The sequence below is a fragment of the Pseudomonas sp. BSw22131 genome, assembly GCF_026810445.1.
In the GTDB taxonomy this organism is placed as follows: domain Bacteria; phylum Pseudomonadota; class Gammaproteobacteria; order Pseudomonadales; family Pseudomonadaceae; genus Aquipseudomonas; species Aquipseudomonas huanghezhanensis.
This window is the reverse complement of record NZ_CP113949.1, coordinates 5627501-5685171: the sequence shown is the minus strand read 5'-3', so window position 1 is coordinate 5685171 and position 57671 is coordinate 5627501. Positions and strand designations below refer to the sequence as shown.

Sequence of the window (57671 nt, the reverse complement as noted above, 5' to 3'; positions counted from 1 at the left end):
ACATCGAGAGCAGTGAGATTCGCGCATACGACGCCGAAAAAGACTGTTTCCTGCCGCTTGATGGCGACCATCCGACGCCGATGGCGACGCCAAGGTCTCGTTTCTAGAGACATCCCCACGAATATCGTGTTGCCGGGCGTGTGAATCTGATACACCACTGACGGTTCGATCCTCATTCAAGCTCGCTGCGGTGGCGTTATAAACGCGCCGCCGGGCGTTGTCACGTCTGAAGAAATTGCCGGAGAGTCGTCATGGCTACTACAAATCTGAAGTCCCTTTTCCCTCAAGGACTACCACGAGAGCTGATGGCTTCCGTCGTAGTCTTTCTGGTCGCTCTGCCGTTGTGTATGGGTATTGCCATTGCATCGGGCATGCCCCCTGCCAAAGGCTTGATCACCGGCATCATTGGTGGCTTGGTCGTGGGTTGGCTGGCGGGTTCGCCGTTGCAGGTCAGTGGCCCGGCCGCAGGCCTTGCCGTGCTGGTGTTTGAGCTGGTTCGCGAGCACGGTATGGCGATGCTGGGGCCGATCTTGCTGTTGGCCGGGCTGCTGCAACTGTTGGCCGGGCGCTTCAAGCTGGGTTGCTGGTTCCGTGTCACGGCGCCTGCGGTGGTCTACGGGATGCTGGCCGGGATTGGCGTGTTGATTGTGTTGTCGCAAGTTCATGTGATGTTCGACAGCGGACCCAAGCCGTCCGGGCTCGACAACCTGATCGGTTTCCCGGAAACCTTGCTTAACGCCATTGGCCCCGGTACGGGTATGCAGGCCGGACTGCTGGGTCTGGGTACGATTGCCGTGATGTGGCTGTGGGAAAAACGTCGTCCTCATGCACTGCGCTTTGTCCCCGGTGCCTTGTTGGGCGTCGGGATTGCTACTGCGGTCAGCTTGTTCATGAGCTTGCAGGTCAAGCGAGTTGAAGTGCCAAACAACCTCGCTGAAGCGATCGACTGGCTTCGGCCCGCCGACCTGCTGAATCTGGCAGACCCTGCCATCCTGATCGCTGCGATTGCGGTGGCATTCATTGCCAGCGCTGAGACCTTACTGTCGGCAGCAGCAGTTGACCGCATGCACGATGGTCAGCGCTCAGACTTCGACAAGGAGCTGAGCGCGCAAGGTGTCGGCAACATGCTCTGCGGCCTGCTCGGTGCGCTGCCCATGACCGGTGTAATCGTGCGCAGTTCGGCCAACGTTCAGGCCGGTGCCAAGACCCGCATGTCAGCGATTTTCCATGGTGTGTGGCTGCTCGCGTTCGTATTGCTCTTGTCCAGCGTGCTGCAGAGCATTCCAGTGGCAAGTCTGGCGGGCGTTCTGGTCTACACCGGATTGAAACTGGTTGATCTCAAGGCGCTGCGCGGATTGGGTCGATATGGTCGGATGCCGATGTTCATTTATGGCGCGACGGCCAGCGCAATCATCCTGACTGACTTGTTGACAGGCGTGCTGGTGGGCTTCGCGTTGACGCTTGTGAAACTGGCACTCAACGCATCGCGTCTGAAAATCAGCCTGGTGGATTTGTCTGTAGAGGGTGAGATGGAACTGCGCCTCAACGGCTCGGCGACTTTTCTCAAAGTGCCTGCGCTGACTCAGGCATTGGCGAGCGTGCCGCCCGGCACAACGCTGCATGTGCCACTGGGCAACCTGAGCTACATCGACCACTCCTGCCTTGAGTTGCTCGAAGAATGGGGCCGCGCCAACGCAACGCAGGGCTCGCGTTTGATCGTCGAGCAGAGGTTGTTGAAGCGTCGTGTAGAAGGGCGTTTACGCACTACAGTCGGAGGGGCCGCGTTGCATTGATCGGCCGGAACATGGCGCATGAACTGCGCCAGCGGCAGCAGTGGTTCGACCCAGCTGCCGCCCCGGCTGTCGGCGCGAATTCATTTGCGAGACGTGAGAATGGATAAGATCCCTTAGCAGCCTCGCCAACAGGTTGGCCCTACAGGCCGATGTTGTTTTCCATTTCAAGGCCTACGCCTAGCTGCCGTGAAAGACTTGGCCAGCGCTTCCAGGCCGCTTCTGTGTCCGGGCTGCTGAGTCGCTCGCGGTAGGCCTCCACCGATTCCAGTGAAAAGCTTTCCTCGTTGAGCAACTCGTCTACAGCGTGATGCACTGCTTCATCAAGCTGGTTGGCGAACACCTCGCCAATCAGGTTGTGCGCGATCACGCTCGCAACGGTGGTGTCGGACTGAATCAGCGGCCGGCCTAGGTGCATGATGTACAGGTCATTAACTTCTTCGACCAGGCGATGCGCCAGGTACGCTTCGTCAAGCAGACTTTCGAGACCGTGGTGCCCCGCCATGATCGCAGGCGGCGCAAGGAAAAACTGCTCGGCAATCTTCAGCACCGGCTTGATCTGATCCTCGATCCCCGCTTCTTGTGCCACGTTATATGCGGCGTCCAACAGGTCGGGCACCTGATCGATGTATGCGCTGACAAAACGCGTCAAAACGCCTCTTCCGTCGACATCAGGAAGGTGGATGGTCGGATGCAAATGGGGCAGTTGTGACTCGAGCTGACGCAACAGTTGACCTGTGGCAGCCTCGTGTTCCTGTGCTCGTTTGATCTGCTCGCGCAATGCGGCGGTGTTCATGAGCGCTCCTGAAGGCAATGAATCAGGCCGTGATTATAGGGGAAGTCATACGTTAGCCTGTTCACCGATTCGCCTAAGACGCAATTGTCATAACAACTTCACGGTTATGTGCGCCGGCTATTAAAAACCGCAAAAATGCGATTTCCAGATGAGCTGCGTGCTTTATCTGCTCTGTTCAATGGCGCTGCGGGCAAGGTTTCTGCATCGGGCCGTCGTGCTGTACCGTAATGCCCTGCCGCATGCGGTGATCAACGGACTCAGATTTTCGATTGATGACGTGTTCTGTGGTTTATCGCTTTGCTCGTAGATCACTAATTAATGTTGAGTGTTTATGACTCGAACCCAGAAAACCGTTTTGATCTTTGTGGCCATCTTCGCGCTGATCCTGGGCCTGGCGGTCAATCTTGTGCTGTCGGGTAACGGCCAAGGGGATCAGACTGCGTTGATCGACGCCGGTGTGATTCTGCTGCCACAAAGCCGCGAGATGCCGGACATCAAAATGATTGACCAGGATGGTCAGCCGGTGGCAATGAATGAGCTGAACGACAAGTGGACGCTACTGTTCTTTGGATACACCTTCTGCCCGGACATCTGCCCGACCACCCTCGCCCAGTTGCGTCAAATCAAAAGCGAGCTGTCGAAAGAGACCGTTGACGCGTTACGCATTGTCTTGGTCAGCGTTGACCCGAATCGCGACACGCCGCAGCAGCTGAAAACCTATCTGGGTTACTTCGATCCGTCTTTCATCGGACTGACAGCTTCTTCGGCAGCCGATCTTCAGAAAATCGCCAATGCCGTGAGCATTCCGTACATCCCGGCAGACATCAGCAAACCCAACTACACCGTCGATCACAGCGGCAACCTCGCCCTTCTTGGCCCGGATGGCACGCAGCGCGGCTTTATCCGCTCGCCATTCAAGAGCCAAAAGCTGGTCGTTCAGCTACCAGAACTGGTCAAGAGAAATTGAGAAGCGTGCAGCGGACTTTACGGGACAGGATTTTGACCCTGCCCCGAGGTTTGCGGCGTTCTTGGTTTTTGCTTCTGCCTAAGGCCTTGCATCAAAACGCGGGGACGACTGCGCCTTTGTACTTGTCGATGATGAACTGCCGGGTTTCCGGACTGTGCAGTGCGGCAACCAGTTTCTGGATCCCAGGGGCATCCTTGTTGTCTTCGCGGGTGACGAGGATGTTCGCGTAAGGCGATTCAGCGCCTTCGATGATCAGTGCATCCTTGGTCGGATCAAGCTTGGCTGACAGCGCATAGTTGGTATTGATGAGTGCCAGATCCACCTGTGTCAGCACGCGAGGCAGGGTCGCGGCCTCCAGTTCGCGGAACTTCAGGTTTTTCGGATTCTGATCAACATCACGCGGCGTTGACAGAATGTTGCCTGGATCCTTGAGTGTTATCAGCCCGGCCTTTGCCAGCAGCAGGAAGGCCCGGCCTTCATTGGTCGCATCGTTAGGCATCGCGACGGTGGCGCCGTCTGGCAGCTCGGCGAGGCTTTTTAGCTTGTCGGAATAGGCGCCAAAGGGTTCTACGTGAATCTTCGCCACGCTGACCAGCGTCGTCCCCTTGCCCTTGTTGAACTCATCAAGATAAGGCTGGTGCTGGAAAAAGTTGGCGTCCATGCGCTTTTGATCGACTTGCACATTCGGCTGAATGTAGTCGTTGAAGACTTTGACGTTCAGCGTCACGCCTTCCTTGGCCAGCATCGGTTTGACGAACTCAAGAATCTCGGCCTGCGGGACAGCGGTCGCCGCGACGGTCAGTGTTTCATCGGCGTGGGCCGACAGGGCAACAACGGCGGCGAAGGCAGCCAAAAGCTTTTTCATGCGTTTACTCCTGGAATGCACGCTGCAGAAATACAACGTGCATTTGCCGATCAGCAATCGGCCAATTCTGTTAACGGTGTGAGAAGTGGGCGACAAGCTTGTCGCCGACGGTTTGCAGGATCTGCACCAGCACCAGCAGCAATACGACCGTCACGAACATCACATCGTTCTGGAATCGCTGATAACCGTAGCGAATGGCCAGATCCCCCAGACCGCCAGCGCCGACCGCACCGGCCATCGCGGTAAACGACACCAGCGCAATCGCGGTGACAGTGATCGCCGCCAGAATGCCTGGACGCGCCTCCGGAAGCAGCGCCTTGACGATGATCTGCCGCGTGGTCGCACCCATGGCCTGAATGGCTTCGATGATGCCTCGATCCACTTCACGCAGTGCGGTTTCGACCAGTCGGGCAAAAAACGGTGTGGCGCCAGCGATCAGGGGCGGCAACGTACCGAGGATACCCAGCGAAGTGCCGGTGATGACTTCGGTCAGGGGCATCATCACGATCAGCAGGATAATGAACGGCAACGCCCTCAGCATGTTGACGATCAGGCCAACCGTGGCATACAGCGGTTTGTTCTCGAGCAATTGGCGCGGCGATGTCAGGAACATCAGCACGCCCAGCGGCAGGCCCAGCAATACGGTGAACGCAAGGGACACGCCCAGCATGATCAGCGTGTCGCCCGTCGCGAGCCAGATCTCGTACCAGTCCACGTTGGAAAACAGATTGATGAGAGCCTCCATCAGCGCAGCACCTCCATGTGAACATCGGCGGCCGTGAAGCGCGCGAACGCTGCGTCCATGTCGCCTCCGGTGATGGCCAGCGTCAGTTGTCCGTAGGGCGTGTCTTTGATGCGATCGATACGCCCGGCGAGGATGCTGTAGTCCACGCCTGTTTCACGCGCTACGGTGCCGAGGAGCGGCGCGTAGGTCGCCTCACCCTGGAACGTCAGACGCACGATGCGACCTTGAACGTGAGCGAAGTCGTTGCGCTGTTCGTTTTCGTCGAGCTGCTCGTCTTCCTGCACGAAGCGTCTGGTGGTCGGGTGCTTGGGATGCAGAAACACATCGGCCACAGCGCCTTGTTCCACAATCACGCCAGCGTCCATGACCGCCACCTGATCGCAGACACGCCGGATCACGTCCATTTCGTGGGTGATCAACACAATGGTCAGCTTCAGTTCGCGATTGATCTCGGCGAGTAACAGCAATACGGATGCCGTGGTTTGCGGGTCGAGCGCACTGGTCGCCTCGTCACACAACAGAATTTTTGGCTTGGTTGCCAGGGCCCGTGCGATGCCAACGCGCTGCTTCTGGCCACCAGATAACTGCGAGGGGTACTTTTTGGCGTGGTCGGACAGGCCGACACGTTCCAGCAACTCTGCCACTCGCTGATTGATCTGGTCGGTGGACATATCACCGGCCAGGGTCAGCGGCATGGCGACGTTGTCGGCCACGGTTTTCGAAGACAGCAGGTTGAAGTGCTGAAAGATCATTCCGACCTGACGACGGAAGCGACGCAGGCCGTCAGCGTCGAGCGCTGTGACGTCTTCGTTGTCGACAAGGATCTTGCCGCCGCTGGGCGCTTCCAGACGATTTATCAGCCGCAGCAGTGTGCTTTTTCCAGCACCGGAATGACCGATCAGGCCAAACACCTGGCCGTTCTCGACGCGCAGGCTGGTGGGATGCAAGGCTGGGATTTCCCTGCCGGCGACCCGATAGGTTTTATGGACGTTATGAAACTCGATCACGTGGCGAACCTTGTGGGGGCGCGGTAAAAAATCAATCAGCGGACCGTATTCACACTGACTGCTGGAGCGAAGCCACTTTAGGACACTGTCGCCTCGGCTGGATAAACCGGGCGCGCATTTTAGCCTGTCCCGCCGGGGTTGGGCTCGGCGTTCTTAGCATTTATTTCATGCGTCCTCTTCCAAACGGTAATAAGGATGTGGGCGGTAAGCATTTTTTGAAAGGTAGACCGAAGGTAGGAAAAAACACGGAACGCAGGTTTTTCTCCCCAGTCATTACATACGTACTGTGATTTCCCTGTGCGCTGTTCGGGAGATTTTTGCTTACAGAGCCCACTCTTGTTTCACACATGTGGGCCGTCCGAACCGAGGAGTTTTGTCTGATGGCTACCAAGAAACCTGTTAACACCCCTGACGGTCAAACCAGTGAAATGGCAGGCGCTGACACACTGGACCGTGGCAACACCAACACCAAGCTCGACAGCCTCGAGCAGTTTCGCTCTGATGCAACTGGCCAGGCGCTGCGCACCAACCAAGGTGTGAAAGTCTCTGATAACCAGAACACTTTGAAGGTCGGCGCGCGCGGTCCGTCGTTGCTCGAAGACTTCATCATGCGTGAGAAAATCACGCACTTTGACCATGAGCGTATCCCGGAGCGCATCGTCCATGCGCGCGGTGTGGGCGCCCACGGCTACTTTCAGACTTACGAAAACCACAGTGCGTTGAGCAAAGCCGAGTTTCTGCGCGATCCGGGCAAGAAGACCCCGGTGTTTGTGCGTTTCTCAACCGTTCAGGGTTCACGTGGATCGGGCGACACCGTGCGTGACGTGCGTGGATTCGCCGTCAAGTTTTACACCGACGAAGGTAACTACGATTTTGTCGGCAACAACATGCCGGTCTTTTTCATCCAGGATGCGATCAAGTTTCCGGATTTTGTGCACGCTGTAAAACCTGAGCCGCATAACGAGATTCCAACCGGTGGTTCGGCTCACGACACGTTCTGGGACTTTGTCTCCCTAGTGCCGGAATCGGCGCACATGGTGCTCTGGACCATGTCTGACCGTGCGATTCCAAAAAACCTGCGCAGCATGCAGGGCTTTGGTATCCACACCTTCCGCCTGATCAGTGCCGAGGGGAAATCCACGTTCGCTAAATTCCACTGGAAGCCCAAGTTCGGCACCTGCTCACTGGTGTGGGACGAAGCGCAGAAGCTTGCCGGTAAAGACACGGATTTCCACCGCCGCGATCTTTGGGAATCCATTGAGATGGGTGACTACCCAGAATGGGAGCTGGGCGTGCAGCTGGTTGCTGAGGAAGACGAGCATAATTTTGACTTCGACTTGCTCGACCCGACCAAAATCATCCCGGAAGAGCTGGTGCCGGTAACGCCGCTGGGCAAGATGGTGCTCAACCGTAATCCGGACAACTACTTTGCCGAGACTGAGCAAGTAGCGTTCTGCCCTGGTCACGTTGTACCCGGCATCGATTTCTCGAATGACCCTCTGCTGCAAGGACGTCTGTTCTCGTATACCGATACACAGATCAGCCGTCTGGGCGGGCCTAACTTCCACGAGATCCCGATCAACCGTCCGGTCTCCCCGAACCACAGCGGTCAGCGTGACGCGCAACACCGCATGACTATCGACAAAGGCCGTGCTTCCTACGAGCCGAATTCGATCGACGGCGGCTGGCCGAAAGAAACGCCATCAGCTCCGGTCGATGGTGGTTTTGAAACCTACCCTGAGCGGGTTGAAGCACACAAAGTACGTGAGCGCAGCGAGTCGTTCGGTGACCATTTCTCGCAAGCCACGCTGTTTTTCAACAGCATGAGCCACCACGAGAAAGAGCACATCATCGCCGCTTACAGCTTTGAGCTTGGCAAGGTGGAGCGCGAATATATTCGTGAGCGTCAGGTGAATGAGATTTTGGCGAATATCGATCTGGAGCTGGCCAAGCGTGTTGCGGCCAACCTCGGTCTGCCAGCGCCATCTGCCCCGACTGTACCGACCAGAAAAGCCGCCAAGACCACTGTTGATAAATCTCCGCTGCTGAGCCAGGAGAACCTGCTGCCCGCTGACATTTCTTCGCGCAAAGTGGCCATTCTGGTTGCTGACGGCGTGGACGAAAAAGCGGTTGAAGCAATGAAGGCTGCTGTTGAAGCCCAAGGCGCGCACGCCAAGGTGCTGGGTCCAACCTCCGCGCCGGTCAAAACTGCAGGCGGTAAAACGCTTGCGGTGGATGCCTCGCAGGAAGGTCTGCCATCGGTTGCGTTCGATGCGGTGTTCATCCCGGGTGGCGCAGCGTCTGTCAAAGCGTTGAGTGGCGACGGTGTGGCGTTGCATTACGTGCTCGAAGCCTACAAGCACTTGAAAGCCATCTCGTTTGGTGCTGATGCGAAGGAGCTGATCGACCTGCTGCGTCTGGAGGAAGACGCAGGTCTGCTGGCGGTGTCGGACAGCAAGTCGTTCAATGCCTTCTTCGATGCGATGAAGCAGCATCGGGTGTGGGCACGCGAGCCAAAAGCTAAGGCGATTCCGGCTTAACGTGTAGAAGTAAAGGTCAAAAAAAGGCGCTGCCCCTGCGGGCAGCGCCTTTTTTATTGGCCTTCAGATCAGAGTTGCGCAGGCTTCAATATGATGTGAGCAGGCTCGTCCTTCTCAATCTGGCGACGCAGTTGCAGTTCGAAATCCGGATTGATCTTCACCACGCGCTTATGCAGCAACTTGGCTAACCACGGGTAGTCATCGACACGCGGTACCTGCAGCACAACTTCGCAGTTGAACGCTGTGGTGTCGGCAGCGATATCGTTCAGTTGGCGACGAAGTTGCTTCATATCGCCGATCTTCAGCGCGATAGTCGTGCTTTCAGCAGAAGGATCAATGACTTTGGCAATGCGTTTTGCCTCGGCAGCCTTGAGTTCGGCCTCGGCCTTCTCAAGCTCAGCTTTGCGGGCATTGGCGATGGCACCGTTGACGCCACTGGTCAGAGCAGGCGCTTTGGGCATCAAGGCGCGGGCACGGCTCAGTGCGGTGGCTGCGGCATTGACGTCGCCTTTCTGCAGCACGATCTGGCTTCGACTCAAATACGCCTCGGCCAGCTCTCGCTGGTACTGCTCAAGACGAGGATCGTCGGACGCTTTGGCCTGCAAGGCGGCGAGTTGATCCTCGGCAGTGGCTAATTCGCTGCTGGCGATATTTTTTTCCAGCTGTTGATAAGCGTCTGGCGGCGCAACCTGAGCGGGCGCTTCGACGGGCTTGCTCTGGCAGGCTGCCAACAGGATGGTAAATGCAGCAAGCAGCAGATAACGGGATGCGTACGGCTTCATTCCTGCGATTCTCTATTTGCGCAAAAAACGAGCAAGTCTACACATAAGTACCTTGCACCGAAAATAACTGATCACTGCATGACCGCCGGAGACCGTCATTGCATATTGCCGCTATTTATTATTGCCGAGTATGACCCTTCTTCCACCACAAGGTTCTACCGCTTGGGCAAAACGAAACTCAGCAGGAAGATCGCGGCCGCCGAGACCACGATTGACGGGCCTGCCGGGGTGTCTTTGAACCATGACATTGCCAGCCCGCCACACACCGCAACGACCCCGATCAAGCTTGCGCCCAAGGCCATCTGTTCAGGCGAACGGGCGTGACGTTGTGCCGCAGCGGCAGGAATGATCAACAGCGAAGTAATCAGCAGCACACCGACGATTTTCATGGCCACGGCGATCACCACTGCGATCAGCAGCATGAGCGTCATGCGCAGCGCTGCAACGGGCAGGCCTTCAACAGTCGCAAGCTCTTCGTGCACCGTGATCGCCAGCAACGGGCGCCACAGGGCGGTGATCAGTACAAGCACGGCGGCGCTGCCACCCAGAATCCATGCCAGATCGGTGGGAGTGATCGCCAGCAAGTCCCCAAACAGGTAGCCCATGAGGTCGATGCGAACATCACGCATAAAGCTCAACACCACAAGGCCCAGAGACAATGTGCTGGGGGCAAGAATCCCCAGCAGCGTGTCTGACGCCAGCGGTTGGCGTTGCTGCAACGTGACCAGCAGAATCGCCAGCAACAGACAGCCGACTGTCACTGCTATCGCGGGGCTTATGTCCAGCAAGAAGCCCATGGCAACGCCAAGCAACGCCGCATGAGACAGCGTGTCACCGAAATAGGCCATCCGCCGCCAGACCACGAACGATCCCAATGGACCTGCCACTACTGCCAAGGCCAGGCCTGCGAGCAAGGCGTACAGAAGAAAATCAGCCATGCTTGCAGCTATCTCCGTGGTGATGATGATTGTGGTCAGCTGTGACGGGCACAGCGGCGCAGACCTCACCGTGCAAATCGTGGGCGTGATCGTGGTTATGGTGGTAAATCGCAAGGTTCGGGGCGTTCTGGCCGAACAGCTCGACGAATGCAGGATCGTTGCTCACTTGCTCAGGGTGGCCTGAACAACAGACATGGCGGTTGAGGCACACCACTTGGTCGGTGGTACTCATCACAAGGTGCAAATCGTGAGAGACCATCAGCACGCCGCATTGATGACGGTCACGCAGTTGCGTGATCAGCGCGTACAGCTCGGCCTGACCTGCTACATCAACGCCCTGCACCGGCTCGTCGAGCACCAGCAATTCTGGTTTGCGCAACAACGCGCGCGCCAGCAGAACGCGCTGCATCTCGCCGCCGGAAATCCCCTGCAACGGGCTGTCGATGACCTTCTGCGCGCCGACTTCAGTCAACGCCGAAAGCGCGGTCGCCCGGTCCACCCTTGGCACCAGACGCAGAAACCGCAATACCGACAACGGCAGCGTGGCATCGATGTGCAGCTTTTGCGGCATGTAGCCGATACGCAATCTCGGTTTGCGCCACACGCTGCCTGAGTCCGGCTTGAGCAAGCCAAGGACCGCCCTTACCAGGGTTGTCTTGCCAGCGCCGTTGGGACCGATCAGCGTCACGATCTCGCCTGGTTTGACGCTCAGCTGAATGTTTTCCAGCACGCTTTGTCCGGCACGGGAGACCACGATATCGTTCAGGCGGATCAGCGCGTCGCTCATCAGGCGGCCTTGCAGCCAGTGCAGACGCCGACAATTTCAACCGTCTGGGTTTCGACGGCAAAACCGACTTCCTTTGCAGCGCTGACAATGGCTTCGCTGATCAAAGGGTGCTGCAACTCGATAGCGGCATGGCATTCGCGGCAAATCAGAAACTGGCCCTGATGCGCGTGAGTCGGGTGATTGCAGCCCACGAAGGCGTTGAGGGACGCAATGCGATGAACGAGACCGTTCTCCAGCAGGAAATCCAGCGCACGGTAAACCGTGGGCGGGGCTGCGCGGCGGCCGTCTTCCTCGCTCAGTACAGCAAGGATGTCGTACGCGCCAAGCGGTTTGTGACTTTGCCAAACCAATTCAAGCACGCGTCGACGCAGGGCGGTCAGGCGCAGACCTTTGCCTGCGCACAGCGTGTCGGCTTCGGTGAGGGCCGAATGCACGCAGTGAGAGTGATCGTGTGGGCGACTGGCCAAGGGTGTATTAGACATGGGCGGGCGACGACTTTTGAGAGAGACGTTATTATGTTACCCGTTCCTACCCTCATGAGTGGTCATCGTGTCCCGACTTTTTTTGATTTTTGTCGCATCCCTCATTGGATTGCTATCCGTTTCCAACGCTCAGGCCGAGGTTCGTGTCCTGACCAGCATTAAGCCTTTACAGCTGATTGCCGCTGCGGTGCAGGACGGTGTCTCGGTTCCAGAAGTGCTGTTGCCGCCAGGCGCATCACCCCACAACTATGCCCTGCGGCCTTCCGACATACGGCGGGTGCAGGAAGCTGATCTGCTGTACTGGATCGGCCCGGACATGGAAACCTTCCTGCCGCGTGTGCTCGCAGGTCGAGCTAAGGCTTCGACGCCTGTGCAGTCGCTGCCGGGCATGCATTTGCGGTATTTCGTGGCTGGCGCTGCGCACGATGACGCGGACGAAAACGCAGAAGCAGATGAGCATGACCACGATCACCGGCCGGGGAGCCTGGATGCCCACTTGTGGTTGTCATCGGTGAATGCCCGGGTGATTGCCGCCAGGATGGCGTCGGACTTGAGTGCGGCAGACCCAGCCAATGCCGCGCGCTATGAAAGCAACCTCAAGGCATTCAACGAGCGCCTGAACGCGACTGACGCGAAGATAAAGGCGCGCGTGGCGGGGATTGGTGACAAGAAGTATTTCGTGTTCCATGAGGCGTTCGACTATTTCGAAGAGGCCTACGGGCTTCAGCACGCAGGCGTCTTTACGGTCAGCAGCGAAGTGCAGCCCGGCGTACAGCATGTTGCACAGATGAGAAAGCGGCTCAAGGAGTTTGGAAAAACCTGCGTCTTCAGCGAGCCGCCGCTGCGCCCGCGGCTGGCAGAAACCCTCAGTGCGGGCTTACCGGTAAAGCTGGCAGAGCTGGACGGATTGGGCGGTTACACCCCGGCGTCGGCTCAGGGTTATGAGCAATTGCTGCAAAAGCTGGGGGATGATTTGGCGGGCTGTCTGGAGAGTTTGTAACGCGCTTGCTTTAGTACGAGCGAGCTTGCCCGCGATTGCGGTGGGTCAGATAAGTGGGTGCTCAATGATCTGACGCATTCGCGGGCAAGTCGGGATGCCGCCCACTCGCTCCTACAAAGACTGTCCGTTGCTACAGCGCAAACGGCAGTGGGATGTGCGTTTCCTGACGTTGCTCAAGACGCTCCTGGAATTCCATCGGGTCGTGAATCAGCACGTCCTGTCCGGCAAACAGCTCTGCGGCAATCAGGCGCGACAGCCAGAAGCGTATGCACGCGACCCGGAGCATCGTGGGCCAAAGCTCGGCTTCGGCAGCGGTGAAGGGACGCAAGCCAGCGTAAGCGCCCAGCAAGGCACGAGCGCGAGGCGCGTCGATTGTGCCGTCCTGATGGGAGCACCAGTCGTTTACGGCAATGGCCACGTCATACAGCATCGGGCCGGAGCAGGCGTTATAGAAGTCGATCACTCCAGTGAGATGCGTGCCTTCGAACAGCGTGTTGTCGCGGAACAGGTCCGCGTGCAGATTAGCCCGTGGCAAGGCCATGATCTTCGGCTGATGACGTTCGATTTCTTCCACCGACGCTTTCAACAGCGCGCCCTGAGTGTCGTCCAGGTGCGAGATAAAGTTGCGGCCCTCTTTCAACATCCAGTCCAGACCGCGATCGGTCCTGCGCTCCAGAACGTGCTCACGGGTGGCCTGATGCATGCGCCCCATCAGCTCGCCGATCTGAACGCAGTGCTGGGTGTTGGGCTGTGTCGGGTGCTTGCCCGGCAAGCGAGGCTGCAGCAGCGCCGGCTTGCCTTTGAGCTCACGCAGCGCTTGGCCATCAGTGGTGCGCAGGGCGTACGGAACCGGCAGATCTGCATCGTGCAGCACGTCCAGCAGCTCAATGAAAAACGGCATTTCCTGAACCGGACCGCGCTCTACGAGCGTCAGGACGAATTCGCCCTTTTCCATGCTGATAAAGAAGTTGGTGTTTTCACTGCCGGCGGCAATGCCCTGAAAGTCGCGCAAGTGGCCGAGCCCGTAGGGGGCGAGAAAAGCTTCCAGCTCGGGCCGAGCCAGGGGGGTAAAAACCGACATATGAAGACTGCCAAATAGAGTGAGTGTAAGGCGCTACCAGCTGAAAATTTCCCACTGGGGGATCAGCATGTCCGGTTGGTCAGAGCGGATGAACTGCGCGCTAGTGCCATCGGCGCGTACCAGAAAATACGGTTTACCATGCTTGGGCGTGATTTTGACCGCATACAGAAAACCGTTCACGCGATATTCCTGTATGAACCTGTCGCCGTCCTGGCGGATCGTGACGTCGGGCTCTGCCGAGGGCGCCTCATCGGCAGCCAGCGTTATCAGTGGGCAAACCGACAAGACGCTCGCCAGCAACAGGCGATTTAGCTTGCGCATGATAACCTTGCCCCTTTGTCGTCAACGGTTCGCGCATTCTAGCGCCGGACCCGCCGAAAAGGTTGATTCTGCCCATGAGCCAAGCCCCCCTCGTCCTGGTGGACGGTTCGTCTTACCTGTATCGCGCCTTTCACGCGCTGCCACCACTTGCCACGTCCAAGGGCCTGCCAACCGGCGCGGTCAAAGGCGTGCTGAACATGCTCAAAAGCTTGCGTCGTCAATACCCTGAAAGCCCGTTTGCCGTGGTATTCGATGCCAAGGGCGGGACGTTTCGTGACGAAATGTTCGCTGAATACAAAGCCAATCGCCCCAGCATGCCCGATGACATGCGCGTGCAGGTCGATCTGTTGCATGCCTGCGTTAAGGGCCTGGGCTATCCATTGCTGTGCGTCGAGGGCGTAGAAGCTGACGACGTGATTGGTACGCTGGCCCGCAGCAGCGCGGCAGCGGATCGTCCGGTAATCATCTCGACCGGCGACAAGGACATGGCGCAGTTGGTCGATGGACACATCACCCTGGTCAACACGATGACCGGTAGCGTAATGGACGTCGCTGGCGTGAAAGAGAAGTTTGGCGTCGGTCCCGAACACATCATCGATTACCTAGCGCTGATGGGCGACAAGGTCGACAACATCCCGGGCGTTCCCGGCGTCGGCGAAAAGACCGCTGCAGGCTTGCTGACCGGTATCAACGGCGGGCTGAAAGAGCTTTACGAGAACCTCGACAAGGTCGCGACGCTTTCCATCAGAGGGGCAAAATCGCTGTCTGCCAAGCTTGAAGATCACAGGGAAATGGCGTTCCTGTCGTACCAACTGGCAACCATCAAGATCGACGTGCCGCTGGATATCGAACTGGACGCCTTGCATTGCGCCGAGCCTGATCGCGACGCGCTGATGGCGCTGTACACCGAGCTTGAGTTCAAGAGCTGGATCGAAGACCTGCAGCGTGATGCCAGACAGGCCGGGCAGCAGATCGTGACCGAAGAGCCCGCGCCCGTTATCGAGGCACAATACGAACTGGTCCTTGAGCAGACGCAATTTGATGCCTGGCTGAAAAAACTCGAAGCCGCCGAATTGTTCGCCTTCGTCGTGCAGAGTAATGGCACCGACGCACAGCGAGCGCAGATCGTGGGTATTTCATTTGCCATCCAGACCCACGAAGCCGCTTACATCCCGCTGACCCACTCTTACATGGGCGTGCCGCAGCAACTGGACCGCGACGCGGTGCTCAAAGCGGTCAAGCCTATGCTGGAGGACGCGACCAAAATAAAGGTCGGCCAGCACGCCAAGTTCGCCATCAACCTGCTTGCAAACTGCGCTATCGACGGCGATCAGACGCAGGGCATTACTGTTCAGGGCGTGAAGTTCGACACCATGCTTGAATCGTATGTGCTCGACTCCACCGCAACCCGTCACGACCGTGACAGTCTCGTCGCCAAATACCTGAACCACACGCCCGTGAATTTCCAGGAGATTGCCGGCAAGGGCGCCAAGCAGCTGAGCTTCGATCAGATCGCTCTGGAGCAGGCTGGCGTTTACGCCGCAGAAGAGGTGGACCTGACGCTGCGCCTGCACGAAACCCTGCAAGCCAGACTGGCAGCCATTCCATCATTGGCGCCAGTGCTCAACGACATTGAAATGCCGCTGATGCCAGTGCTGGCGCGTATCGAGCGCCAGGGCGCGTACGTTGATGCCAAGCTGCTGGGCATTCAAAGCGTCGAGCTGGGCACCAAGATGACGGAGCTTGAGCGCGAGGCGTTCGCTATCGCCGGCGAGGAGTTCAACCTCGGCTCGCCCAAGCAGTTGGGCGTGATCCTGTATGAAAAACTCGGGCTGCCGATCATCAGCAAGACCGCGACCGGTCAGCCATCGACCGCAGAAGCGGTATTGCAGGAACTGGCCGAGCAGGACTTTCCGCTGCCCAAAGTGCTGATGCAGTACCGCTCGATGAGCAAGCTGAAAAGCACGTATACCGATCGCTTGCCGGAGCAGATCAATCCTCGCACCGGCCGCGTCCATACCTCCTACCACCAAGCGGTAGCGGTGACCGGACGCTTGTCTTCCAGTGATCCGAACCTGCAGAACATCCCGATTCGTACAGCCGAAGGGCGTCGGATTCGTCAGGCATTCGTGGCGCCCAAAGGCTACAAACTGCTCGCGGCGGACTACTCGCAAATCGAGCTGCGGATCATGGCGCATCTCGCCAAGGACGAGGGTTTGCTCCACGCGTTCCGCAACGACCTGGATGTGCACCGGGCGACGGCATCGGAAGTCTTCGGCGTTGAACTTGAAGGCGTGACCAATGACATGCGTCGCAGCGCCAAGGCGATCAACTTCGGACTGATCTACGGCATGAGCGCGTTCGGTCTGGCCAAGCAGATCGGCGTCGACCGCAAGCAGTCTCAGGCCTACGTGGACCGTTATTTCGCCCGCTATCCCGGCGTGCTGCAGTACATGGAGCGCACGCGCGCGCAGGCGGCCGAGCAGGGCTTTGTCGAAACGATTTTTGGTCGTCGCCTGTATCTGCCGGACATCAACGCGAAGAATCAGGCGCTGCGCAAGGGCGCCGAACGCATGGCGATCAACGCCCCGATGCAAGGCACTGCTGCGGACATCATCAAGCGTGCCATGGTGGCGGTGAATGGCTGGCTGGACGAATCAGGTCTGGATGCCCGGGTGATCCTGCAGGTACACGACGAACTGGTGCTGGAAGTGCGCGAGGACCTGGTCGAGCAGATCAGCAAGGACATCCGCGTTCACATGAGCGGTGCTGCGGAACTTGATGTGCCGCTGCTGGTTGAAGTGGGTGTGGGTGATAACTGGGATGAGGCACATTGATTGATTTTTGATCAGTGTGCGCTTCTGTGGGAGCTAACCGATTGGCGAGGCGTCTTCTGGGTGAAACCAGATCTGGCGCCTCGCGAATGAACTTGCTGTTACAGACCGGGACGTCAACGGGCACTAAATTCCAATACTTTTTGAACTCCGGGGCTATGCCCCGGTCAGAGCTAGCGAGTGGCGGACGTAGCCATTCATGCTCCTATGTTGTGTTAAGTGTTGGCAGATACCCGGACCCCTCCCTAGTGGCCCGGACTTATTACCCCGAACTTCCCCTCCCCACATGAAGTCCGGGGTTTTTTTTGCCTGCGATTTACTCGGCAGGCGCTTTGTCTTCCAGTTCCATCCAGTCGGCGAGAACCGTGTAAGCCTCTTCGAGCCCTAGACGCTTGGGTGCAGAGAACAGCTGGATGGTGACCGCATCACCCCAACCCTTGCGAATCTCGGCCTGCACCTTGAGCAGCGTGTTCTTGGCCGCGCCGAAGGTCAGTTTGTCGGCTTTGGTCAGCAGAATGTGCATCGGCATCTGACTGGCAATGGCCCAGTCCAGCATCAGCAGATCAAAATCGGTCATGGGATGGCGGATATCCATCATCAGGATCAGCCCCTTCAGACTTTCCCGGCTACCGAGGTATGCCTCGAGGTGACGCTGCCAGTGAAGCTTTAGCGGAATCGGGACTTTCGCATAACCATAGCCAGGCAGGTCGACCAGACGCCGCTCGTCGTCCAGACTGAAGAAGTTGAGCAACTGGGTGCGCCCAGGCGTTTTTGATGTACGCGCGAGGCTGGCGTGAGTCAATGTATTGAGAGCGCTGGATTTGCCTGCATTGGAGCGACCGGCGAATGCGACCTCGAAGCCTTCATCGTCGGGGCATTGATCGACTTTGGCGGCGCTGAGCATGAACTTGGACTGTTGGCACAGGCCGAGGATGGGATTCTTGAGTTGCATGAGATTTCCGGTGGGGAAGAGGCCGGTTGGTGTGCGGCAAGGTGGATCATTTCCGTTAAGTGGGGCGAGTATACACTTCAGCGCGGCGACAACCCGCCCCGGCCGTGATGCCACTGTTTGAGGCGTGCATAGGCTGCAGCAGCGAGGACTGCCGAACCATCACCCGTCAGGTGAAAGAGCAGGACCGTCATCCATATTTACCTTTTAGCCGTGTTGGATTAGTCAATGAACAAGCTATTCGTGAGTCTGCTGTTGGCGCTGGGCCTGTCGTGTTCAGCTCAAGCGGCAGATGGCGTGACGGGCGATGTGGCGGCCGGACAGGCGAAGACAGTTGTGTGTGGTGCCTGCCACGGTCCAGAGGGTAATAGCGTTGTGCCTAACTTCCCTAAGCTGGCCGGCCAGGGTCAGCGCTATTTGCTCAAACAGCTTCACGAAATCAAAGACGGCAAGCGCGTGGTGCTTGAAATGACCGGCCTGCTGAACACGCTTAGTGATCAGGATCTGGCCGACATGGCGGCTTACTATTCAGCCCAGAAAGGCAGCGTCGGTGCAGCCGATCCGCAGTGGGTGGCACGGGGTGAAGCGCTATTTCGCGGCGGCAAGCTGGATCAGGGCATGCCGGCATGTATCGGTTGTCACGCACCCGACGGCGCCGGGAACGCCGCGGCAGGGTTTCCGCACCTTGGCGGGCAGCACGCCGCTTACATAAAAAAACAGCTCACGGCCTTCCGCGAAGGTGAGCGTACCAATGACGGCGAGACGATGATCATGCGAGGCATCGCAGCCAAATTGAGCAACAAGGATATCGACGCATTATCGGCCTACATCCAGGGCTTGCATTAAGGCTGGATTAACTCGGGATGCCGTTTTTCATCTTCTGACATATACGTTAATGAATACTGTTCGGACGGGCGGAAAAGGGTAGCGAACGGCTGCCCTTTTTTCTGGCCGCAGGCGTTACACTTGCGAACTCACGCCTCCACGCCCGGTCGTATTCCGGTCGCGTATAGGCGACTTTTCATGCCCAGGAGTTAAGCATGCGTAATCTGATTCTCAGCGCCGCTCTGATTTTTACCAGTCTGTTTGGTTTGTCCGCCCAGGCCGCAGAGCCTATTGAGGCCGGCAAGCAGTACGTGGAGTTAAAAAGCGCTGTGCCTGTTTCCGAGCCGGGCAAAATCGAAGTCGTCGAGATGTTCTGGTACGGCTGTCCACATTGCTACGCATTCGAGCCCATTATTAATCCTTGGGTTGAAAAACTCCCCGCCGACGTTCACTTCGTTCGTATCCCCGCCATGTTCGGCGGCCCTTGGGATGCGCATGGCCAGCTATTCATTACTCTTGACACCATGGGTGTAGAGCACAAGGTTCACGCTGCTGTATTCGAGGCCATCCAGAAGGGCGGCAAGCGTCTGACCGACCCTAATGACATGGCTGATTTCGTCGCTACTCAAGGCGTTGACCGGACCAAGTTCCTCGAGACCTTCAACTCGTTCGCTGTAAAGGGCAAGATTGCCCAGTACAAGGAACTGGCCAAGAAGTACGAAATCACGGGCGTACCGACCATGGTCGTCAACGGCAAATACCGTTTCGACCTCGGCAGCGCTGGCGGCCCTGAGCAAACCCTGCAAGTTGCCGATCAGCTCATCGCCAAAGAGCGTGCCGCAGCGGCCGCCAAGTAAGCCGGCCTGCCATGGCGCGCTGGGGCAGTACTGAACGCATCGTTGGCCGGCCCTCGGCCAAGGTCAACGAGCGGCACTTGCAAGAGACGGGATTGCCAGCTGACGGTCGGCTTCGTCTTTTGAGTTTCAATATCCAAGTGGGGATCAGCACCGAGCGCTATCGTCATTACCTGACCCGTGGCTGGCAACATTTGTTGCCGCACACCGGGCGAGCGAGCAATCTGCAAAAAATTGGCGACCTGCTGGGCGATTACGATTTTGTCGCCCTTCAGGAGGCCGACGGTGGCAGCCTTCGATCCGGTTACGTCAATCAGGTCGAGCACCTCGCTCATCTCGGATCCTTTCCATACTGGTATCAACAACTCAACCGCAACCTCGGCCGCTTCGGTCAGCACAGTAATGGCGTGCTCAGCCGGCTCAAGCCGTGGGAGATAGAAAACCACCCGCTGCCAGGCCCTTCCGGACGCGGCGCTATTCTCGTGCGATTCGGCGAAGGGCCTGATGCCTTGGTCATCGTGGTCATGCACCTGGCACTGGGTGCGCGCACTCGTACTCGGCAACTGGCTTACATCCGGGAGCTCATCGGTGGCTATCGTCATCAGGTGCTAATGGGCGACATGAACACCCACGCCTCTGACCTGCTGGAGCTTTCGCCGCTTCGCGATCTTGGTCTGCTGGCGCCGCAGATTGAAGCCACGTTCCCCAGCTGGCGCCCTCAGCGCTGCCTGGACCACATCCTTCTGAGCCCTACCCTCACGCTTGAAAAAGTGCAGGTGCTGGCTCAGCCCATTTCCGATCATCTGCCGGTTGCGGTGGAGATTCGCTTGCCGGCCTCATTAATTGGGGACTCCCTGCCGATAACAAGCTCATCTCCTGCCGGACCCGTGGAATGAGCGACGAAGCACAGCGCTGGAAAGAAAAGTACCTCAAGAGCATTGATCAGCAAGACAAGTTGGAGCGCCGCTGGAATGCGCGTCTCGACTTGTTGCGCCATGGTCTTGTGCGCAGCAGCCTTGCCGCCGAAGGTGCAGACAAGGCCGTGGATCAGTGCATGAAGGAAATGCGCGAAATCGTGCGCAAGGACGACATGGACGCTGGCCTGGCTGCGCTGATTCCGCGTCTCGAAAAAGCAGTTCTGGATTCCGAGCAGCGGCGCGAGCAGCGCGTCGAGCAAATGGGTGCTGCGCTCACATCCCTGGTGACGCAACTTCAAGCGTTGCCGTTGCCCAAAGAGGTGAGCCGGCAGCTCAAGCGCCTTGCGAAAGGGCTTGATGAGCGGATCAATCAAGCACGCGAGTTACCGCTGTTGCTGGATGAACTCAGCGGCCTGCAGGGGCAGGCGCTGGCGCTTATGGAGCGGCCCGAGCTCGCCGCTCGTCCCGGTTTTCTGCAGCGCTTGTTTGGTGGTCGCGAGGCTGACCCCCAAGACGCTCCCCTTGAGACCGCCGCCTTGCCTCAGTGGACCAACGAGGCGCCTGTTCAAGCGCAACCGGCTCCCAGGGTGGCAGCCGAGGTCGAGCCTCAAACCGTGGTCTCTGTTGAGCCACAGACCATTGAGGACAACACGCAAAGCATCCCGGCCCGCGTCGATACAGAAGCCAATATTTCGCCAGCCGATGAGGTGCCGCTGGCTCCACTCGACGCCAAAGCTCAGGAAGCGCTTGAGTCCGACCCTATTCCTATGCCAGCAGCAGACGAAGCCCAGCAACCGCAGCATCGGGTTGACGTGCCTGACAGCGCTGACCAGGCCGGAGGCATTGATGTTGTTGGAGACGTTACTGACGGTGTTGATCCAGTCGCGGTAGACGATGCCCCAGTGGCTGTTGCTGATCAGTTATCCGATGAGCCCGCCGCAGATTCAGCGCCAGTCGAACTGACTCAAGGCCAGACGGATAACCTAGACGACGCAGAATCAGAAGCAGAAGCAGAGGTTGCAGGTGCAGAAGAAGACGGTCCGTACGCATTGCCTTCTTCCCCGGAGCCCACGTACAGCTCGGTCGCCACGCACATAGAGCAAACCCTTCTAGGCCTGCTGGACGAGCTATCGCTGCCGGAACATCACCGGCCTCAGGCGGAAGCGATGCGTGTTCGGCTGGAAAATGGTCTTAACTGGTACGAATTACTGCCGATCCTCGACGATCTGGCAGTGCTTATGCTCGCCATCACCGACAGCGGGCAGCATGAGTTCGAGATTTACCTCAAGCAATTGAACGACCGCCTCGAGTCGTTTCAAAGCAATTTGCAGGCAGCAAGCGCCGACCATGCCGACACGCAGTCGGCTTCTCGACAGCTAAACGATCAACTGCGTGAGCATGTCGGTGGATTACAGAGCAGCGTGCAGGACGCGGCCGATCTGAACAGCCTGAAAACCATCCTGGAAAGCCGGCTCGAAAGGCTGATCGGTGCCATGGATCAGCACCAGCAAGAGCGCGACGAGCGTGAGCATGAGGTCGCCAGCAAACTGCAATCGCTGGTCGGTCGTGTCGCAACCATGGAGCAAGAGGCTCAGAGTTTCCGCACGCACTTGGAGGAGCAGCGGCAAAAAGCGCTCATCGACACGCTCACCGGTCTGCCCAACCGTGCCGCCTGGAGTGAGAGACTCGAGATTGAGATCACGCAGCTGCAGAAAAGCCGTGGCAGCCTGCTGATGGGCATTCTGGACTTGGACCATTTCAAGCGGATCAACGACGGATACGGCCATCTTGCGGGCGACAAGGTGCTGAAGCTGATTGCATCGCAGCTAAGAAGGCAACTGCGCCCCCATGACTTCATTGCACGGTATGGTGGCGAGGAATTTGTGTTCCTTCTGCCTCATACCTCCATGGAGGACGGATTGGCGTTGCTGGAGCGTCTGCGCGCGACTATCGAGCAGTGCCCCTTCCACTTCAAAGGGGAGCCGGTGACGATCACTGTCTCGATGGGTATTTCCACTTTCAAGCTGGGTGAGCGCAGCGATCTGGTACTCAAGCGGGCGGACGAGGCGCTGTACCGTGCCAAAGGCGAAGGTCGTAACCGGATAGAACAAGGCTGAAGGCGGCTCAAACGTAAGTGGATGTTTCATTTTCGTCATTCTTTGAGCGAGCTGTAGACCTTACGTTATGCTATTGCATTACTTGCCTATGTGTTCTGCCTTGATATGAAGCTGATTTGCTCTGTCTTCCTGCTCCTTCTGCTGACCGCCTGCTCCAGTGGGCCAAAGCTCGACACGAGTCACCCCTCGGTCAACTTCGACAATCGTGCGCAGTTTGTGGTGGTGCATTACACCTCGGCGTCGCTTGAGCGCTCTCTCCAGTTATTGACCCATGGCGAAGTCAGCAGCCACTACCTGATCGGGGATGGGCCTGCGACCATCTACAAACTGGTCGACGAAAACAAACGCGCCTGGCACGCCGGTGAAAGTGAGTGGGAAGGCCGGACGTGGCTCAACTCAAGTTCAATCGGTATCGAGATCGTCAACCCTGGCTACACGGACACGCCGACCGGCAAGCTTTGGTATCCGTATTCTGAAGCGCAGGTTCAGGCGTTGATCGTCCTGCTCAAGGACATCACCCAGCGTAACCACATAGAACCCCGCCATATCATTGGTCACAGCGACATTGCGCCGTTGCGCAAACTTGATCCCGGCCCGCTATTTCCATGGAAGCGTCTGGCGCAAGAAGGCTTGGGCGTGTGGCCCGAAGAGCAGCGTGTGGCGCAGTTTCAGTCACAAATGATGGGGGTCGTTCCCAGTGCTGTCTGGTTCCAGCAACAGCTCGCGTTGCTCGGTTATCCAACACCCCAGACCGGCGAGTTCGACGTTGCCACGCGTCACGTACTGGCCGCTTTCCAGATGCACTACCGACCACAGAAATTTGACGGCGAGCCTGATTTGCAAAGCGCAGCTATCCTTCAGGTACTGAATTTCAAGAAATAATTCTCTCGGCCCATCGGTTTTCGATGGGCTATTTGCGTGCTTGTTGCTATACCTCACTGGTGTTCCACGGGATACAACCGATGTTGATGGCAACAACGCCGCTTCGCTCAATCCTCTACCGTCCTTCGCTGCTGGCTCTGCTAGCGGCGTTATTGAGCGCTGTTGTGCTGCTGGCCGGCAGTTTTGGGCTAGCGATGCATCAGGCTCGGGTGGCAGAACGCGCGCAGATGAACGCCCAGGGTGAGCGGTTTCTGGTGCGGCTTGAGCAGTTGTTTGGCCAACTCCGCACCGGGCTGGATCAGCTTGAAGCTCAGCCAATACGCAATTGCAGCGCACAGCTGGTTGATCGTTTGCGCGACGTCAACGCGCGATTTCGCTTCATTTACGAAGCTGCGTTTGTCAGTGACACGCAGTTCTGCTCCAGCTGGACCCGCCAGAGCATGATCGGCAAGCTTCGCGGGCCGGATATTCGTGGCCCCACTTACGACTACTGGCTCAACACGTCGACGGAACAAGACGACAACCTCGCGTCACTCATGCTCGGGCGCGGCGATTTTCGAGTATCGACCTCTCGCGGGCACCTGACCGATGTCGTGGACTTGCCGCCTGGCGCCAGCCTGATCGTCGTCTTGAACAAGGGCGCCAAAGCCATTCCGGTACTGGGTCCGACGCAGCTCTTGCCGCCCACCGACGACTGGTCGTCAACCTCCGTGGAAACGCTCATCACGACGCAGGACCAGTTGATCTACCGCATGCCCACGCAAAGTCCCGAGTATCAGTTGGTACTGGTGACACCACGCAGCGGTCTGCAAGAGAAAATCACCGGCGCGTGGTGGTTATTGGTACCGGCCAGCCTGCTGATGTCTTTATGCATCGGCGTGCTCGTGCTGCAACTGGTTCGCCAGCGTCAGTCATTGGGCGGCGAGCTACACGGGGCCCTGCGCCGGGGCGAATTGAAAGTGCTTTACCAGCCCATCTTCGATCTCAATACACGCATCTGCGTCGGTGCGGAGGCACTGGTGCGCTGGCGCCGGCCTGACGGGACGCTGACCAGCCCCGACCTGTTCATTCCGCTCGCTGAAAACACCGGGCAAATTCGTCAGATCACCGATTTTGTGCTTCAGCAGTTACTCGAACAGCTGGGCCACGTGTTGCGCGCCAATCCGCATTTGTACATATCGGTCAACCTCGCCGCGTGCGATGTGATGGCGCCGAGGATTGGCCGGGTGACCGCCAGGCTGTTGGCGCTGCACCGGGTTGCACCCCGGCAGATTGCGTTCGAAGTCACTGAAAGGGGGTTGATCGACGTGGTGGTCGCTCGCAATCATCTGCAAGGGCTTCGTGATCGGGGCCACCAGGTGCTGATCGATGATTTCGGTACCGGTTACTGCAGCCTTGCCTATCTGCAGACGCTGCCTGTGGATTGCCTGAAGATCGACAAGGCGTTCATCGACGCGCTAGGGCATGACGCTGCCAGCAGTGGCGTGGCACCGCACATCATTCGAATGGCGCATGCGTTACAACTGCGGGTGATTGCCGAGGGCATTGAGTTTGAGTCGCAGGCGCTGATGCTGAAAAGCGAAGGGGTGATTTACGGTCAGGGTTGGCTGTTTGCCAGGCCGCTGACAGCCAGGAAGTTTACCGAGCTGATCACTGGAGGGCGGCGCAGCGCGGGTCGCCGAACGGACGACGTGGCCTGAGGTGCTGCCCCAACAGGGGCTTAAAGCGGTAGCGCCATATAGAACTGAGTGCCTTGGGCTGGGCGTGAGTAAACCCCCATTCGCCCGCCGTGCAACTGCACGATTTCTTTGCACAGCGCCAGACCAAGTCCTGCACCGCCCTTCTTGCGCCCGACCTGAACGAACGGTTCGAAGATGCGAGCCTGTTGGCCGTAGGCGATGCCTTCGCCGTTGTCTTCGACACTCACGATGAGCCGCTCGCCGTGGCGGCGTGCCTGCAAACGGATCAGCCCGCCCTGCGGCGTATGACGCAGCGCGTTGTCCAGCAGGTTATCCATCACGCGGTCCAGTTGAGACCTGTCGGCGTGAAGGCGCGGCAAACCATTTTCCATTTCAACCAGCAGAATCGTCTCTTGTTCCTGCGCCTGATCGGAGAAGCGCCGGCGCGTTTCTTCCAGCAGTTCTCCAACGTCACAAGGCGCAAGCGTCAGCTTTTGCAGACCATTCTGGTACCGGGAGAAATTCAGCAGGTCGTTGATCAGTTGCATCAAGCGCTGCATTTCTTCGTTGACGGTCTTGAGCAGGTCCGCTTCTCGTGACTCCGCCGGAAAGCTCACGCGCTCCTGCAGTAAGCCGAACGCCATGTGCATGCCCGTCACTGGCGTGCGCAATTCATGCGAGGCACGCAGGACGAACTCGCTACGCACGCGTTCAAAGGCGCGCTGCTCGGTCACGTCATGCAGCACCATTACCGCACCCAGGATATGCCCCTTGGTGTGGCTGACCGGTGTCAGGCTGAAGGTCAGCAAGCGTGTTTCGCCATCGATCTCGATGGATAAGTCTTCGGGCGCGCGCTCAAGCGTACCTCCACGCAACACCAGATATAACTGCTCGTCGAGTTCAGGGCGGTTCAACGCTTCACCCAGCCCTGTGCCGAGACGGTCTTCCTCCCAGCCCAGTTGCCGCTGCGCCACCGGGTTCAAATGTTCCAGGCGGCCTTGGCGATCAATCATCAGCAATCCGTCGTCGATGCTGTCGAGCACGGCCTGCAGGCGCTGCTGGCCGGCCAGCAGTTCATCGACGTTGGTGACCTGATGCCTGCGAAGGGCCTCGGCCATCACGCCGAACCTGCGCGTGAGCAAATTCATCTCGGCTGCCGATGAGATTGGCAATGTGACCTCGTAGTTACCCTGGCCGATGTTATCGGCCGCTTTGGCCAGCGCTTCGATTGGCGCCCCGAAGCGGTTGGCAATGCCATGTGCGGTGATGAACCCGATGCCCAGTACCGCGAGGCCTACCAGCCCCAGCAGCGCGCTGACCCACAGCGCATGGCTGCGAGACTCGCTTTCAGACAGGTTGATGTTCTCGAGCGCTTGCCGATGCGCGTTCAGCAATCCATTGCGCAGAACGTTAAAGCTGTTGGTGATTTCGGTGTTGTCGATGACTTGCTGTGTGGTGCTGCGCGAGCGCTCATACGCCAGCAGAAACTGCTGGTAGTCCAGGCGTGCCTGCTCGAAGCCATTGTGCGTGTTGGTCTGCTGTTCGTGATCGATGCCTTCACTCAGCAATGCCTGAAACTGTTGCTGCGTTTGGGAAAGAGCCGGTTGTTGCGGCGTCTCCCGCAGCATCATCACCAGTTGATCGCCAAGGTTCTGTCGCAGCTTGAGGCCCAGGTCGAGGGTGAAAAAGTTATGCTTGATCAGGGACTCCTGGGACTGCGCCATCTGCATGACGGAAACCAGGCCCAACAGCAAGCCCAGCAATGCGACCGTTATAAGCGCCGAAATGCTGAGGAAAAGCCGAGTGCGTAACTTCATCGCGAGCTTCATGGGCGACAAATCATAAGTTGTACTGCTTTCGCTTGCGGTACAGCGTAGAGGCGTCGATGCCCAGCGTTTTCGCCGCCTGATCAAGCGTGTCGCTGGTGGCCAGAACAGCGCCGATGTGCGCTTTTTCAAGCTCGTCCAGGCTCAATGCTGCGCCCACCCGTGGCGAGTTGTTGACAGGTTGTTCGGCCATACCGAGGTGGCTGACTTCAACCTTTTCCTGAGGGCAGATGATGCTTGCACGCTCAATCACGTTACGCAGCTCGCGGATATTTCCCGGCCAGCGGTAATTGAGCAGCGCCGCCGTTGCCTCTTCGCTGAAACCACGCGCCGGCCGACTGTATTCCTTGACGAAGCGCGCCAGGAAACGGTCTGCGAGTGTCAGGATGTCTTCACTGCGTTCGCGCAGGGGCGGCAGGTTCAGCGTGATGACGTTCAGGCGGTACAGCAGATCCTCACGGAAGCGACCCTCGCGGACCATGTCTTCAAGATTGAGGTTGGTCGCGGCAAGGATGCGCACGTCAGCGCGACGTGTGACCGGGTCACCCACACGTTCGTATTCTTTATCCTGAATGAATCGCAGGAGTTTGGGCTGCAAAGTGAGCGGAAAATCGCCGATCTCGTCGAGAAACAGCGTACCGCCGTCTGCTTGATTGACGCGTCCCAGCGTACTCTCGCTAGCGCCGGTGAACGCACCACGGCTGTGTCCGAACAACTCGCTTTCCATCAGCTCTGCCGTCAGCGACGGGCAGTTGATCGTCACGCACGATTTCTTGGCGCGTTTGCTCCAGCCGTGGATGGCGCGTGCCAATTCACCCTTGCCCGTACCGGATTCACCGAGGATCAAGATGTTGGCATCCGTGTTAGCCACTTGGCGAGCTGTCTCCAGGATCGACATCATGGAGGGGCTGTGCGAGTCCAGGCCGTCTTTTGGCTTGCGCACTTCCCCTTCCAATGCTTCCAGCCGTGCCGACAACTGACGCACTTCCAGTTGCTTGGCGGTCGCCAGGCGCAACTGGTCAGGGCTGCACGGCTTGACCAGATAATCGGCGGCTCCTGCCTGAATGGCATCTACAGCAGTGTCGACAGCCGAGTGCGCGGTGACGATGACGACACGCATCCAGGGCGCCTGAACACGCATCTGCGCCAGCACGTCCAGGCCGTTGTCTTCGCCCAGGCGCAAATCCAGAAAGCACACATCAAACACCTGACGTTGCAGCAACGCGTCAGCCTGCGCCGCGCTATTGGCTGTAGCGACGTTGTAGCCTTCATCTTCCAGGCAGTAACGGAAGGTGCGAAGGATGGCGGATTCATCATCCACAAGCAGAATACGGCCCTGATTCTCAGTGGCTGCTTCCATTTTTCCTACGCTCCTGTACGAATGATCTTTGGTTAGTCCCGGAAACATCGGGCAAGTTGCATGGTGGATTCTGATTGATTAAGCACGCGGCATGGTAGCTATCTGAAAAAAATTCGTCTTGAACAGGATTTTCCGCGGCGACGCAGCCGTTTCTGGCGATAAAAGTTCGCCTTGGCATGGGTCCGTGATGGCACTTTGCACAGAACGACTTGGGATCTGCAAAGTCTCTCAAGTAGTCCTGTTTGCAATCGTTGGAGATTTGCCATGCATCCGTTCAAGAAGATCGCCCTCGCCACGGCCACCGTTACCGTCCTCGGATTTACGCCAGTATTCAGCCAGGCCGCGCAAGCGGCGCAAGGTGATCTGCAGACACAGCTGGCAGAAGCACGGCAGGAAGGCTCGATCTGGACAGCGTTCGCCCTTAATCGCCATCTCAGCCCGTTCAACCTGTCCGTTGAAGTCGAGCAAGGTACTGCCGTTCTCAAAGGCAAGGTGGAAAACGAAGTCGACAAAGAGCTGGCCGGGCAAATCGCAGGCGATACCCAAGGCATCAACAAGGTCGACAACCAGCTTGAGATCGATGAAGCCGTTGCCTCTGAGCCAGGCACTAAAGCCAATATGGCCCAGCGTTTCGAAGACGCGACACTGACCGCAACCATCAAGTCCAAGCTGCTGTGGAACAGCGTAACGGAAGCGTTGAAGATCGATGTGACCAGCCAGCAAGGCGTGGTGACGCTCAAAGGGCAGGCTCAAAGCGCCGACGCCAAGCTATTGGCTGGCAGCCTGGCGAGCAACACCGATGGTGTTACCGAGGTGAACAACCTCATTAGCCTCAGCGCTCGTGACACCCAGGCCATCAAGGAACAAAGCGCGGCCGAGGCCAACAGCGTGCGCGAAGAGTTCAGCGATGTGTGGATCACCAGCAAGGTCAAATCGAGTCTTATTTATAGCCGAACACTTGATGGCCTGAATATCAAGGTCGATACCAAGGCGGGTGTCGTCAAACTGGAAGGCGTCGTTGCTAATTACGCCGAGAAAGAGCTCGCGGTCGAGATCGCTCGCAACATCCGTGGCGTCAAGGGTGTAGACGCAGACACCCTGCGGGTAACGACGCGTACTACTGGCTAATTTGACGCTTGGGGCGCTTGGTCAGAGTGAGCTTCGTGCATTACGCACGATCCTAAATGTTCAATCGTGCAGCTTGCGTGTAAGACCATTCAGGCATATTTACATAACTAATTGATTTATAAGATTTTTATAGCGAGCAAAAAGCTGGCACACAGGCTGCAATACATCATTCAAGAAAGGCCTGAACCATAGGCCCACAAGATTGATGACCACCCAGGTGGGAAGGAGCATATGAATGAATACTCAACGTCTCGCTCAATTGCGTATTTCGCCTCTGCACATGCAGCAAGGCCTGTTCGCCAGCTTGGCGCTGATGATCACTCTTATCGCTACCCAGCAGTTCAATCATTGGAACCAGAATCGGGAGACAGCTCAGGTCAAACATTCCTACAGCCACAACATGCCAGTCGCGACTGCGACCGCGCTGAAGGCGAAGGATGTTGCGCTGAGCTTTCAGTCTGTTGATCAGGTAGCTGCCGATGAGCAGATGCCGCGTCAGCAGAGCTGGGTGTTTTAAGTGTTGGATCTTCTGACTGATCGATGAGGTCAGAGGCGTATCTGCATCGATATATCGATTCCGATTCGATGTGTGGAAATTAAAAACAGTAAGGAGAATCACCATGTTGAGTTGGGCAATCACGTTTCTGATCATCGCTATCGTCGCTGCAGTCCTTGGCTTCGGTGGTATCGCGGGCACTGCAACGGGTATCGCCAAGATTCTCTTTGTGGTCTTCCTTGTGATGTTTGTTGTCTCGTTCTTCTTCGGCCGTCGCGGTCGAGGCTGACATGACCTGTAAGCCTTTCCATGCTTTGGCGCTGACTGTTCTGATGACCAGCAGCGCCTTGGTCGTGGCGGCCAACGATGGTCAGGCTCGAGTGAACGGACTTTTGAGCGCTGATCCAGCGTACCGCCAGACATGGTCCGAGGTCGTTAAGAAGGAAGAGCGTTTGCCTGACTGGGTGATTAACCTGTCTGGCTCGTCCGAGCAAATGAACGCAGTGACCGAAGACGGCGACGGTTATCTAGTCGGACCGCTATGTGAAACTCAGGACACCTGCATCAACAAGCGACTGATCGTGGCCTTCAGCCTCGATAAGAAAGAAGCGTATGGCATGTTGGTGGAAGTGCCTGCTGGTCTTCCAGCAGACAAGTCACCCACGCGTCACGCTGATTACCGGTTTCTTGGAAAGCCTGATGAAGGCATGCAGGGATTGCTGAGAGAGCAACTGAAGAAAGACCCTAACTGGTACTGATTCAGACAGAAGAAGACGGGCCAATCGGCCGGTCTTCTTTTTTGATGCGCAGCCCGAAGACGGCGTGCGCTGGACCATGGGGCCGGGTTGTTTTGATCAATGGATGATCGCAGCGACCTAGGGGTACAGGGAGTACCTCCGTTATCGGGCCGGGTCAGGAAGCCGCAACGCGAGTCCTGCATTTGGGCAGCCACTGCCGTAAATGTCGGGCTTGCGGGGCGCAAAAAATCTCGCAATTCTCCCGCTTAAATTCCCGCTTTCTTATCGTCCTATCTTCCGTGTTTTATCGTCCTGCACTCGATGTAGAAACGTCCTACGACCGTATATCGACAAAATCGAGATCAATCAGCTGCTCAAGAACCATGCCCTGTTCGTATGGATGGTGCACTGCGGACTTTAGCGATGTTGGCTGGAGACGACGTTTTAGCCACTTCCAAGCACTCCTGCGTCTCTCTTCTCCAAACTCTTAAAAGAGACTTTCAGCTAAGTGATTGATTTTCCTCATGCCGATTCGGCATGAGGTAGTCATTTACGGCATTAGACGATCAGGGCTTACGTGGGAATAGTTGCGCCCTTTTTCGCCTGCCAGAGCTCGGATGCTCGGTTTGCGGTGACCTTCTGGATATTTCCAAGGGCGCCCGTGTTTCAAAGCACCGCTTTTAATCGGCTATTGAAGCGTCGGTCGGGAAATGTCCAAGCCATCTATAACAAGGGTAATGACATGAAGAAGGCAAGACTGAGCCTCGCCTGGCAAATTCTCATCGGGTTGGTACTCGGGATCGCACTGGGCGCTGTACTTAATCATTTCAGTACAGAAAAAGCCTGGTGGATCAGCAATATCCTGCAGCCAGCGGGTGACATCTTCATCCGTCTGATCAAGATGATCGTCATTCCGATTGTCATCTCCTCGTTGATCGTCGGTATTGCCGGCATGGGCGACGCCAAGAAGCTCGGGCGCATCGGCTTCAAAACTATCCTCTATTTCGAAGTCGTCACCACCATTGCCATCGTCGTTGGGCTGCTGATGGCCAACGTGTTCCATCCTGGCACTGGCATCGACATGAGTACGCTGGGCACCGTGGACATCTCGCAATACGAGAAGACCAACGCTGAGGTGCAGCATGATCACGCCTTGATCGCGACGATCCTCAACCTGATCCCTTCGAACATCTTCGCCGCTGTCAGCCGTGGCGATATGTTGCCGATCATTTTCTTCTCGGTGTTCTTCGGTCTTGGGCTGTCGAGCCTTCAAGCCGAGGTGCGTGAGCCGCTGGTGAAGGTGTTTCAGGGCATCTCGGAAACCATGTTCAAGGTCACGCACATGATCATGAACTACGCCCCCATCGGTGTATTTGCGTTGATAGCGGTGACAGTCGCCAACTTTGGTTTCGCGTCGCTGCTGCCGCTGGCCAAACTGGTGATCCTGGTTTATGTCGCCATCGCGTTCTTTGCCTTTGTGATTCTTGGGTTGATCGCTCGCCTGTTTGGTTTCTCGGTGCTCAAGCTGATGCGCATCTTCAAGGATGAGCTGATCCTGGCTTACTCCACCGCCAGCTCTGAAACCGTGCTGCCACGAGTGATCGAGAAGATGGAGGCATACGGCGCGCCGAAGGCTATTAGCAGCTTTGTGGTGCCGACTGGCTATTCCTTTAACCTCGATGGCTCGACGCTGTACCAAAGCATTGCCGCGCTGTTTATCGCGCAGTTGTATGGCATCGATCTGTCGATTGGTCAGCAACTGATGCTGGTGCTGACCTTGATGGTCACCTCCAAAGGGATTGCTGGCGTGCCGGGTGTGTCATTCGTGGTACTGCTGGCGACGCTGGGCAGCGTCGGCATTCCGCTGGAAGGCCTGGCGTTTATCGCAGGCGTGGACCGAATCATGGACATGGCGCGAACGGCGCTGAACGTGATCGGCAACGCGCTGGCGGTACTTGTCATCTCGCGCTGGGAAGGCCTCTACGACGATGCCAAGGGAGAGCGTTACTGGAACTCCCTGATACGTGAGCGTCGCAACGACTCATTGCCCGCAGGGCAGACCAGCATCGATTGATACGACGCCCCGCTTGACCCAAACCCCGGATCTCCGGGGTTTGTTGGTTAAGCGGTTTGAAGATAACCCCTGTAGGAGCGAATTTATTCGCGAGGCGTCTGCCATATAAACCCGGATGCGCCTTATACGGCGATGGCGAATGAATTCGCTCCTATAGAAGACGTCGTGTCGTCCCGTTTTAATGCGCATTAGGGTTTGTTGTTCCGCCCTGCGCCGCTATCATCCCCCGCATCTTTTGAGGGACTTACCGATGCTCAACGGCCTATGGCTTGGCTTTTTTCTGGTGGCGGCGGTTTCGGCGCTTGCGCAGTGGTTGATCGGGGGCAACTCCGGCATCTTCGCGACGATGGTCGAAAGCATCTTCGCCATGGCCAAGCTCTCGGTCGATGTGATGATCCTGCTGTTCGGCACGCTGACGCTGTGGCTGGGTTTCCTGAAAATCGCCGAGAAGGCCGGCATTGTCGATTGGCTCGCCAAAGTCCTTGGCCCGCTGTTCACGCGCTTGATGCCTGAAGTCCCGCCCGGCCATCCGGCGCTCGGCTTGATCACCCTCAATTTTGCAGCCAACGCGCTTGGGCTCGACAACGCCGCCACGCCGATTGGCCTCAAGGCAATGCGCGCGTTGCAGGAGCTGAACCCCAGTCAGACGGTGGCCAGCAATGCCCAGATTCTGTTTCTGGTGCTCAATGCCTCCTCGCTGACGCTGCTTCCGGTGACCGTTTTCATGTACCGCGCGCAACAGGGCGCGCCAGACCCGACGATGGTCTTTCTGCCGATCCTGCTGGCGACCAGTGCTTCGACCCTCGTTGGCCTGTTGTCTGTGGCATTCATGCAGCGACTGCGGCTCTGGGACCCGGTCGTGCTTGCCTACCTCATTCCCGGCGCTCTGTTGCTGGGTGGCTTCATGGTGCTGCTGGCCGGACTCTCTGCAACCGCGCTCGCGGGCCTGTCTTCGGTCTTGGGCAACGTCACGCTGTTCGGCCTGATCATCCTGTTTCTGGTGATTGGCGCGTTGCGCAAGGTCAAGGTGTATGAGGCCTTTGTCGAAGGCGCCAAAGAGGGCTTCGACGTCGCGAAAAACCTGCTGCCGTATCTGGTGGCAATGTTGTGTGCGGTGGGCGTGCTGCGGGCATCCGGCGCGCTGGATCTGATTCTGGAAGGGATCCGCCACGCCACCCAGTGGTTCGGGCTGGACACGCGCTTTGTCGATGCGCTGCCGACAGCCTTGGTCAAGCCATTCTCTGGCAGCGCAGCCCGGGCGATGCTGATCGAAACCATGCAGACTCAAGGCGTCGACAGCTTCCCGGCGTTGGTGGCGGCGACCATTCAGGGCAGCACTGAAACCACCTTCTACGTGCTGGCCGTGTATTTCGGCGCCGTCGGTATCCAGCGCGCGCGGCATGCCGTGGGTTGCGCGCTGCTGGCTGAACTCGCCGGTGTGGTTGCGGCGATCTTTGTCTGCTACTGGTTCTTCGGCGCCGTTGCGTAGTTGTGCTGACCCTGCTCCAGTGTCCACTGCAGCAACTGGGCGGTCAGCGTGTCGCTGGCCTGCCCAAACGCCGCGACCACCGCCGCCACCTGCTTATCAGCCACAGACTGGCGCACTTCAAAGCGCCTGCTGGCGACGATGCGCTGGCGATCATTGGCGATGCGCGCATCCATCCGGATCACCACGTCAATGGCCTGGCCGTTGTATTCGCTCTGAAAGGCCTGCAACTCCCCGCCCAGCTCGAAATCTGCTAACAGGTTGCTGTCGTCGGTGCTGATCGATTGCACTCGGCCATCACGGTAAAACGCATCGGTCAGCCGATTGCGCAACAGCACCGGGGCCGGATCACTCCAGCGAGCTCCTTTATAACTGCTGATCACATCTCCCTGAGGAATGACTGCGATACGCGGGCTGTCCAGCGTCTCGCTGGCTTTGGGGCGCACGATTCGCAGCGACCACGGCACCGGCGTCATTTTGTTTGCCTTCAAAGCGGTCGTCGGCAGGCGATAAATATCAGAAGGCGCAGTCTTGGGCAGGATCGAACAACCGCCTGAAAGCAGCATCACGGCAATGATCACAACACGGCCAACGGACTGACAGTTAAGCCTCATGGCTCGAATTCCTTGTGCTTGTCGCGGCCTAGCAGGTAACCACTGGGGTCGGCGTCCAGACGGCGGGAAATGGTTTTCAACGAGTTCAGCGTTTCACGCAGCTCACGGATTGCCGGACCCAGCTCGCCCAGACCCTGCATCCCGCCGTTGAGTGAATCCTGATTATTGGTCAGCAACGCATTGATTTTTGCACTGCTTTGTTCCAGCGATTTCATTGCGTTCTCGGCGCTGCCAACCACCCGTTTGCCGTCGCTGGTCAGCAAGGTATTGGCGTTGCGCATCAGCAGAGACGTCTGTTCCAGCGTCCCGCCGGCCTGCTTGCTGAGCACCGTCAATTGCTTGAGGGCCTGTCGAATGTCGTCACGCTGGTCGGCGATTGCGCCAGTGGTTTGCTCAAGGTGCTCCAGCGTACGGGTGAGGGTTTCTACGTTTTTCGACGAAAACATCTCGTTGGCGTTGTGCAGCAGTACGTTGACGCCCGTCAGCAGGTCGTTGCTGTTGTTCAGCAGGCGCGCAATGGGCGATGGCGCCGCAATGATGATCGGAAGCTTGCCGTTCTCGCCCGCCAGCTCAGGGCTTTGAGGTGTTCCACCGCTGAGCTGGATGATCGATGTGCCGGTAATACCGTTTAGCGCGAGTTTTGCCTGAGTGTCGTCCTTGATCGGCGTATCGCCAGTTACGCGGATTTGCGCCAACACACGACGAGGGTCCTGTGGATCAAGCTTGAGCTGTATGACATCACCGACCTTGATTCCGCTGTATTGCACCGCACTGCCGCGCGACAGTCCGGTCACGGCCTCGTTGAACACCACCTGGTAATCCTTGAACGCGGTATCGACGCTGGACTTGGCCAGCCACAACCCGAACAGCAGCGCTGCAGCGACCACGATGACCGTGAACAATCCGATCAATACGTGATGGGCGCGGGTTTCCATCCTCAGACCTCCTTCTGCTGATTGGCGGCGGCGTACGCCATGCGGCCACGAGGACCGTGGAAGTATTCGTGAATCCATGCATCGTCAGTGGCCGCCACCTTGTCGAGTGTGTCAGCCACCAACACGCTTTTTTGTGCCAGCACCGCCACCCTGTCCGTAATGGTGTAGAGCGTGTCCAGGTCATGGGTGACCAGGAACACGCTCAGACCCAAGGCATCGCGCAGGGTGAGAATCAGTTGGTCGAACGCTGCCGCGCCAATTGGATCAAGCCCTGCGGTGGGTTCATCGAGGAAAAGGATGTCGGGGTCCAGCGCCAGGGCTCGGGCCAGCGCTGCGCGCTTGATCATCCCTCCCGACAGCGATGCAGGATATTTATGGGCGGCGGACAGCGGCAGCCCTGACAGCGCCAACTTGATCCCCGCCAGGTGCTCGGCCTCTTCGCGACTCAGTCCGGCGTGCTCGACCAGTGGCAGCGCGACGTTTTCGGCGATGGTCAGCGATGAGAACAACGCGCCCTTTTGAAACAGCACACCGAAACGTCGCTCAACCTGCGAACGGCCTTTCTCCGACAGGTTTTGCAGGTCTTGGCCCAGCACGCGAATGTGGCCTTCATCGGGGCGCCGCAAGCCGACAATACTGCGCAGCAAAACCGACTTGCCGCTGCCTGAGCCGCCGACCACGGCCAGGATTTCACCTCGATACAGATCAAGGTCGAGGTGCTCGTGCACGCTTTGGCTGCCGAAGCGATTGCACAGATCTCGGACTTCTATCACGGCCTCGCTTGGTTGAACGCAACGTTTAGTCACCAGCCTAGCTCCATGAAAAACATCGCCGCCAGCGCGTCGAGGACGATTACCACGAAGATCGACTGGACCACGCTTGAGGTCGTGTGAGCGCCTACCGATTCTGCGCTGCCACTGACCTTGAACCCCTCAAGACAGCCGATAGATGCGATGAAGAAAGCAAAGATGGGTGCTTTGACCATGCCCACCAAAAAGTGCTGCACCCCGATATTTTGCTGCATCAGCGACAGAAACATCGCGGGCGAGATATCGAGCGCCAACGCGCACACCACGCCACCGCCGACGATGCCGCAGACCATTGCCAGAAACGTGAGCATGGGCAGTGAGATGAGCAACGCTATCACGCGCGGCACCACCAGCAATTCGGTAGGGCTCAGGCCGAGCGTGCGAATGGCATCAACCTCTTCATTGGCCTGCATCGAACCGATTTGAGCGGTAAAGGCGCTGGCGGTACGTCCTGCCATCAGGATCGCAGTGAGCAGGACCGCAAATTCACGCAAAAAAGAGAAGGCGATGAGGTCAACGGTAAAAATCGTGGCGCCAAACGCCCGCAGTACCGTCGCGCCGAGAAACGCCACGACCGCGCCTACCAGAAATGTCAGCAGGGCCACGATGGGTGCTGCATCCAGCCCAATCTGTTCTACGTGAGCGACAACAGACGTGGCGCGCCAGCGTTTTGGCCTGAACAGATTGAGGGCCATGGTTTGCATGATCAGCCCCACGAAACCCAGCAGTTGCAACGTGTCTTTCCAGACTACGTCGACCGCCCTGCCGATTCGCTCCAGCAGTTGCGTGCTGACGGCCTGCTCCGGATCTTTGACCGGCGCGCAGTAGTCGATCAGCGCGGCCTGGATCGTCTGCATCAGTGCCCGGCTGGATTCCGGCAGGTTGGGTGCCTGAACCGAAAGCAGTCGCAACCGCTCGACGCCGAGTAATTCCACCAGCAACGAGGCTCCGGCTGTATCGAGCGCGCCCAATTGACCAAGGTCAACTCGCGTGCTGTCACTGAAGCCATCCCGCAGCGCTTCGGTTTGGCGTCGCAGGCTGGGGTAATGGGCAAGCGTCCAGTCTCCGGCGATCCTCAACTGAGTGGGATTGGTCGAAGTATTCAGTACAGCGCTGCCTGAAAGCTCGGATGTGCGAGTGGCCGACGAGATGGACGAGGTCATGGCGACGAGCTTAGTTGGAATTAGCGGGTTCGGACGGCGCCGGATCAGGCACCTTCTTGTCGGCCCCGCCATTATCCGGCTTCCCAGCATCAGCGCTGTCGGCACCCGGTTTCAAGCCCGCAGGCGTAAAGCGTTTGCGGGTGACGGCGGGCTGATCGCGGTCTGTCACTTCAAAGCGCAACACGCCAATCATCTGGCCATCATCGGTCAGCACCCTTACCTGCCATTTGCCGAGCACGTCGGCCGGGAAATTCTGCTTGTGGGTCCAGGCACGATAACCCTCTTCCCGGCCGCCATGAATGTCCAGCGCAATGCGGTCGACCTCTTTACCGTTATGGCGCCACACGTGGTAGATACGCTCATCCAGGCCGCGCGGCGCATTGATCGAGGTGTACGCGTAAAGGCCGGCGCTGCGCAGTTGGTTGACACCGATTTCAGTGATGCTGTCCCCCGGCGTGCGGTTCTGATTGTCGAAAGTGGTGCTCACGGCGACTTCGGTGAGCCACAAGGTCGCGGGCGGCACCCATGAGCGCAGCATCCAGCCAGCGCTGCCGATGACCAGCGTCATCACCACCAGCCCAGCGCCACGCCGCCAGTTATTGATCGGGAAGCTGGAGGCCAGGCTCGGGAATGCCAGCAGCATCGCGGTGATCAGCGACAGCTTGTAACTCTCGGCAGTGGTCAGGTGCAGGATGATCGGCAATGCGGTGAGCAACGCCGCAAACAGCGTCAGCGTGTGGAGCGCCATGAACAGCCAGCGCTTGGGCGCCAGCCATTTGTAGTACAGCGGGTCGATGATCGATATCAGGCCTGCGGCGGCGAGTAAGCCGGTGAATACCAGTTGTCCGCTGTTCCAGGTGGTGGTGATGAAGAAGAACGGGAGAACGAAAAACAGGCTTTCCTGGTGGATCATCTGCGTGCCGTAGCGCAGCAGAGGTTTGGGGATTTCTTTTTTGAAGATTTTTGCGAACAGCGTCATGGCGCTGTTCTCGAACATCAGCCAGAGCCAGCTCAGTAGCAGAATGACCGCGATCCACGTCGCCAGTTTGGCTTGGCGGTCCACCAGCATGAAGCTACCGATCCCGGAGCAAAAACCGAACAGTGCAATCACACCCGGGTAGCGCTGCATCAGCCCGATGATGCGTTGTACGGCTGAGTGGTTAACGATGGCATTCCAGTCCGGCATTTCGCGTGTTCACTTTTTGTCGTAGGAAAAATCCTTTGCAGGGTATCAACAATCAGCACGCCAAAAAGCGCGCTCCTACTAACGCTGCAGGACTTTCACAGCGGTCGCGTCTTGTAGGCCCAGACCCGCCAGACGATCAGCAGGATGATGAGCGCAAGCAGCACCACGCCTAGCCCATACACTTCGTCATAACTGAGCAGGGGTTTTTCAATGCGCAAATATCCTGGCTGGGCGAGAAGCTTGCGCATCGCCTGATTGGCAAGGTCCAGACTGACGGCGCGCGTGCGTTTGGATGGATCATCGAAACGACCGTTGTCGTAATCGTTGATGGCGCCCCAGTAATAGTCGGCCAGCGCGCTGTTGCCCTGCACGGCCCACGCCTGCTTGGCGATAGACGCCTGCTGCAGCCGCGCAAAGGTCGCTGGGTCCAGACCTTCCTTGCGCAACCGCTCCAGCATCCCGCGAGTCGCGGCGACCGCATCATCCACGGCGTTGCGGTCCACGTCCGCGTTCAGGCTCATGAAGCCGGTATCGCCCAAGACTTCGCGGTCGGACCATGGGCCATAGGAATAGCCTTTATCCAGCCGCAGTTCGCTGTAGAGCGCCCAGTCCAGGTAGGTTTTTACCAGGTCCCAGGTTTCGTCATGTTGCTCTCCCATGTCAGGTTCAGGGAAGAACAGATGCAGTTTGGCGTTATCGCCCAGCATGCCGCGTATCAGGTTCTTTTCGGGCCTGGCTTTTTCAGTGATCTGCGGCAGCGCAGGGTGCTCAGTCGGGTCAACCGCATTCAATTGCCCGTAAGTACGCTCCAGGTATGCCGGTAAAAGTCGGTCAAGGTCGCCGACGACAATCAACGTCATGTTGTTGGGTGCGTACCAGCCACTGTGGATGGCTTGTATCTGATCCACCGTGAGAGCGCCTACTTCCGGCCGCTCCGGGCACTTGAGGCCCAGCTCCATCGCCAACTGATTGCTGGCGCTATGGCCCTGATCGCGCAGGTCCAGCAAGCGTTGCAAGTGCGAATGATGGCCGCCGTCTTCGTGCTCGACAATGCGTTTGGCGCTGTCCAGGTTGGCCTGGTTTATTTGCGTGTGGGTCAGCACGTTGAGCAGCAGATCCAGTACTTTGCGCTGGTTGCGTGCAGGGGCTTCAATCACGAAAGTCGTGTCGGCGTTACTGGTGAATGCGTTCCAGTCGCCTCCCAGCGCCTGCATTTGCTCTTCAAGCCCTCCTTCACCGCTGTCATCGATACCGCTGAACAGCACATGTTCGAGGACATGTGGCAGCTCTTTATCGGCGCAGCTGAAATCATCGAAGCCGACGCCCACCACCAGCCGGATCGACACGTGACCTTTTTCGGCCGGTTTGAGCAGCAGTTGCAAACCGTTGGGCAAAACATAGCCCTCGACCTGAAATCGGTCGAGCGCCATGGAGGGAAGGGATGTCAGTAGTAAACAAACGAGAAGCAGGCAACGCATAAAAACGGGCTTCCTTGCGGGCCGGTATGTGTAACAGACTTCAATCCGGTCGCTGCGTTCACCCTATCAGTCCGGCAATGCCTCGCTGGAGAGCGCGCCCGTGTCAGTGGTTTCAAGTACCGCATACGCACTGCTGCAGAACATCGAATTGAGCCGCTTCATATCGGCGATCAGTTCCAGGTGCAATGAGCTTGTCTCGATACTTTGCACGATCTTACGTTGCAGCCTGCTTACATGCGCATGAGCCAGCCGTCTTTCCTGTGCCCTGAAACGACGTTTCTCACGCAACAGCTGGCGGGCGCTTTCAGGATCTCCACTTAGAAACACCGACAGCCCCAGCCGCAGATTGGACATCAGCTGCGCATGCAGGCCGGACAGTTCCTCCAGCCCTACTTCAGAGAAAGAACGCCGCTGGGCGGTTTTTTGCTGCTGGACTTTGCGCAGCATGCGTTCGATCAGGCCACTGGCGAGTTCCAGGTTGATCGCCAGCTCGATGATTTCGGCCCAGCGGCGGTTGTCCTGGTCGCTGAGGTCTTCACGGGGCATTTGCGCCAGATACAGCTTGATCGCGTTGTAGAGCACTTCAACGTCATCGTTCAGGCGACGTACTTCCTGCGTCACTGCTGTCTGGTTGCCACGCAGCACTTCCTGCATGGCGTTGAGCATGCTGTCGATCAAGTCGCCCATGCGCAGGGTTTCACGGACCGCATTGGCCAGGGCAAGGCTTGGCGTTGCCAGTGCAGTCAGGTCCAGATGGCGAGGTTTGGTCTGGGTGTTGGTCTCCGCTTGCTCCGGCAATATCAACGCACACAGTCGCCCCATCGGCCCGACGGTGGGGAGCATGATCAGGCAGCGCAGCGAGTTATAAATGACATGGAAACTGATGACCATGCTGGCCGGGCTCAGTTGCAGCGTGTCCATCCAGCTCACCAGCGGCGTGAGCACCGGGATGATCAGCAGCAGACCGATCAGCTTGTACAGCAAGCTGCCAAGCGCAACCTGGCGCCCCGCTACGTTCTGCATGCTGGTGCTGAGAAAGGCCAGCAGGCCGCTACCGATGTTGGCGCCGATCACCAGGCCGATAGCCACCGGCAAGCTGATGATTTCCGCACCCGCCAGCGTCGCGGTCAGCAATACGGCGGCCAGACTGGAATAGGAGATCAGCGCAAACATCGCACCGACCAAGGCATCGAGCAGGATGTCGCCGGTCAGTGATGCGAACAGCACCTTCACGCCGGCAGCTTGCGTGATGGGCGCCGCAGCGCTGACGATCAATTGCAGCGCCAGGACAATCAGGCCCAGCCCGATCCCGACGCGACCGAGCTGACCGATGCGGGTTTGCTTGCGTGACAGGAAAAAGACCACCCCAAGGAATATCAGTAGCGGCGACAGCCACGAGAGATCGAAGGTGAGAATTCGCGACATCAGCGCTGTGCCGACATCGGCGCCCAGCATGATGGCGAGTGCCGGCGTAAGCCCCATCAGGCCTTGGCCAACAAATGAGGTGACGAGCATGGCGGTGGCGTTACTGCTCTGCACCAGTGCCGTGACCAGAATGCCGGCTACAAAAGCCAGCGGACGCTTGGACATGTTCTGACTGAGGACGCGGCGCAGTTGTGAGCCGTAGACGCGCAAAATCCCGGTCCGAACAATGTGGGTGCCCCAGATCAGCAGCGCGACGGCGGACAGCAAATCGAGCAGGGTCAGCATACGAAAAAGCCCCCTGAAGGTTGCTCGTGTGAGCAAAAGATTGAAGGTGCAGCGTGTAGCGAGTGCTGAGCTTCAAAGCCGCTCAATCAAGCTTTAGTTGGCCATTGGCCTTAGCGCCAGCATCGTACACGGAATAGTGATTTTGAAACAAATATGTCATAAATCAGACGTTTGATACGTCAACCAACGCCGACTTGCCCGCGAACATGGCAGTAATGAAAACGGGGCACTCAGTGCCCCGTTATGTCAGCGACCGTGTATCAGGGTGTTATTGACCCGGAACGTCCTTGCGAAGTTTCACCGGGTCGCTCATTGCTTTCTTCTTGGCCATCGAGGTGCGCATCTTGATGTTGACGGCTTCCACCGCCAGCGAGAACGCCATGGCAAAGTAGACATAGCCCTTGGGTACGTGGAAGTCGAACGCGTCGGCAATCAATACTGTACCGACCACGATCAGGAACGACAGCGCGAGCATCTTCAGCGAAGGGTGCTTGTCGATGAAGCTGCTGATGAAGCCCGAGCAGAGCATCATGACCAGCACGGCAACCACGATTGCAGCGACCATGACCGGTACGTGCGACACCATGCCGACTGCGGTGATCACTGAATCCAGCGAGAACACGATGTCGATTATCGCGATCTGGATGATGGTGTACATGAACTTGCCGCCCTTGCCCTGGGGCTCATCGACGGTTTCCTCCTCCCCTTCCATACCGTGGTAGATCTCTTGCGAGCTCTTCCAGAGCAGGAACAGGCCACCGAAGAACAGGATCAGGTCTCGACCGGAAATGCCCTGGCCCAGCACCACGAATAGATCGGCTGTCAACTGCATGACCCAGGTGATCGACAGCAACAGCAGGATACGCGTGACCATCGCCAGCGCCAGGCCGAAGATTCGTGTGCGCGCCTGCATCGATTTGGGCATGCGACTGACCAGAATCGAAATCATGATGATGTTATCGATGCCCAGAACGATCTCCAGGGCAGTCAGCGTAAAGAAAGCAACCCAGATCTCTGGGTTGGTCAGCCATTCCATTAGGTAATCCTTTGAGCTTGTCTAGTTCTCGCCATCGTCGCTGACGACGGCGAGTGAGTCATTGGCCTCAGATGCTGCTGAAGAAGGGGAAGATCCCCATCAGCAACGCAGCGACCATTATGCACAGGCAAACCAGCACCGCCCACTTGAGGGTGAAGCGCTGATGATCGCCAAATTCAATGCCTGCCAGTGCCACCAGCAGGTATGTCGACGGAACCAGCGGGCTGAGCAAGTGGACGGGCTGACCGACGATCGAGGCACGTGCCATTTCAACCGGGGTGATGCCGTAGTGCGCGGCGGCTTCAGCCAGTACCGGCAGCACGCCATAGTAAAACGCGTCGTTGGACATGAAAAAGGTGAACGGCATGCTGACCAGAGCCGTGATGACCGCCAGATACGGCCCCAGAGCGTCCGGAATCACTGCCAGCAAGCTTTTCGACATCGCATCGACCATGCCGGTGCCGGTCAGGATACCGGTGAAAATACCTGCTGCGAAGATCAAACCGACGACTGCCAGAACACTGCCGGAGTGAGCAGCGACTCGGTCTTTTTGAGCCTGAAGGCATGGATAGTTGACGATCATCGCGATACTGAAGGCGATCATGAACAGCACGGGCAGCGGCAGCAGGCCCATGATCAGCGCGACCATGAGTACCAGCGTCAAGCCGGCGTTGAACCAGATCAGCTTGGGACGACGAGCTTCAGGGAATTGGGAAACGCTGATTTCACTGTGGTCGACTTCATCGCCCGCCAAGTGCAACTCACCGAGACGCGCGCGCTCTTTTTTGCCGTAGAAGTAGGCGATCACCAGAATCGCCACAACGCCAGCGAGCATCGCAGGGATCATGGGGACGAAGATGTCGGACGGATCCACATGCAGCGCACTGGCCGCACGTGCGGTCGGACCGCCCCATGGGGTCATATTCATCACGCCACCGGCCAGAATGATCAGACCGGCCATGATCCGCGGGCTCATGCCGATACGGCTGTACAACGGCAGCATTGCCGCGACGCAGATCATGTAAGTGGTTGCGCCGTCACCGTCCAGCGACACCACCAGTGCCAGCACGGCAGTGCCGACAGACACTTTTACCGGGTCGCCTTTAACCAGCTTGAGAATCTTGCGCACCGCGGGGTCGAACAGGCCCGAGTCGATCATCAGTGCGAAGTAAAGAATGGCGAACATAAGCATGACGCCGGTCGGCGCCAACTTGGTAATGCCTGCCAGCATCATTGGGCCGATTTCCGGTGCGAAACCACCGAACAGAGCAAATATGATTGGCACTATGATCAGAGCGATCAGCGCCGACAGGCGTTTGCTCATGATCAGGTACATAAAGGCCACAACCATGGCGAAGCCGAGGAAGGTCAACATAGGAGTTCTCCAGACAAGACGTAATTTGAGGAAGACGAAAAGGAGTGATCAGCTCAAATGGACGGTGCGTGGAGAGGGAAAGAATGTGGAAAGTACTGCGGGGCGCGAGCAAGCATCAGGTTCACCAAAATTGTTGTTGTTGACTGGGCCGATGAACGTCAGAAACGTCCTACCTGGCTGACCGGTCTTTTGCCGGCGGTGGGGGGATGCTAAAGCTCCAAGCTTTCAGCCAGCTTTCGACGCCCTTCCCGTTGATCGTCAGACAATCGATGAAGCGATTAACGTCGGGCAGGGTCTGAACTGAAACCCACAAGGAGCCAAGACCATGAGCGAGTTGCACACGGGCGGATGCCATTGCGGCAATCTGCGTTACGAATTCGATGCGCCATTGGCCGACATCGCCCATTGCCATTGCTCGATCTGTCGGCGGACATCGGGCGGTATTGTCATGACTTGGATCTCGGTCCCGATCGGCTCGTTCAAATGGTTGGCGGGCAGTCCCACAGCCTATGACTCGGGGCCAACGTGTGTGCGGTATTTCTGCAACAACTGTGGGGCACAGGTGGCGCTGTTGAGCCGTAACAGCCCTGAAGAAATGGACGTCACCATCGCGACGCTGGACCATCCTGAGCAGGCATCCGCGTCTCGCCACATCTGGACTGACAGCCGCTTGCCCTGGCTCCACTTGGATGAACAACTGCCAGGTGAGCCAGAGGAAGCGATTTAGTCAGTCGAGTTACGGCAGCTCAAGTCCACCCGCCGCTTTGTGTAAGGCCCGCAGGTGCTCACCGATCTGTTTGAGGTTGGCCTCGGTGGCGGCAATTTCCTTGGCGCGCTCAGGCTCCAGCAGCGCCCTCACCTCTTGATCCAGATCGCCCGTCAGCCTCTGCAGCTGTTTCTGGCGCTGGGTGCTTTCTGCCTCCAATCGTTGCCACTCGCCTTCCTGCGGCAAACCATAGCCGCCGCTGCCAAGCAGTTCTGCTGGTCGGCTGAGGAAACCGCTGTTGGCAAGGATGTCCTGCAGAGTCCCGGTAGCGTGGGCAACGCTGTTGTCCTTTTGCTCGCGGGCGCTGAGGTAGCGTTGTTTTACTTCGTCCTGAGCCAGCAGCAACTGGCGACGCAGGCTGGCCTGTTCGAGCAGCAGCATCGCGGCGCTGGTCCGCAAATCTGCCTGAGCGAACCAGGGCGTACGATCTTTGGCAGCCAGCGCCAGCCAGTCCTCGACCGAGGTCTGCTTGATCGGCAAGCTCTTGCGCAGTACGTCGAACATTGCCTGATAACGATCACGGTAAGAATCGAAGCGATAACCCAGCCGCAGCGCTTCCTTGGGATCGTCCAGGACGCTGGTGTCGGCCAGACCGCGGCCTTTGAGTACTTCAAGCAGGCCATTTGGCAAGATGCTGTCGAGGTTCTGGAGCTTTGGATCATTGGTCCCGCTGCGCAAAAGCTTGAGGTTTTCTACCGCGCAGTTATTGGACAAAAACCAGTAGTCGCCGTCGTAAGCCCAGTGCATTTCGGCTGCACGCTGCACCAGACCGTCGATCTCTGCACGAGACAACTTCATCGGCACTGACGCCAGGCTGCGCAATTCGGTCTTGGTGTACTCGTCTATGACCTGACCCAGGGGCAGTACGAATAGCCGCGACGGATAGCCGCCGGTTAAGCCGCTCCAGCTCGACAGTTGCAGGTCGTTGACGAACGCACGGTAGGAAAGCACCAGGTGTTGATCCAGATCGAGCCGGCAGTCCGGCCCGCGTGGTCGCCCAGGCTTACAGATCACCAGACGCAGCATCGAATGACCCCAGCGGCTGGCAATGTTCTGATTGGCTTCCGCTAGCAGATAGTCAACTTCATAGACGCGCTCAGGGTCGAGCTTGCCGAGCGGCTCACGGGCGAAGTCGTTGCCCGCGTTGAGAAACGGGTAAGCCTTCGGGCATTCAACCTTGTCGGGCGGCGCCCAGCCAAAATGTTGTTTGTAGTAATCGTAGAGCGCAGGGCGACGGCACGCGTATGCCGGGTCCAGCAGGAAGTACTCCATGTTTACGGCGACGAATTCGATGGGACTGCTGATTTCGTAGATGTCCGGGCTACGGGCAACCTGGCCGTTCTTTTCCTCGCGGTCCCCTCGCCGTCCGACGTATTGCGGCCAGCCAGCAAGATCCAGCAATCGTGGATCGTCGCTCAGCGTAAAGCGCCGATCCGTCTGGCCGCGACAGTTATCGGGCAGTCCAACTTTGCCCAGGCTGCTCGCCCGGCGCCCACACATGAATATCAACGACCGGTCAGAGTCCGACCAGAGTTGGGCGCGATCATAGATATGGGTGAGTTCATGCAGGACCGTGGCGAGCATTTCATTGCGCACAGTGCCATGAGGGCGGGTGGTTTTAGTTGTGGCAGCAGTGCCATCGGTCAGCGTTGCCAGCAGATTGAGGTTCAAGTCCAGCCGGTAAGGCCCGTCCGCCTGGCCATAAGCGTTGCTCGGCATGTGATCCGACCAGTGCACTTCAACCTTGCGATCAAGCTTGCTGACGAACTTCGGCGGCAACTTGAGCATGGCTTCGTCAAGCAGCGCCTGGCTTGCCCGGATCTGCGCAGCGCTCAAGCCATCGGTATTGAGCGCCAGACTGAGGTCGGCGAAGGCATTGCTGCACAGCAACGAAAGTGCCGACGCCATCAGCCAGACGGCGACTCTCCTCACAGTGCGAGGATGGCTTCAGCGAGTACCTGATCACTGGCATTGCGGGCTTCGGGCAGACGTTCGCGCAAGGTAGCAAACGCGGCGTCGAGCTGAGAGCCGTGAATATCGCCCCGAGTGGCAACGTAGCTGGCGGCATCGTCTTTGGCTGCCAACACAACTTTTGAGTCACGAATGGAGGTGGTGGTATCGGAAGTAAAATCGATGGTGCGGCCAAAAGCGCGGACGATGATGTTACTGGTGGCTTTCAGGGTTTGCGCCTGAGCCATGTCAGCCAGCAGAAGCAGGCCCAAGGCTGCGGCAATCAGCGGGGTACGCATGGAACGTCTCCAGAAATACAGAAGATATGAAAAGTGGCTATTGGACGAGAATTGCTTGCGCCAGTTCAAGGTCGCTCGCACGAAGTTTTGGCCGGGTCTGGCGCAGGTACAACAACGCCGACTCCAGTTGTGCTCCTCGCAGTTGGCCGTCACTGGCAAGAAACGCTGCAGCATCATCCTGGGCGGCAAGTATCAGTTTGTTATCGAAAGGACCGGTCGTCACTTGGGAGGTGGCGAATCCTGATTTGACCAGGCTTTGCGTAGTGACATCGAAAGCCTGGGCCTGAGCATTCCAGAGCAGGCCACAAATCGACGCAATCAATGAGCGAGGCAGTAAATGCATGGGTCTCGATACTGGCGAAACGAGCGGCAAGGCTAGCGCAATGGCCGTTCCAGGGCTAGTCCGGGAACGGGCCATGCTGAGCCTTAACCTGTCAGGTTACTGAATCAGATCGCCAGGATGGCTTGAGCCAACTGTGCATCGGTGGCATTGATCTGCGGAGATGTCGCACGAATGTGCTGAAACGCACCTTCAAGCTGAGCGCTGCGGATATCGCCCTTGGTGGCGACGAAGCTGGCTGCATCGTCGCGAGCAGCGAGGACGATTTTGTCGTCCTTGAACGATGAGGAGATATTGGACGTTGCGTTGGACGAGGCGTCGATTGCGCGCACCAAAGTGTCGGTAGTGACATAAAAGCTTGAAGCGCTGGCGCTTGTTGCTGCGATCAATAGGGCTGCAGCGCTCATCAGGCGTAGGCGGGACATAGTAAAACTCCAGGAAATGACAGGGATAACCGCACACGCGGATCGGGCGAAGGCAACCATCGCTCCGGGGGATTTTCGGTATTTGCCGCAAAGACTAGCCTAGCGGAGGGCGTCAGCACTATCGCGGCGTGGTGCCAGCTATGACTACGGAAGAAATACACATTTTTTTTATTGACTACGGACCACAGCTTTGCCGCACTGTACTGGTTTATTTTGTTTTTTAGTGAACTGTATAGGTGTGGCGAAACTACTCTCTTATCAAGCCCTGAAACGACAAAACCCGTCGCAGTTCCCCGCGACGGGTTTTGTATGAAGCAATTCGGGTTGCTGGAATGAGGCTATTGGCCTTGGACCAGCGGACGCTAGCTTAGCGCCAGAACGGCTTGCTCAGCTCTTCGTAACGTTGCGATTCGCTGATACCTGCATCGGCCAGGAGACGCGAATCCAGGCGGGCCAGTTGGTGGCGGCTGGAAAGGCGACGCTGCCAGAGCATCAGGTTAGCGAAAGCGCGCAGCGGCAACGAGGCTTGGGCGGTTTTTGCAGTTTCTTCGTAGAACAGATCGGAACTGACTGTACGTTCCATGGTGCTTCTTCCTTCCGCTTGTGGCGGGATTAGATAGTGACTTGATTGGTGGCAATCTTCCTCTCGTTTGTCTCCCCTCTCCAGACACAGTTCACTTGTATTGTGAGGGTTCAGTTAACTGTTGTATGGCACTGTTTTGTCCGTATTTGGGGCAACTGTACGGGTCGGCACGAAAACAGTGCATTTTGCAGCTGCTTGGGGTGTGGGGACGGCCAAAAAGGTCAGGATTGGCAGGTACAGTAGTACAGTTTCTGAGGAACGAATGAGGGCGGCCGGAAACTGGCGACTAAAAACTGTCGCCAGTTCTCAACTGTTTTGTCAGGCCGCCAACATTCGTCCGGTTTCTTCAAGATTCAGGTGCCAACTTAGTGCTTCACGCAGCACATGCGGTGTGTGACCGCCGATGGCACAGGCCCTGCGGAAGTAGTCATTCAATGCCTCGCGATAAGCTGGATGAACACAGTTATCGATAATGACGCGGGCGCGCTCACGAGGCGCGAGCCCGCGCAGATCGGCCAGTCCCTGTTCTGTGACGAGAATATCGACATCATGCTCCGTGTGGTCCACATGGCTGACCATGGGCACCACGCTTGAAATAGAGCCGCCTTTGGCAATGGACTTGGTCACGAAGATCGCCAGGTGCGCATTGCGCGCGAAGTCTCCAGAGCCGCCGATTCCGTTCATCATCCGGGTGCCACCCACGTGCGTGGAATTGACGTTGCCGTACAGATCGAACTCCAGGGCTGTATTGATTGCGATGATGCCCAGACGGCGAACCACTTCAGGATGGTTGGAGATTTCCTGAGGGCGCAATAACAGTTTTGGTTTGTACTGGTCGAGATTGTCGTAAACGCCGCTGTGCTTGCGAGCCGACAGCGTCATCGAGCTGCCGGACGCGAAGCTCAGCTTGCCTGCGTCAAACAGGTCGAAAGTGGAGTCCTGAAGCACCTCGGAATACATCGTCATGTCGTGAAACGGCGAATCCAGCAAACCGGTCATCACGGCATTGGCGATGGTGCCGACGCCTGCTTGCAGTGGCATCAATTGGTTGGTCAGCCGGTTCTGACGCACTTCGTTCTTGAAGAACTCCACCAGATGGCCAGCAATGCCTTGTGTCTCGCTGTCGGGTGGCAATACCGTCGAAGGCGAGTCGGTCTGATTGCTGAAGACAATGCCGACGATCTTCGCCGGATCAATTTGCACGGCCGGATTACCAATGCGGCTGTCGGGCTTGAGCACCGGGATCGGCAGTCGTGTGGGGCGATAGCTGGGTATATAGATGTCATGCAGGCCTTCGAGCTCGAGCGGCTGCGCCAGATTGATTTCGACGATCACTTCTTTGGCCAGAATGGCGAAGCTGGCGGAGTTACCCACGGAAGTGCTGAGAATCAGATGGCCTTCTTCGTCGATTGCCACACACTCGATGACCGCGAGGTCCACTGCCTTGATTTGCCGATTGCGCAATTGCTCAACTGTATCGGACAGGTGCTGGTCGATGAACATGACGGTGCCGTCGTTGATGGCCCTGCGCAGGGTGCTGTCGACCTGAAATGGCATGCGCCGGGACAAGACGCCGGCTTCGGTCAGCTGCTTGTCGAGGTCGTTGCCCAGGCTTGCGCCGGTAATCAGGCTTATCTGTAGTGGCGAGACCTTGGCGCGCTCTGCCAGTGCTTGAGGCACGGCCTTGGCCTCTCCGGCTCGGGTAAAGCCACTCATGCCAACGGTCATACCGTCTTTGATCAAAGAGGCGGCATCGGCGGCGCTCATTACCTTATTCATCAAAGCAGGCAGGCGGATACGTTCACGGTACATGGAGGGTTATCTCGGACGGCTTAAGCGAGCGACCAGTCTAGAGCGTTGCCAGCGCCTCGTCCCGCTACCAAGGTCGCATTGGAGGGCTCTAATTAGAGGGTTTCAGGACAAAACACTGTTGCCCGAAATGTAAAAGCCCCCCAGCCAAGGTGAGCGCTGGAGGGCTTTTTCGTCGCAGATGAAGCCTTAATCGATGGCCTTCACCATGTCCTCAATGACCTTTTTCGCATCGCCAAAGACCATCATTGTCTTGTCGAGGTAGAACAGTTCGTTATCCAGGCCGGCATAGCCGCTGGCCATCGAGCGTTTGTTGACGATGATGGTTTTGGCCTTGAACGCTTCCAGAATCGGCATCCCGGCAATCGGTGATTTCGGGTCGTTCTTGGCGGCCGGGTTCACCACGTCGTTTGCGCCGAGGACCAGCACCACATCGGCCTGACCAAATTCGGAGTTGATGTCGTCCATTTCGAACACTTGGTCGTAAGGCACTTCCGCTTCCGCCAGCAGGACGTTCATATGCCCTGGCATCCGCCCTGCTACAGGGTGGATCGCGTACTTTACTGTCACCCCGCGATGGGTCAACTTTTCTGTCAGCTCTTTGAGCGCGTGCTGTGCGCGTGCCACTGCCAGGCCGTATCCCGGCACGATGATCACCGTGTCAGCGTTGGTCAGCAGGAATGTCGCGTCGTCAGCCGAGCCGGATTTGACCGGTCGTGCTTCTTTGGCGCCTGTAGCGGCGCCAGTATCAGTTGCACCGCCGAAGCCGCCACCGATCACGTTGAAGAACGAGCGGTTCATGGCCTTGCACATGATGTACGACAGGATCGCACCCGAAGAACCTACCAGCGAACCTGCGATGATCAGCATCGAGTTATTGAGTGAGAAGCCAATGCCCGCGGCTGCCCAGCCCGAATAGCTATTGAGCATCGACACCACGACTGGCATGTCGGCCCCGCCAATCGGGATGATCAACAGCACGCCAATGATGAATGCCAGGATCAGCATCAGGCTGAACGCGAAAAGGCTGCCGGTGAACATGAACGTCAGGCCGAAAAACAGCGTGGCCAGCCCCAGAATCAGGTTCAGCTTGTGCTGCCCGGCAAACTGCACCGGTGCGCCCTGGAACAGGCGGAACTTGTATTTGCCCGACAGCTTGCCGAATGCGATGACCGAACCGGAGAACGTGATCGCACCGATCGCGGCGCCAAGGAACAGCTCCAGTCGATTGCCGGCAGGGATCGGATCTCCCAAGTGACGAACGATGCCCAGCGACTGCGGTTCGACCACTGCGGCAATGGCAATGAACACCGCTGCGAGGCCAATCATGCTGTGCATGAAAGCCACCAGCTCCGGCATTTTGGTCATCTCGACTCGCTTGGCCATGATCGAGCCAGCAGTGCCGCCGACGAGCAAACCGATGACAATGTAGCCAATGCCAGCAGTTGCGCCATCTGTAGACATCGCTGCGAGCTTGTAGACCAGGCCAACTGTAGTGAGCACCGCCAATCCCATGCCGACCATGCCGAACAGATTGCCCCGCCGCGAAGTTGTCGGATGCGAAAGGCCTTTGAGTGCCTGGATGAAGCAGATCGCCGAAACGAGATACAGCAAAGTGACGAGGTTCATGCTCATTACTTCGTCACCTCGACTTTGGTCCTGGGCGCTTTTTTCTTGAACATTTCAAGCATTCGTCGGGTGACCAAAAAACCGCCGAATACATTTACCGCTGCCAGCGCCACGGCCAGCGTACCCATGGTTTTGCCAAGCGGGGTCACGGTCAGGGCTGCTGCAAGCATTGCGCCGACGATGACGATGGCCGAGATGGCGTTCGTGACCGCCATCAGCGGGGTGTGCAGCGCCGGGGTAACGTTCCAGACCACGTGATAGCCGACATAGATTGCCAGCACAAAAATGATCAGGTTGTAGATGCCGGGCGAGATGAACTCTTCCATTGTTTTTATCCTCAGCCGTTTTTGCGAACAATCTGGCCGTCGCGGCACATCAGGCACGCGGCGACGATGTCGTCTTCAAGGTTTATTTCGAGCTGGCCTTCGTGTGTGAACACCAGCTTGAGAAAGTCCAGCAGGTTGCGCGCATACAGGGCCGAGGCGTCTGCTGCGACCATTGCCGGCAGATTCGTGTGGCCAACGATGGTGATGCCGTGTTCGATCACTACCTGATCGGCGACCGTCAGCGGACAGTTGCCGCCTTGCGCAGCGGCGAGATCGATTACCACCGAACCGGGCTTCATTTGCGCGACAGTTTCTGCGCTGAGCAACACCGGTGCTTTGCGGCCTGGGATGAGTGCCGTGGTAATCACGATGTCGGCCAGTTTGGCGCGCTCATGTACAGCCACCGCCTGACGCTGCATCCAGCTGGCAGGCATTGGCCGGGCGTAACCGCCGACGCCCACTGCAGCTTCACGCTCTTCTTCGGTTTCGTAAGGGACATCGACGAACTTCGCACCCAAGGATTCAATTTGCTCTTTCACCGCAGGGCGTACATCTGAGGCCTCGATCACAGCTCCCAGTCGTTTGGCAGTAGCAATTGCCTGTAAGCCAGCAACACCGGCGCCCAGAATCAAAACGCGGGCGGCTTTCACTGTGCCGGCAGCGGTCATCAGCATCGGCATGAAGCGTGGATAGTGATGGGCTGCCAACAGCACGGACTTGTACCCGGCAATGTTGGCTTGCGACGAGAGCACGTCGAGACTTTGCGCGCGAGATGTTCGCGGCGCGGCCTCCAGTGCGAATGCGGTGATACCGCACTCAGCCATCCTGGCGATGTTTTCGTTGTTGAAGGGGTTGAGCATGCCGACCACGACCGTACCGGGCTTGATCAGGCTCAATTCGTTGTCGGTTGGGGCAACGACCTTGAGGATCAACGCTGCGCCATACACATCGTTGAGGCCACCAATGGAGGCACCTGCGGCTTCATAGGCGCTGTCCGGGACACTCGCGGTGATACCAGCGCCTGCCTGGACCGTGACTTTATGACCCTGGCTAATGAGCTTTTTGACGGTTTCGGGGGTTGCAGCAACCCGCGTTTCACCCGTCTGGGTTTCGAGAGGGACACCAATGTGCACGTCAAATCTCCTGCGTGATCTTTTTATGTTTAAAAGTAGCCAAGGCGCTACGGATGGCGCGTCTGGTGGGATCGATCACCTCGTCCCCGCCTATGGAAATGGCGGAGGCGCGGCATTTTGCAGGCGAAGCAAATGGGCTTCAAGGATTCTGTAACGAAACTTTTTTTTAACTACAAGTCACCCTGTGACCGTTTGACGCAGGAATTCGCTGAATGCCTTTAAATACATGGCTTACAGAGTTATAGCGAAGATTTAAGAGTTTTTCTGTCGAAGTGACCTGCGAGAGACAAATAGGGCTCTAGACCACGTATTTATGGACTCGTAGGGTTTTTCAATAACGAACATGGATGTGTCGTATATACGACAATTAAGGATATCTGTAGGTTTTTGAAGGAGGTAACTACAGGAGGAGCTGCGGAAAATAATCAACGAAATCAGGGGAGTGAATAGCTCCCTGCTTGATCGACCAGCCAGTCTCTGAACGCTTTTAGCGAAGCGGACTCGAGTTTGCGTTCAGGAATCATCAGGTAATAGGCCTTTGTGCTCGAAAGCGAATGGTCGTTGGCGATGATCAGACGATTCTCTAGCAGCTCGCGCTGAATAAGAAAGGGCGGAATCAGCGCGATGCCCATGTCGTGGGTTGCCGCTTGGGCCAGCATGGAGAATAGCTCGTAACGCGGACCTGTCATGTCGCGCGCAATGCTCATGTCCATCGAGCTGAACCACTGGCGCCAGGCGTAAGGGCGCGTGGTTTGCTGGAGCAATGGCATTTCAGCCAGTTGTTTTGCAGTGAGATGCGTGCGCCCGGCAAGCAGCGTCGGGCTGCAAACCGGCATAGGATTCTCGCTCATCAAACGGTGGGATTCGGTGCCTGGCCAGTCGGCATCCCCAAAGTAGATGGCAGCATCGAACTCTGTGTCTGCGAACAGAAACGGGCGGGTGCGGTTGGTGAGGTTGATTGTGACGTCGGCATGCTTTCGCTGGAACTCCTTGAGTCGTGGCAGCAACCATTGGGTGCCAAACGTCGGCACGACCGCCAGTTCGATGACGTTGGTGCCTTGATTGCCCATTACCGAAAGCGTGTCACGCTCCACGGCATCCAATTGTGTCGCGACTCGGCGGCTGTAAGACAGCCCTGCTTCGGTGAGTTTCACGCCACGCCTTGAGCGTCGGAATAACTCCACGTTCAGGAAGGCTTCGAGGCTGGCTATCTGTCGGCAGATAGCGCTTTGAGTCAGCGAGAGCTCCGCCGCTGCTTTGGTAAAGCTCTCGTGTCGAGCCGCAGCTTCGAAGCTGACCAGTGCTGCGGTACTGGGGATTTTTCGACGCATGTACGGCCGCCTCACAACTAAAAGAGCAAAGGAAGGGCTGGAGCTGTTTCGGAGTGCGAAATTAGCACAAAGCAGTGAGGAATCGTCGTTTGCTAGACAGAGGGAGCGCGCCTAGGATCAGCCGAAGACATTTGTGCGGCATAAGCGAATGCACCCACTTATTGAGGAGAGCGTCATGGGCGGCAAGGCAACTTTCAACTGGATTGACCCGCTGCTGCTGGATCAGCAGTTGACCGAAGAAGAGCGCATGGTGCGTGACAGTGCCGAGCAGTTTGCGCAAGACAAGTTGGCGCCGCGCGTGCTCGAGGCTTTCCGGCACGAGAAGACTGACTCTGCGATCTTTCGTGAGATGGGTGAAATTGGTCTGTTGGGCGCCACTATCCCTGAGCAATACGGTGGCAGCGGTCTGAATTACGTTTGCTACGGGTTGATAGCGCGTGAGGTGGAGCGTGTGGATTCCGGTTACCGATCCATGATGAGTGTTCAGTCCTCTCTGGTGATGGTGCCGATCAACGAATTTGGGACCGAGGGGCAAAAGCAGAAGTATCTTCCGAAGCTGGCATCTGGCGAGTGGATCGGTTGTTTCGGTCTTACCGAGCCTAATCATGGTTCCGACCCAGGCGCGATGATCACTCGTGCAAAAAAGGTTGAGGGTGGTTATCGACTGTCCGGCAGCAAGATGTGGATCACCAACAGCCCAATCGCTGATGTGTTTGTGGTGTGGGGCAAGGATGACGAAGGCGACATCCGTGGCTTCGTTCTGGAGAAAGGCTGGCAAGGGCTCAGTGCGCCGGCCATCCATGGCAAAGTCGGGCTGCGTGCTTCCATCACCGGTGAGATCGTGATGGATAACGTGTTTGTTCCTGAAGAGAACATCTTCCCGGACGTGCGGGGCTTGAAAGGCCCGTTCACCTGCCTTAACTCGGCGCGTTACGGTATTTCGTGGGGTGCTTTGGGAGCTGCTGAGTTCTGTTGGCATACGGCGCGTCAGTACACGCTTGATCGCCAACAATTTGGACGCCCGTTGGCGGCCAACCAATTGATCCAGAAAAAACTGGCGGACATGCAGACAGAGATCACGCTCGCCTTGCAGGGCTGCTTGCGTCTGGGCCGCATGAAGGATGAAGGAACAGATGCGGTTGAAATCACCTCCATCATGAAGCGCAATTCTTGCGGTAAATCCCTGGATATCGCACGTATGGCGCGGGACATGTTGGGTGGAAACGGAATCTCGGACGAGTTCGGCATCGCGCGTCACCTGGTGAACCTTGAAGTGGTGAACACCTATGAAGGTACGCACGATATTCACGCGCTGATTCTGGGGCGTGCGCAAACGGGCATTCAGGCTTTCTATTAAGGAGCTGTCATGGGTGCGCTTTCGCATTTGCGGGTTTTGGACTTGTCTCGAGTCCTGGCAGGGCCGTGGGCTGGGCAGATTCTTGCGGACTTGGGCGCTGACGTCATCAAGGTCGAGCGACCAGGAAACGGCGACGATACGCGTGCGTGGGGTCCTCCGTTTCTGAAAGATGCCGCCGGCGAGAACACCAGCGAAGCGGCCTACTACTTGTCAGCGAACCGAAACAAGCAGTCCGTCACCATTGACTTCACTCAGCCAGAGGGTCAAAAACTGGTGCGTGAGCTGGCGGCGAAGTCAGACATCGTCATTGAGAACTTCAAGGTGGGCGGGTTGAAGGCTTATGGCCTCGACTACGCGTCTTTGCAGTTGGAGAACCCGAGGCTGATTTACTGTTCCATTACCGGCTTCGGTCAAACCGGTCCTTATGCCAAGCGCGCTGGCTATGACTTTATGATCCAGGGCTTGGGCGGGCTTATGAGCCTGACGGGCCGCCCCGAGGGTGAGGATGGTGCGGGGCCCGTAAAGGTCGGCGTCGCATTGACGGACATTCTGACGGGGTTGTATTCGACGTCCGCGATCTTGGCGGCGTTGGCGCACCGCGATCAGGGTGGCGCCGGTCAGCACATTGATATGGCGCTGCTTGATGTTCAGGTTGCCTGTCTGGCCAACCAGGCAATGAACTACCTGACAACAGGCGTCTCGCCCCGTCGGTTGGGCAATGCTCATCCCAATATCGTCCCTTATCAGGATTTCCCCACCGCGGATGGCGACTTTATCCTGACAGTGGGTAACGACAGCCAATTCAGGAAGTTTGCTGAGGTGGCGGGTCAGCCGCAGTGGGCTGAAGATCCGAGGTTTTCCTCCAACAAGCAGCGAGTGCTTTATCGGGCCGAGCTGATCCCGATGATTCGTCAGGCAACCGTCTTCAAGACAACGCGCGAGTGGGTGAGCGCACTGGAGCTGGTTGGGGTGCCCTGTGGGCCTATCAACGATATTGCGCAGGTGTTTGCAGATCCTCAGGTCAAAGCTAGAGGCTTGTTGGTGTCATTACCACATGCATTGGGTGGTACGGTTCCTCAGGTTGCCAGTCCTATTCGCCTGTCCGAGACTCCGGTTGAGTATCGATCCGCTCCTCCACGTTTAGGTGAACAT

Annotated in this window: 53 protein-coding genes (2 of these 53 running past the window's edge); 21 read left to right on the top strand and 32 right to left on the bottom strand. The window is 57.7% G+C overall.

The genetic code is table 11. The annotated features are described in order from the left end of the window. Window positions 1–107, top strand: partial view of a carbonic anhydrase gene (locus OYW20_RS25710; RefSeq protein ID WP_268798660.1) — the 3' end only. Its footprint begins 625 nt before the window's first position; the window shows 107 of its 732 coding nt (coding positions 626–732); the start codon falls outside the window, past its left edge; the stop codon is at window positions 105–107. A gap of 144 nt (window positions 108–251) precedes the next feature. After that, on the top strand, window positions 252–1793 hold the full coding sequence (locus OYW20_RS25705) for a SulP family inorganic anion transporter (RefSeq protein ID WP_268798659.1): 1542 nt from the start codon (window positions 252–254) through the stop codon (window positions 1791–1793). A gap of 139 nt (window positions 1794–1932) precedes the next feature. Here OYW20_RS25705 and OYW20_RS25700 read toward each other — a convergent pair whose 3' ends face one another. Beyond that, window positions 1933–2586 carry a hypothetical protein gene (locus OYW20_RS25700; protein ID WP_268798658.1) on the bottom strand — a complete coding sequence of 218 codons (654 nt, stop codon included), beginning with the start codon at window positions 2584–2586 and terminating at the stop codon, window positions 1933–1935. Window positions 2587–2917: 331 nt separating this feature from the next. Between OYW20_RS25700 and OYW20_RS25695 the strand changes: the two genes are divergently transcribed. Beyond that, a complete protein-coding gene (locus OYW20_RS25695) occupies window positions 2918–3553 on the top strand; it encodes an SCO family protein (RefSeq protein WP_268798657.1) in 636 nt (211 codons plus the stop codon). Between the two features lie 91 nt (window positions 3554–3644). On the opposite strand, the gene OYW20_RS25690 is transcribed toward OYW20_RS25695, so the two are convergent. From OYW20_RS25690 to OYW20_RS25680, 3 genes are all read right to left on the bottom strand, one after another. Continuing rightward, complete coding sequence (locus tag OYW20_RS25690) at window positions 3645–4418, bottom strand: MetQ/NlpA family ABC transporter substrate-binding protein (protein ID WP_268798656.1); 774 nt, start codon at window positions 4416–4418, stop codon at window positions 3645–3647. A 70-nt stretch (window positions 4419–4488) separates the two neighbouring features. Continuing rightward, on the bottom strand, window positions 4489–5163 hold the full coding sequence (locus OYW20_RS25685; protein ID WP_268798655.1) for a methionine ABC transporter permease: 675 nt from the start codon (window positions 5161–5163) through the stop codon (window positions 4489–4491). Further along, entirely contained in the window at window positions 5163–6170 is a 1008-nt protein-coding gene (locus tag OYW20_RS25680) for a methionine ABC transporter ATP-binding protein (protein WP_268798654.1), read from the bottom strand. Before OYW20_RS25680 ends, OYW20_RS25685 begins: the two co-directional genes overlap by 1 nt. A 380-nt stretch (window positions 6171–6550) precedes the next feature. Here OYW20_RS25680 and katE point away from each other — a divergent pair, with 380 nt between their 5' ends. After that, window positions 6551–8710 (top strand): catalase HPII, encoded by a 2160-nt coding sequence (gene katE / locus OYW20_RS25675; protein ID WP_268798653.1) that lies wholly within the window; start codon window positions 6551–6553, stop codon window positions 8708–8710. 68 nt (window positions 8711–8778) lie between these two features. On the opposite strand, the gene OYW20_RS25670 is transcribed toward katE, so the two are convergent. The 4 genes from OYW20_RS25670 to OYW20_RS25655 all read right to left on the bottom strand — a co-directional run bounded on the left by OYW20_RS25670 (window position 8779) and on the right by OYW20_RS25655 (window position 11699). Beyond that, window positions 8779–9492 (bottom strand): PA5502 family lipoprotein, encoded by a 714-nt coding sequence (locus OYW20_RS25670; protein WP_268798652.1) that lies wholly within the window; start codon window positions 9490–9492, stop codon window positions 8779–8781. Between the two features lie 155 nt (window positions 9493–9647). After that, window positions 9648–10430: a zinc ABC transporter permease subunit ZnuB gene (gene znuB, locus OYW20_RS25665; protein WP_268798651.1), complete on the bottom strand. Its 783-nt coding sequence runs from the start codon at window positions 10428–10430 to the stop codon at window positions 9648–9650. Continuing rightward, entirely contained in the window at window positions 10423–11217 is a 795-nt protein-coding gene (gene znuC, locus OYW20_RS25660) for a zinc ABC transporter ATP-binding protein ZnuC (RefSeq protein WP_268798650.1), read from the bottom strand. Before znuC ends, znuB begins: the two co-directional genes overlap by 8 nt. Then, window positions 11217–11699: a Fur family transcriptional regulator gene (locus tag OYW20_RS25655; RefSeq protein ID WP_268798649.1), complete on the bottom strand. Its 483-nt coding sequence runs from the start codon at window positions 11697–11699 to the stop codon at window positions 11217–11219. Before OYW20_RS25655 ends, znuC begins: the two co-directional genes overlap by 1 nt. A 67-nt stretch (window positions 11700–11766) precedes the next feature. Here OYW20_RS25655 and znuA point away from each other — a divergent pair, with 67 nt between their 5' ends. Continuing rightward, window positions 11767–12699 (top strand): zinc ABC transporter substrate-binding protein ZnuA, encoded by a 933-nt coding sequence (znuA, locus tag OYW20_RS25650; RefSeq protein ID WP_268798648.1) that lies wholly within the window; start codon window positions 11767–11769, stop codon window positions 12697–12699. 130 nt (window positions 12700–12829) lie between these two features. On the opposite strand, the gene OYW20_RS25645 is transcribed toward znuA, so the two are convergent. After that, window positions 12830–13780 carry a homoserine kinase gene (locus OYW20_RS25645; protein ID WP_268798647.1) on the bottom strand — a complete coding sequence of 317 codons (951 nt, stop codon included), beginning with the start codon at window positions 13778–13780 and terminating at the stop codon, window positions 12830–12832. A 33-nt stretch (window positions 13781–13813) separates the two neighbouring features. Beyond that, a complete protein-coding gene (locus tag OYW20_RS25640) occupies window positions 13814–14101 on the bottom strand; it encodes a DUF2782 domain-containing protein (RefSeq protein WP_268798646.1) in 288 nt (95 codons plus the stop codon). 74 nt (window positions 14102–14175) lie between these two features. Between OYW20_RS25640 and polA the strand changes: the two genes are divergently transcribed. Then, window positions 14176–16938, top strand: a complete 2763-nt coding sequence (polA, locus tag OYW20_RS25635; RefSeq protein ID WP_268798645.1) for a DNA polymerase I — start codon at window positions 14176–14178, stop codon at window positions 16936–16938. A 313-nt stretch (window positions 16939–17251) separates the two neighbouring features. Here the strand turns inward: polA and yihA are convergent, their stop codons facing one another. Beyond that, window positions 17252–17887, bottom strand: a complete 636-nt coding sequence (gene yihA / locus OYW20_RS25630) for a ribosome biogenesis GTP-binding protein YihA/YsxC (protein WP_268798644.1) — start codon at window positions 17885–17887, stop codon at window positions 17252–17254. A gap of 225 nt (window positions 17888–18112) precedes the next feature. Between yihA and OYW20_RS25625 the strand changes: the two genes are divergently transcribed. From OYW20_RS25625 to OYW20_RS25600, 6 genes are all read left to right on the top strand, one after another. Then, complete coding sequence (locus OYW20_RS25625) at window positions 18113–18730, top strand: c-type cytochrome (protein WP_268798643.1); 618 nt, start codon at window positions 18113–18115, stop codon at window positions 18728–18730. A gap of 194 nt (window positions 18731–18924) precedes the next feature. Next, window positions 18925–19566 carry a thiol:disulfide interchange protein DsbA/DsbL gene (locus OYW20_RS25620; protein WP_268798641.1) on the top strand — a complete coding sequence of 214 codons (642 nt, stop codon included), beginning with the start codon at window positions 18925–18927 and terminating at the stop codon, window positions 19564–19566. Between the two features lie 11 nt (window positions 19567–19577). Continuing rightward, window positions 19578–20459 (top strand): endonuclease/exonuclease/phosphatase family protein, encoded by an 882-nt coding sequence (locus OYW20_RS25615; protein WP_268798640.1) that lies wholly within the window; start codon window positions 19578–19580, stop codon window positions 20457–20459. Beyond that, on the top strand, window positions 20456–22597 hold the full coding sequence (locus OYW20_RS25610) for a GGDEF domain-containing protein (RefSeq protein WP_268798639.1): 2142 nt from the start codon (window positions 20456–20458) through the stop codon (window positions 22595–22597). Before OYW20_RS25615 ends, OYW20_RS25610 begins: the two co-directional genes overlap by 4 nt. Before the next feature lie 105 nt (window positions 22598–22702). After that, entirely contained in the window at window positions 22703–23479 is a 777-nt protein-coding gene (locus OYW20_RS25605; protein ID WP_268798638.1) for an N-acetylmuramoyl-L-alanine amidase, read from the top strand. An 80-nt stretch (window positions 23480–23559) separates the two neighbouring features. After that, window positions 23560–25179: an EAL domain-containing protein gene (locus OYW20_RS25600; protein WP_268798637.1), complete on the top strand. Its 1620-nt coding sequence runs from the start codon at window positions 23560–23562 to the stop codon at window positions 25177–25179. Window positions 25180–25199: 20 nt separating this feature from the next. Here the strand turns inward: OYW20_RS25600 and OYW20_RS25595 are convergent, their stop codons facing one another. Both OYW20_RS25595 and algB read right to left on the bottom strand, forming a co-directional pair. After that, on the bottom strand, window positions 25200–26987 hold the full coding sequence (locus tag OYW20_RS25595) for a KinB sensor domain-containing domain (RefSeq protein WP_268798636.1): 1788 nt from the start codon (window positions 26985–26987) through the stop codon (window positions 25200–25202). A gap of 10 nt (window positions 26988–26997) precedes the next feature. After that, window positions 26998–28344 carry a sigma-54-dependent response regulator transcription factor AlgB gene (gene algB, locus OYW20_RS25590; RefSeq protein ID WP_268798635.1) on the bottom strand — a complete coding sequence of 449 codons (1347 nt, stop codon included), beginning with the start codon at window positions 28342–28344 and terminating at the stop codon, window positions 26998–27000. Between the two features lie 264 nt (window positions 28345–28608). Between algB and OYW20_RS25585 the strand changes: the two genes are divergently transcribed. The 6 genes from OYW20_RS25585 to OYW20_RS25560 all read left to right on the top strand — a co-directional run bounded on the left by OYW20_RS25585 (window position 28609) and on the right by OYW20_RS25560 (window position 34268). Beyond that, window positions 28609–29472, top strand: coding sequence for a BON domain-containing protein (locus OYW20_RS25585; protein ID WP_268798634.1), 864 nt, complete (start codon window positions 28609–28611; stop codon window positions 29470–29472). A 235-nt stretch (window positions 29473–29707) separates the two neighbouring features. Beyond that, window positions 29708–29989, top strand: coding sequence for a hypothetical protein (locus OYW20_RS25580; protein WP_268798633.1), 282 nt, complete (start codon window positions 29708–29710; stop codon window positions 29987–29989). Between the two features lie 103 nt (window positions 29990–30092). Further along, window positions 30093–30257: a DUF1328 domain-containing protein gene (locus tag OYW20_RS25575; RefSeq protein ID WP_002555679.1), complete on the top strand. Its 165-nt coding sequence runs from the start codon at window positions 30093–30095 to the stop codon at window positions 30255–30257. Window position 30258: 1 nt separating this feature from the next. Then, window positions 30259–30726, top strand: a complete 468-nt coding sequence (locus OYW20_RS25570; protein WP_268798632.1) for an inhibitor of vertebrate lysozyme family protein — start codon at window positions 30259–30261, stop codon at window positions 30724–30726. A gap of 721 nt (window positions 30727–31447) precedes the next feature. Further along, window positions 31448–32779 carry a glutamate/aspartate:proton symporter GltP gene (gene gltP / locus OYW20_RS25565; protein ID WP_268798631.1) on the top strand — a complete coding sequence of 444 codons (1332 nt, stop codon included), beginning with the start codon at window positions 31448–31450 and terminating at the stop codon, window positions 32777–32779. Window positions 32780–33029: 250 nt separating this feature from the next. Beyond that, entirely contained in the window at window positions 33030–34268 is a 1239-nt protein-coding gene (locus OYW20_RS25560; RefSeq protein ID WP_268798630.1) for a nucleoside recognition domain-containing protein, read from the top strand. On the opposite strand, the gene OYW20_RS25555 is transcribed toward OYW20_RS25560, so the two are convergent. The 9 genes from OYW20_RS25555 to OYW20_RS25515 form a co-directional block, all read right to left on the bottom strand. Further along, window positions 34241–34879 (bottom strand): ABC-type transport auxiliary lipoprotein family protein, encoded by a 639-nt coding sequence (locus tag OYW20_RS25555; RefSeq protein WP_268798629.1) that lies wholly within the window; start codon window positions 34877–34879, stop codon window positions 34241–34243. The two genes, OYW20_RS25560 and OYW20_RS25555, sit on opposite strands and share 28 nt — an antisense overlap. Continuing rightward, the gene (locus OYW20_RS25550; RefSeq protein ID WP_268798628.1) at window positions 34876–35814 is read right to left on the bottom strand and encodes an MlaD family protein; all 939 of its coding nucleotides are present in this window, start codon (window positions 35812–35814) and stop codon (window positions 34876–34878) included. Before OYW20_RS25550 ends, OYW20_RS25555 begins: the two co-directional genes overlap by 4 nt. A 2-nt stretch (window positions 35815–35816) precedes the next feature. Next, a complete protein-coding gene (locus OYW20_RS25545; protein ID WP_268798627.1) occupies window positions 35817–36620 on the bottom strand; it encodes an ABC transporter ATP-binding protein in 804 nt (267 codons plus the stop codon). After that, complete coding sequence (locus OYW20_RS25540; protein WP_268798626.1) at window positions 36617–37786, bottom strand: ABC transporter permease; 1170 nt, start codon at window positions 37784–37786, stop codon at window positions 36617–36619. Before OYW20_RS25540 ends, OYW20_RS25545 begins: the two co-directional genes overlap by 4 nt. 10 nt (window positions 37787–37796) lie before the next feature. Continuing rightward, window positions 37797–38972 (bottom strand): DUF5924 family protein, encoded by a 1176-nt coding sequence (locus OYW20_RS25535; RefSeq protein ID WP_268798625.1) that lies wholly within the window; start codon window positions 38970–38972, stop codon window positions 37797–37799. A 95-nt stretch (window positions 38973–39067) separates the two neighbouring features. Beyond that, window positions 39068–40450: a M16 family metallopeptidase gene (locus OYW20_RS25530; RefSeq protein WP_268798624.1), complete on the bottom strand. Its 1383-nt coding sequence runs from the start codon at window positions 40448–40450 to the stop codon at window positions 39068–39070. Between the two features lie 66 nt (window positions 40451–40516). Then, the gene (locus tag OYW20_RS25525; protein WP_268798623.1) at window positions 40517–42160 is read right to left on the bottom strand and encodes a Na/Pi cotransporter family protein; all 1644 of its coding nucleotides are present in this window, start codon (window positions 42158–42160) and stop codon (window positions 40517–40519) included. A gap of 268 nt (window positions 42161–42428) precedes the next feature. Then, window positions 42429–43196 carry a TerC family protein gene (locus OYW20_RS25520; protein ID WP_268798622.1) on the bottom strand — a complete coding sequence of 256 codons (768 nt, stop codon included), beginning with the start codon at window positions 43194–43196 and terminating at the stop codon, window positions 42429–42431. Between the two features lie 67 nt (window positions 43197–43263). Then, window positions 43264–44571 (bottom strand): CitMHS family transporter, encoded by a 1308-nt coding sequence (locus tag OYW20_RS25515; RefSeq protein WP_268798621.1) that lies wholly within the window; start codon window positions 44569–44571, stop codon window positions 43264–43266. Between the two features lie 325 nt (window positions 44572–44896). Here OYW20_RS25515 and OYW20_RS25510 point away from each other — a divergent pair, with 325 nt between their 5' ends. Then, window positions 44897–45298, top strand: coding sequence for a GFA family protein (locus OYW20_RS25510; RefSeq protein WP_268798620.1), 402 nt, complete (start codon window positions 44897–44899; stop codon window positions 45296–45298). Window positions 45299–45307: 9 nt separating this feature from the next. Here the strand turns inward: OYW20_RS25510 and OYW20_RS25505 are convergent, their stop codons facing one another. The 10 genes from OYW20_RS25505 to OYW20_RS25460 form a co-directional block, all read right to left on the bottom strand. Next, window positions 45308–47269, bottom strand: coding sequence for a DUF7844 domain-containing protein (locus tag OYW20_RS25505; protein ID WP_268798619.1), 1962 nt, complete (start codon window positions 47267–47269; stop codon window positions 45308–45310). Beyond that, entirely contained in the window at window positions 47266–47586 is a 321-nt protein-coding gene (locus OYW20_RS25500; protein ID WP_268798618.1) for a DUF2388 domain-containing protein, read from the bottom strand. The genes OYW20_RS25505 and OYW20_RS25500 overlap by 4 nt, the downstream gene beginning before the upstream one ends. A 37-nt stretch (window positions 47587–47623) precedes the next feature. Further along, complete coding sequence (locus tag OYW20_RS25495) at window positions 47624–47929, bottom strand: DUF2388 domain-containing protein (RefSeq protein ID WP_268798617.1); 306 nt, start codon at window positions 47927–47929, stop codon at window positions 47624–47626. Window positions 47930–48033: 104 nt separating this feature from the next. After that, complete coding sequence (locus OYW20_RS25490) at window positions 48034–48351, bottom strand: DUF2388 domain-containing protein (protein ID WP_268798616.1); 318 nt, start codon at window positions 48349–48351, stop codon at window positions 48034–48036. A gap of 367 nt (window positions 48352–48718) precedes the next feature. Then, window positions 48719–48934 carry a DUF1127 domain-containing protein gene (locus OYW20_RS25485; protein ID WP_268798615.1) on the bottom strand — a complete coding sequence of 72 codons (216 nt, stop codon included), beginning with the start codon at window positions 48932–48934 and terminating at the stop codon, window positions 48719–48721. 318 nt (window positions 48935–49252) lie between these two features. Then, on the bottom strand, window positions 49253–50746 hold the full coding sequence (locus OYW20_RS25480; RefSeq protein ID WP_268798614.1) for an acetyl-CoA hydrolase/transferase family protein: 1494 nt from the start codon (window positions 50744–50746) through the stop codon (window positions 49253–49255). A 186-nt stretch (window positions 50747–50932) separates the two neighbouring features. Continuing rightward, the gene (locus OYW20_RS25475; protein WP_268798613.1) at window positions 50933–52378 is read right to left on the bottom strand and encodes an NAD(P)(+) transhydrogenase (Re/Si-specific) subunit beta; all 1446 of its coding nucleotides are present in this window, start codon (window positions 52376–52378) and stop codon (window positions 50933–50935) included. Then, entirely contained in the window at window positions 52378–52698 is a 321-nt protein-coding gene (locus OYW20_RS25470; RefSeq protein ID WP_268798612.1) for an NAD(P) transhydrogenase subunit alpha, read from the bottom strand. Before OYW20_RS25470 ends, OYW20_RS25475 begins: the two co-directional genes overlap by 1 nt. Window positions 52699–52709: 11 nt before the next feature. Beyond that, window positions 52710–53831, bottom strand: coding sequence for a Re/Si-specific NAD(P)(+) transhydrogenase subunit alpha (locus OYW20_RS25465; protein WP_268798611.1), 1122 nt, complete (start codon window positions 53829–53831; stop codon window positions 52710–52712). A 434-nt stretch (window positions 53832–54265) separates the two neighbouring features. Further along, on the bottom strand, window positions 54266–55162 hold the full coding sequence (locus OYW20_RS25460; protein WP_268798610.1) for a LysR family transcriptional regulator: 897 nt from the start codon (window positions 55160–55162) through the stop codon (window positions 54266–54268). A gap of 175 nt (window positions 55163–55337) precedes the next feature. Between OYW20_RS25460 and OYW20_RS25455 the strand changes: the two genes are divergently transcribed. After that, on the top strand, window positions 55338–56519 hold the full coding sequence (locus tag OYW20_RS25455) for an acyl-CoA dehydrogenase (protein WP_268798609.1): 1182 nt from the start codon (window positions 55338–55340) through the stop codon (window positions 56517–56519). A 9-nt stretch (window positions 56520–56528) separates the two neighbouring features. Further along, on the top strand, window positions 56529–57671 hold the 5' portion of the coding sequence (locus OYW20_RS25450; RefSeq protein WP_268798608.1) for a CaiB/BaiF CoA transferase family protein. 78 nt of this gene lie beyond the right edge of the window; only the first 1143 of its 1221 coding nucleotides appear in the window; it begins with the start codon at window positions 56529–56531; its stop codon lies beyond the right edge, outside the window.

Coding starts and splice junctions, on each gene's coding strand:
- znuB (WP_268798651.1), bottom strand. CDS start 10,430: ATGGCTGATTTTCTTCTGTACGCCTTGCTCGCAGGCCTGGCCTTGGCA.
- OYW20_RS25615 (WP_268798640.1), top strand. CDS start 19,578: ATGGCGCGCTGGGGCAGTACTGAACGCATCGTTGGCCGGCCCTCGGCC.
- OYW20_RS25495 (WP_268798617.1), bottom strand. CDS start 47,929: ATGCATTTACTGCCTCGCTCATTGATTGCGTCGATTTGTGGCCTGCTC.
- OYW20_RS25685 (WP_268798655.1), bottom strand. CDS start 5,163: ATGGAGGCTCTCATCAATCTGTTTTCCAACGTGGACTGGTACGAGATC.
- OYW20_RS25455 (WP_268798609.1), top strand. CDS start 55,338: ATGGGCGGCAAGGCAACTTTCAACTGGATTGACCCGCTGCTGCTGGAT.
- OYW20_RS25515 (WP_268798621.1), bottom strand. CDS start 44,571: ATGTTGACCTTCCTCGGCTTCGCCATGGTTGTGGCCTTTATGTACCTG.
- OYW20_RS25690 (WP_268798656.1), bottom strand. CDS start 4,418: ATGAAAAAGCTTTTGGCTGCCTTCGCCGCCGTTGTTGCCCTGTCGGCC.
- algB (WP_268798635.1), bottom strand. CDS start 28,344: ATGGAAGCAGCCACTGAGAATCAGGGCCGTATTCTGCTTGTGGATGAT.
- polA (WP_268798645.1), top strand. CDS start 14,176: ATGAGCCAAGCCCCCCTCGTCCTGGTGGACGGTTCGTCTTACCTGTAT.
- OYW20_RS25625 (WP_268798643.1), top strand. CDS start 18,113: ATGAACAAGCTATTCGTGAGTCTGCTGTTGGCGCTGGGCCTGTCGTGT.
- OYW20_RS25550 (WP_268798628.1), bottom strand. CDS start 35,814: ATGGAAACCCGCGCCCATCACGTATTGATCGGATTGTTCACGGTCATC.
- OYW20_RS25475 (WP_268798613.1), bottom strand. CDS start 52,378: ATGAGCATGAACCTCGTCACTTTGCTGTATCTCGTTTCGGCGATCTGC.
- OYW20_RS25585 (WP_268798634.1), top strand. CDS start 28,609: ATGCATCCGTTCAAGAAGATCGCCCTCGCCACGGCCACCGTTACCGTC.
- OYW20_RS25620 (WP_268798641.1), top strand. CDS start 18,925: ATGCGTAATCTGATTCTCAGCGCCGCTCTGATTTTTACCAGTCTGTTT.
- OYW20_RS25705 (WP_268798659.1), top strand. CDS start 252: ATGGCTACTACAAATCTGAAGTCCCTTTTCCCTCAAGGACTACCACGA.
- OYW20_RS25570 (WP_268798632.1), top strand. CDS start 30,259: ATGACCTGTAAGCCTTTCCATGCTTTGGCGCTGACTGTTCTGATGACC.
- OYW20_RS25605 (WP_268798638.1), top strand. CDS start 22,703: ATGAAGCTGATTTGCTCTGTCTTCCTGCTCCTTCTGCTGACCGCCTGC.
- OYW20_RS25560 (WP_268798630.1), top strand. CDS start 33,030: ATGCTCAACGGCCTATGGCTTGGCTTTTTTCTGGTGGCGGCGGTTTCG.
- OYW20_RS25700 (WP_268798658.1), bottom strand. CDS start 2,586: ATGAACACCGCCGCATTGCGCGAGCAGATCAAACGAGCACAGGAACAC.
- znuC (WP_268798650.1), bottom strand. CDS start 11,217: ATGAGCGACGCGCTGATCCGCCTGAACGATATCGTGGTCTCCCGTGCC.
- OYW20_RS25655 (WP_268798649.1), bottom strand. CDS start 11,699: ATGTCTAATACACCCTTGGCCAGTCGCCCACACGATCACTCTCACTGC.
- OYW20_RS25540 (WP_268798626.1), bottom strand. CDS start 37,786: ATGACCTCGTCCATCTCGTCGGCCACTCGCACATCCGAGCTTTCAGGC.
- OYW20_RS25580 (WP_268798633.1), top strand. CDS start 29,708: ATGAATACTCAACGTCTCGCTCAATTGCGTATTTCGCCTCTGCACATG.
- OYW20_RS25520 (WP_268798622.1), bottom strand. CDS start 43,196: ATGGAATGGCTGACCAACCCAGAGATCTGGGTTGCTTTCTTTACGCTG.
- OYW20_RS25555 (WP_268798629.1), bottom strand. CDS start 34,879: ATGAGGCTTAACTGTCAGTCCGTTGGCCGTGTTGTGATCATTGCCGTG.
- OYW20_RS25470 (WP_268798612.1), bottom strand. CDS start 52,698: ATGGAAGAGTTCATCTCGCCCGGCATCTACAACCTGATCATTTTTGTG.
- OYW20_RS25510 (WP_268798620.1), top strand. CDS start 44,897: ATGAGCGAGTTGCACACGGGCGGATGCCATTGCGGCAATCTGCGTTAC.
- OYW20_RS25490 (WP_268798616.1), bottom strand. CDS start 48,351: ATGTCCCGCCTACGCCTGATGAGCGCTGCAGCCCTATTGATCGCAGCA.
- OYW20_RS25595 (WP_268798636.1), bottom strand. CDS start 26,987: ATGAAGCTCGCGATGAAGTTACGCACTCGGCTTTTCCTCAGCATTTCG.
- gltP (WP_268798631.1), top strand. CDS start 31,448: ATGAAGAAGGCAAGACTGAGCCTCGCCTGGCAAATTCTCATCGGGTTG.
- katE (WP_268798653.1), top strand. CDS start 6,551: ATGGCTACCAAGAAACCTGTTAACACCCCTGACGGTCAAACCAGTGAA.
- OYW20_RS25640 (WP_268798646.1), bottom strand. CDS start 14,101: ATGCGCAAGCTAAATCGCCTGTTGCTGGCGAGCGTCTTGTCGGTTTGC.
- OYW20_RS25610 (WP_268798639.1), top strand. CDS start 20,456: ATGAGCGACGAAGCACAGCGCTGGAAAGAAAAGTACCTCAAGAGCATT.
- OYW20_RS25500 (WP_268798618.1), bottom strand. CDS start 47,586: ATGCGTACCCCGCTGATTGCCGCAGCCTTGGGCCTGCTTCTGCTGGCT.
- OYW20_RS25695 (WP_268798657.1), top strand. CDS start 2,918: ATGACTCGAACCCAGAAAACCGTTTTGATCTTTGTGGCCATCTTCGCG.
- OYW20_RS25600 (WP_268798637.1), top strand. CDS start 23,560: ATGTTGATGGCAACAACGCCGCTTCGCTCAATCCTCTACCGTCCTTCG.
- OYW20_RS25575 (WP_002555679.1), top strand. CDS start 30,093: ATGTTGAGTTGGGCAATCACGTTTCTGATCATCGCTATCGTCGCTGCA.
- OYW20_RS25460 (WP_268798610.1), bottom strand. CDS start 55,162: ATGCGTCGAAAAATCCCCAGTACCGCAGCACTGGTCAGCTTCGAAGCT.
- OYW20_RS25645 (WP_268798647.1), bottom strand. CDS start 13,780: ATGTCGGTTTTTACCCCCCTGGCTCGGCCCGAGCTGGAAGCTTTTCTC.
- OYW20_RS25530 (WP_268798624.1), bottom strand. CDS start 40,450: ATGCGTTGCCTGCTTCTCGTTTGTTTACTACTGACATCCCTTCCCTCC.
- OYW20_RS25670 (WP_268798652.1), bottom strand. CDS start 9,492: ATGAAGCCGTACGCATCCCGTTATCTGCTGCTTGCTGCATTTACCATC.
- OYW20_RS25535 (WP_268798625.1), bottom strand. CDS start 38,972: ATGCCGGACTGGAATGCCATCGTTAACCACTCAGCCGTACAACGCATC.
- OYW20_RS25480 (WP_268798614.1), bottom strand. CDS start 50,746: ATGTACCGTGAACGTATCCGCCTGCCTGCTTTGATGAATAAGGTAATG.
- OYW20_RS25485 (WP_268798615.1), bottom strand. CDS start 48,934: ATGGAACGTACAGTCAGTTCCGATCTGTTCTACGAAGAAACTGCAAAA.
- yihA (WP_268798644.1), bottom strand. CDS start 17,887: ATGCAACTCAAGAATCCCATCCTCGGCCTGTGCCAACAGTCCAAGTTC.
- OYW20_RS25525 (WP_268798623.1), bottom strand. CDS start 42,160: ATGCTGACCCTGCTCGATTTGCTGTCCGCCGTCGCGCTGCTGATCTGG.